Consider the following 56243-nt stretch of genomic DNA (forward strand, 5'->3'; position numbering starts at 1 on the left):
GGGTGTCCTGGATGTCGAGGACGAGGCAGAGATCGGCCAGGGTCTTGGCCCGGTCGCGGTGCCGCACCGAATGCAGGATCAGCACCTCGATCGCCGACAGCCCGGGCACGCCGGCCGCCGCCATGCAGCGGACCATCCAGCGCGAGAAGGCATGGGAGGCCAGGATCAGGCCGAATTCGAGCTCAGACAGGGCCGGCGAGGCACCGGCGGCGAGATGGGCCGAGGACACGACGGCGCCGACGCCGCGCGGCTTGCGGTCCTTGCCGGCGGGGGCGGCCCCCGTCGTTCCGTCTCGCGTCATGCCGTCCCTGCCCGGAGTTTATTTGAAGACAAATTGTCGACATATCGTCGACGTCCTGTCAATCGCGGATCGGTGACGAAACCGGCCGAAGCCGAGAGCCGCGTGAGCCTGCGTCAGGCAACCGGGCGCGGCGTCGTCAGCGCGTCCCAGCCGGCCATAGCGCTGTCGATCACGGCCTGCAGCGCCGGGCAGCCGACGCCGTTGCGGGCCTGGATGGTCAGGCCGTTCAGCACGGTGGCGAAATAGGCGGCGATGGCGCCGGTGTCGGCCGCCTGCGGCACGTCGCCCTCGACCACGCCGCGGTCCAACCGCGTCTTGATCTGCGCCACCGACCGCCGCCCGGCCGCCTGCAGATAGTCGCGCACCTCCGGGCTGGCCGGGATGCCGACGGCCGACGCCAGCACGATCATGCAGCCGGGCGGCCGGTCCGGCGCGGTGTAGGCGGCGGCGTTCTCGCGCAGCATCGCCTCGATGCCGACGCGCGCCGTAGGCCCCTCCTCCAGCGAGCGGGAGGCCGAGCCGCCCTCGCCCGTCTCGTAGAGCTCGAGCGCCTCGCGGAACAGCGCCTCCTTGCAGCCGAAGGCGGCGTAGAGGCTGGGCGAGTTGATGCCCATCGCAGCGGTCAGGTCGGCCATCGAAGCGCCGTCATAGCCGCGCGCCCAGAACACCTCCATCGCCCGGCGCAGCGCGGCGGCCCGATCGAAGCTGCGGGGGCGGCCCCGTTCGGCCATCGCAATTCCTTTCTGTGATGTTCAATACATAATTCAGTCAACAGATGCCGGCAAGCGGGATACGAATTATGTATCGATCAACACATAAATGGAGTTCCCCCCATGTCCGGATTGTCCGGGAAGGTCGCGCTGGTCACCGGCGGCAGCCGCGGCATCGGCGCCGCGATCGCGGAGCGGCTGGCGCAGGACGGCGCCGATGTGGCGCTGACCTACTCCGCCTCGCCCGACAAGGCGCAGGCGGTGGTCGGGCGGATCGAGGCCCTCGGCCGGCGCGGCCTGGCGATCGCCGCCGACGCCACGGACGGCAAGGCGGTGCAGGCGGCGGTGGAGCGGACTGTGGCCGAGCTCGGCCGCATCGACATCCTGGTCAACAATGCCGGGGTCTTCCCCTACGGCCCGTTCGAGGAGGTCGGCGAGGATGAGCTGGACCGCGTCCTGGCGATCCATGTCCGCTCCAGCTTCCTGGCGGCGCAGGCGGCGGCCCGGCATATGGGCCACGGCGGGCGGATCATCTCGATCGGCTCCTGCCTCGCCGACTACGCCGGCGGGCCGAACACGACGCTCTACGTCATGACCAAGGCGGCGCTGACCGGGCTGACCCGCGGCCTGGCGCGGGATCTCGGCCCGCGCGGCATCACCTCCAACATCATCCATCCCGGCCCGACCGACACCGACATGAACCCGGCCGACGGGCCCGGCGCGGACGGGCAGCGCCAGGGCATCGCCCTCGGCCACTACGGCGAGGCTGCGGATGTCGCCGCCATGGTCGCCCATCTGGCCGGCGAAGGCGGGCGCTGGGTGACCGGCGCATCGATCGCGGTGGATGGCGGCATCAACGCCTGACGAAAAAAGGCCCGCCGCCGCGAGGCAGCGGGCCTCACAGGCTATGGCTTCATGCCTCAGGCGTGGGCATGCGGGGTGTGACGCCAGTCCCACAGCGCCCAGGCCGACAGGGCCACCGCCAGCACGCCGAGGACCACATGGGTCCACATGGCGTTCATGCTGGCGGCGAAGCCGAGCGCCCAGGGGGCGATGATCAGCCAGACGCCGAGCACCAGGTTCACCCATTCCTCCCATTCGGCGAAGGCCGAGAGCGTCGCGATCGCGAGCAGGCCGATCAGCACGGCCACGATCCACGCGTTCCAGGTGGGCATGGTCTCGCCCACGAAGCCGATCACCCAGGGAGATATGAACAGGACAACTGCCAAGACCAGATTGGCCCAGTCCTGCGGCTTCCTGTCTTCCGTCGTTGCAGCAGCCATGACCAACCTCCACTCGTGAAGATCAACCCAGCCACAACGCTTCGCGCAACAGCGCGGAGTCCTCAATGATCTGGTTTCGTTCGCCCCGAATTTCAAGGAGTCGGCAAGTTGAGGCCGCCCCGGCTATTCCGCCGGCACCTCGACCGGCCGCTTCCGTCCCAGCGTCGCCTGGGCCAGCACGAAGGCGATGACGGCGCAGGCGGTGATGCCCGCCACCATCGGCAGCGAGGTGCCGTCGAAGAACGGGCCCACGACCGCGATCACCACGGCGCCGGTGACGAATTGCAGCGTGCCCATCAGGGCCGAGGCGGTGCCGGCGACGGCGCCGTGATCCTCCAGCGCCAGCACCGAGGTGGTCGGGATGACGAGGCCGAGGAAGCCGTAGCCGACGAACAGCAGCCCAGCCAGCACGGCCAGTTGGTCGACCCCGGCCAAAGTGACGGCCAGCAGCACCACCATGGCGGCGGCGTAGCCAGTGACGGCGACCCGGACGATCCGGCCGAAGCCGAAGCGCGCGGCCAGCCAGGCGGTGCATTGCGACACGCCGATGAAGGACACGGCGTTGATCGAGAAGAACACGCTGTAGAGCCGCGGCGACAGGCCATAATGCTCGATCAGCACGAAGGACGAGTTGGCGAGATAGGCGAAGAAGCTGGCGATGCCGAAGGCGCCGATGAAGGTCAGGCCCAGGAACTGCCGGTCGGTCAGCAGCGAGCGGTAGGCCGACAGGGCGCCGGCGATGCTGCTCTCGACCCGGTGGTGCCGCGGCCGGGTCTCGGAGAGGCACAGCGCCAGCAGCAGGATGCCGAGCGCAGCCAGGACCGTCACGACCCAGAACACGCCGCGCCAGCCCGCCGCCTCGATCACGAAGCTGCCGGCCAAGGGCGCCAGGATCGGCGAGACGCTGAACACCAGCATCAGCAGCGACATCAGCCGCGCCGCCTCGGTGCCGGTGTGCAGGTCGCGCACCACGGCGCGCGGGATCACCATGCCGGCGCAGGCGCCGAGCCCCTGCACGAAGCGGAAGGCGATCAGCGTCTCGATATCCGGGGCGAAGACGCAGCCGATGCTGCCGGCCAGGAACACCGCGAGACCCACATAGAGCGGCAGCTTGCGCCCGAACATGTCGGAGAGCGGCCCGAACACCAGCTGACCGACGCCGAGCGAGATGAAGAAGGCCATCAGGCTGGCCTGCACCGCCTCGGTCCCAGCCCCGAGGCTGCGGCCGATCTCCGGCAGCGCCGGCAGATACATGTCGATCGCGAACGGCCCCATGGCGGTGAGCAGGCCGAGCACGATCGCGTAGCGCAGCAGCGACGAGGACATGAGCGGTCTTCCGGATGAAGGCCGGCGGACAGGGATGGTCCGGGCGGATGATGAGAGCGAGACGCGCGCCGCCTCTGCGGGCGATCGCTGCGACTCTCTGTCCAAAACTTTGGACAGTATTGTCCAAATCGTCAAGCCCCCTTAGGATGGGGCGATGCAGGAGTCGGAACAGATCGGACGGCCGATGCCGCCCCGGCGCGGCCAGGTCGCCAAGCACGCCTCGGTGCTGGACGCGGCTGCCGCCGTGTTCTGCCGCGACGGATTCGCCGGCGCCAGCATCGACCTGATCGCGGCCGAGGCGGGCGTGTCGCGCCAGACCATCTACAACCATCACGGCGACAAGGAGGCGCTGTTCGTCGCCGTGGTGCGGGAGATGACCGAGCGCTGCAATGCCGGCCTGTTCTCGACCCTGACCACCTTCCCAGACCGGCCCCGCGACCTGGAGGCGGAGATGGCCGCCTTCGCCGGCCGGCTGGTGCGCAACTGCCTGTACAACCGCGACGGCGGCGCGCTGCGCAAGCTGATCCAGTCGGAGGGCGAGCGCTATCCGGCGCTGTTCGCCGCCTGGCGCGAGCACGGGCCCGGCACCGCCTGGGCCGCGATCGCCGCCCGCTTCGCCAGGCTGGCCCACGCGGGATATCTGCGGATCGAGGACCCGGACCTGGCCGCGCGCCAGTTCCTGGCCCTGATCCATGCCGATTTCCACATCTCCCACATGCTCGGCACCAAGCCGGCGGAGGCGGAGATCGACGTTGGCGTCGCCAATGCCGTGCGCACCTTCCTGCGCGCCTTCGGCCCGGCCGCCCCGCCGCCACCCACCCCGGCGCAGCGGGCCCGCCCCAATTGATATTTCTTGCCGAAGCGAGGCCCCGTCATGGCGAGCCCCGAAAAGGGGCGTGGCCATCCAGGGCCGCTCGCACCGCCCCCTGGATGGCCACGTCGGCTTCGCCTCCTCGCCATGACGAGGAGGTCGGTGCGAGAACCCACGTCCGGTCGGATCTGCCCTGCGCCGATGGCTGGTGCGGATCGAAAGATCTGACATAACATCCAGTCTGACGCCGTCGACGTTCGCGCCCCGTAACCGATCGAGCGATCACTCATGTCCGCCCTGTTCTCCCTTCTCGCCCTCGGCCCGGTCTCGCTGCCCAACCGGATCGTGGTGGCACCGATGTGCCAGTATTCCGCCGATGACGGCAGCGCCACCGATTGGCACATCCAGCATTGGATGACCCTCGCCATGTCCGGCGCCGCGCTGGTGGTGGTGGAGGCGACCGGCATCGAGCGCCGCGGCCGCATCACCCATGGTTGCCTCGGCCTCTATTCCGACGCCAATGAGCGGTCGATCGCCCGTGCCCTGGCCGCAGCCCGCGCCGTCGCCCTGCCCGGCACCCGCTTCGGCATCCAGCTGGCCCATGCCGGCCGCAAGGCCTCGGCCCAGCGGCCCTGGGAGGGCGGCCGTGCCCTGGAGTCCGGCCAGGATCCCTGGCCGACCGTCGGCCCCTCCGCCCTGCCCTTCGATTCCGGCTGGCACACGCCCGAAGCGCTGGACGAGGCCGGGCTGGAGCGGGTGAAGGCCGCCTTCGTCGCCGCGGCCCACCGCGCCGTGCGGCTGGGCTTCGACGCCATCGAGCTGCACATGGCCCATGGCTATCTGCTGCATAGCTTCCTGTCGCCGCTGTCGAACCAGCGCGACGACCGTTGGGGCGGCGATGCCGAACGCCGGCGTGCTTTCCCGCTGGCGGTGGCGCGCGCGGTCCGCGACGCGGTGCCGGCCGGCATCGCGCTGGGCGTCCGGGTCAGCGCCTCGGAATGGGTCGAGGGCGGGTTCGGCGTCGAGGAGGCCGCGGTGCTGGCCGCCGAGCTGAAGGCCCTCGGCTTCGACTTCATCTGCGCCAGCTCCGGCGGCAACGCCGCCCAGGCCCGCATCCCGACCGGCCCCGGCTACCAGGTGCCGTTGGCCCGCGAGATCCGGCAGCGGAGCGGCTTGATCACCCGCGCCGTCGGGCTGATCGTCGACCCGCACCAGGCCGAGGGCATCGTCGCCCGCGGCGACGCCGACCAGGTGGCGCTGGCCCGCGCCGTGCTGGACGACCCGCGCTGGGGCTGGCATGCCGCCGAGGTGCTCGGCGCCGAGTTGACCCTGCCGCCGCAATACGCTCGCGCCGGCGTCAAGACCTGGCCCGGCCGCAAGCTGCTGCAGGCCGCGGAATAAGCAGAGAGGCCCGGAATGACTGACACCATCGCCGTTCCGGGCCTGACCGCCCCGGCCGAGATCCTGGTCGACCGCTGGGGCATCCCGCATCTGACCGCGTCCAGCCTGGACGACCTGTTCCTCCTGCAGGGCTTCAACGCCGCCCGCGACCGGCTGTGGCAGATCGACCTGTGGCGCAAGCGCGGCCTGGGCCTGCTGGCCGCCGATTTCGGCCCCGGATATCTGGCACAGGACATCGCCAGCCGGCACTTCCTGTATCGCGGCGACACGGCGGCAGAATGGGCCTCTTATGCCGAAGATGCGAAGTCGATCTGCACCCGCTTCGCCGCCGGCATCAACGCCTATGTCGGGCTGACCGAGCGCGAGCCGGACCGGTTGCCGCAGGAGTTCCGGCTGTTCGGCACCCGGCCGGCGCGCTGGCAGCCGGAGGATGTGGTCCGCATCCGCAGCCACGGCCTGACCCGCAACGCGCTGTCGGAGCTGGCCCGCGCCCATGTCCTGGCGAGGGCCGACGCCGCCACCGACCGGCTGCGCAAGACGGTCGAGCCGCCGGTCGAGGTCGGGCCGCTGCCGGGCTTCGACCCCGAGGCGGTGCCGCCGGACGCGCTGAAGCTGTTCCGCCTGGCCATGGCGCCGGTGACCTTCCCGCCCGAGCGGCTGGCAGCGACGCTGGACGAGGCGCCGCTGTGGCGGGTGGCCACCGATCTCGGCGAGGTGCTGCGGGCGCAGGAGTTCGAGGGATCCAACAACTGGGCGGTGGATGGCAGCCGCACCGCGACCGGCCGGCCGATCCTGGCCACCGACCCGCACCGCACCCATGCCGTGCCGTCGCTGCGCTACCTGGTCCACCTGACCGCGCCGGGCTTCGACGCCATCGGCGCCGGCGAGCCGAGCGTGCCCGGCATCATGATGGGCCACAACGGAACCGCCGCCTTCAGCCTGACCATCTTCGGCGCCGACCAGGAGGATGTGTATCTCTACGAGACGAAGCCGGACGATCCCGACGCCTATCGCTATGGCGATGGCTGGGAGCGGATGCGGACGGTGGAGGAGCGGTTCGCGGTCAAGGGCGCGCCGGAGCAGGCGCGGACCCTGCGCTTCACCCGGCACGGACCGGTGGTCCATGCCGATCCGGCGCGGCGCAGCGCGGTGGCGGTGCGGTCGGTGTGGTTCGAGCCGGGCTCGGCCGCCTATCTCGCCAGCCTGTCCGGTATGCGCAGCCGCAGCTTGGACGAGTTCCGGGCGGCGATGCGGCGCTGGGGCACGCCCTCGGTGAACCAGGTCTATGCCGACACCGCCGGCACCATCGCCTGGCTGCCGGCGGGCCACGTGCCGCGGCGGCCGAACTGGCGCGGCCTGGCGCCGGTGCCGGGCGACGGCAGCCATGAATGGGACGGCATGATGGACCCGGTGCTGATGCCGGCGCTGGTGAACCCTCCCGGAGGCTTCGTCGCCACCGCCAACGAGCTGAACCTGCCGCCGGACTGGCCGCATGACGACCGGCCGGTCGGCTTCGAATGGCTGGAGGACAGCCGGGCCGTGCGCATCCGCGAGGTCCTGGCCGGCCAGCACCACCACAGCCTGGCCGACTCCCAGGCGCTGCAGGCCGACACGCTGTCGGTGCCGGCACGTCGGATGCAGCGCCTGCTGGCGCCGCTCGAAGCGCGGGACGCGGACGCCAGGCGCGGCCTGGGGCTACTGCGCAACTGGGACACCCGGCTCGACGCCGGCTCCGCCGCCGCGGCGCTGTTCGAGCTGTGGTGGACGAAGCACCTGAAGCCGGCGCTGTTCGCCCGTCTGGTGCCCGACCCGGCGATCCGCCGGCTGCTGGCGCCGGGCGACGTCGCCGGCATCCTGGCGGCGCTGGAGGCTCCGGATGCGCGCTTCGGCGACGATCCCATGGGCGTCCGTGACGCGCTGTTGTTGGAGACCCTCGCCGAGGCTGTGCGGGACGCGACCCATCGCCTGGGCAGCGATGCGTCGGCCTGGCGCTGGGGCGACCTGCACCATGGCTATTTCGAACATCCGGCCAGCGCCGTGGCACCCAACCGCCGCGGCGAATTCGACGTCGGGCCGCTGCCGAAGAGCGGCAGCGGCTCCACCGTCATGCACGCCGCCTATCGCCCGGACGACTTCCGGGTCACCCATGGCGCCTCGGTCCGCATCGTCATGGATGTCGGCGACTGGGACCGCAGCACCTGCATCAACGCGCCCGGCCAGTCCGGCGACCCGCGCTCCCCGCACTACCGCGACCTCGCCCCGCTCTGGGCCTGCGGCGAGCAGGTGCCGCTGCTGTACAGCCGCGCGGCCGTGGAAGAGGCGGCGGAGCTGCGGATCAGGCTGGTGCCGCAGTCTTCGCACTGACGATTGGTGGAATGCCAACAGCCTTGAGATCAGCCCTCTGGTCCCTTCATCGTCATGGCGAGCCAGCGAAGCCGGCGTGGCCATCCAGGCCGGTGTCGCTGGATGGCCACGCCCCTTCGGGGCTCGCCATGACGAGTCGATACTTTAGCGAGTTGGTGTAAAGAAGACTGAAGGCCGTCGACATTGCGGAGGCTATCGGCATGGCTACCAAGAAGGCGACCGAGTGCCCTGACAAAGCCGAAACGCCGGTGCAGACAGCTGATCGCCTGCGCCGGAAACATGGTGTCAGCCTCAGCGAAAAAGCAGGTCGTCCCTTGCCGAAGAGTGTCTTCGACGAAATGTGGGCAAACACCCCTGACGGCGGCTCATCCGATCCGGCTCGCAAAGACGGCCTTAATCCGCCCAGTCCCTGATTGCCGATCCCGCCTTGACAGCCTTGCCGGCGCGGATGAAGATCGTTTGTATACGAACGAAATATCCGCCGGAGAACGGCGGGTCGTCGGAACAGGATCAGGCCAGGGAGTTCCCCTATGTACCTCCGGCCAGGCACGCTGGATGAGGCGGTGGCGGCGCTTTCGGCGCCGGGCGGCCGCATCCTGGCGGGCGGAACGGACATCTTTCCGGCGGCGGGAGACCGGCCGCTGGCCGGGCCGATCATCGACATCTCGCGGCTGGCGGAACTGGACGGCATCGTCCTCGGCGACGACCGCATCCGCATCGGTGCCCGCACCAGCTGGAGCAGCATCATCGCGACGCCGCTGCCGCGGTGCTTCGACGCGCTGAAGGCCGCGGCCCGCGAGGTCGGCTCGATCCAGATCCAGAACCTGGGCACCATCGCCGGCAACCTGTGTAACGCCTCCCCCGCCGCCGACGGCGTGCCGCCGCTGCTGGCGCTGGACGCCGCGGTGGAGTTGCGCTCCTGCGCCGGCACCCGCACCCTGCCGCTGTCCGACTTCATCGCCGGCAACCGCCGCACCGCCCGGCGCGACGACGAGATCGTTACGGCCGTCACCGTGCCACGGACGATCGATGCCGGTGCCTCCACATTCCTCAAGCTGGGCGCCCGTCGCTATCTGGTGATCTCGATCGCCATGGTGGCGGCGGTGGTCGAGGCCGGCGCCGACGGACGGGTCGCCCAGGCTCGGATAGCGGTCGGGTCCTGCTCCGCCGTCGCCCAAAGGCTGTCGGCGCTGGAGCAGGCGCTCGTTGGTGCCCCCGTTCAGCCCGGCCTCGGCGCGCTGGCCCGGCCGGAGCATCTGGCGCCGCTGTCGCCGATCGACGATGTCCGCGCCAGCGCCGCCTACCGCCTGGATGCGGCCCTGACCCTGGTGCGCCGCGCGCTCGATACCTGCGCCCTCGGCGCCGCGGCGGAGATCTGAGATGCTGGATGCCCGCCCCGTACTCGGCTTCACCCTGAACGGCCGCCCGGTGCAGGTGCCGGCCGACCCCGCCGGCCGGCTGACCCGCCTGTTGCGCGACGATCTGGGCCTGACCGGCACCAAGGTCGGCTGCGACGCCGGCGATTGCGGCGCCTGCACCGTGCTGCTGGACGACGCCCCGGTCTGCGGCTGCCTGGTCGCCGCCGGCCAGGTCGAAGGCCGCCGGGTCACCACCATCGAGGGGCTGCCGGCGCAGTCGCCCACGGCCTCCCGGCTGCAATCCGCCTTCCTGCGCCACGGCGCCGCCCAGTGCGGCATCTGCACCCCCGGCATGCTGGTGGCCGCCGCCGCCCTCTTGGACCGGACGCCGGAGCCGGGCGAGGCCGAGGTGATGGACGCGATCGGCGGCGTGCTGTGCCGCTGCACCGGCTATCGCAAGATCGTCGCCGCCATCCTGGACGCCCGCGCCGAGCCTGTTCCGGCTGAGGGGCCGCCCGCCGGCCATGCCGTCGGCGCCCGGATCGACCGGCTGGACGGCCGCCGCAAGGTCGAGGGCCGCGACGTGTTCGGCGCCGACGAGACCCCATCCGGCGCCCTGTCGCTGCGCGCCATCCGCAGCCCGCATCACCGTGCGCGCTTCGCCTTCGGCGACCTCGACGGCTTCGTCGCCGCCCATCCCGGCATCGTCCGCGTGTTCACGGCGAAGGATGTGCCGGGCGAGAACCGCTTCGGCGTGATCGGCCCCTTCGCCGACCAGCCGGCCTTCGCCGAGGGAGAGGCCCGGTTCCGCGGCGAGGCGGTGGCGGCGGTGGTCGGCGAGAGCTGGGCGATCGAATCGCTCGACCTGTCGGATTTCCCGGTCACCTGGGAGACGCTGCCGGCCCACACCACCATCGACGCCGCGCTGGCGCCGGGCGCCGACCTGGTCCATGCCGACCGCGCCGGCAACATCCTGGTGCGCGGCCGCGTCGTGCGCGGCGATGCCGAGGCGGCGCTGCAGGCGGCGGATGTCGTGGTCGAGGGCGAGTTCGAGACCGGCTTCGTCGAGCACGCCTATATCGAGCCGGAGGCCGGCTTCGGCCGCCGGGTCGGCGACCGGATCGAGATCCAGGCCTGCACCCAGGCGCCCTATATGGACCGCGACGACGTCGCGAAGATCCTTGGCATCGCGCCGGAGGCGGTGCGCATCATCCCGACCGCGGTCGGCGGCGGCTTCGGCTCGAAGCTCGACCTGTCGCTGCAGCCCTTCGTCGCGATCGCGGCCTGGCACCTGAGGCGGCCGGTGCGGATGGTCTATTCCCGCCCCGAGTCGATCATGACCACGACCAAGCGCCACCCGTCGCGGATGCGCGTCCGGGTCGGGGCTGCGCGCGACGGCAAGCTCGTGGCGATGGATTTCGCCGGCGACTTCAACACCGGCGCTTATTCCTCCTGGGGCCCGACCGTGGCCAACCGGGTGCCAGTGCACGCCTCCGGCCCCTATTACGTGCCGCACTACCGGGCCCTGACCCGCGCCGTGCACACCCATCTGGTGCCGGCCGGCGCCTTCCGCGGCTTCGGCGTGCCCCAGGCCGGGGTGGCGCAGGAGCAGCTGTATGACGAGCTGGCCGACCGGCTGGGGCTCGACCGGCTGGAATTCCGCATCGCCAACGCCCTGCGCCCCGACCAGCCGACCGTGACCGGCCAGGTGCTGGGCGAGGGCACCGGCATCCGCGCCTGCCTGGAATCGCTGCGGCCGCATTGGCGCCGCGCGCGGGACGAGGCCGCTGCCTTCAACCGGGCTGCCACCGGCCCGCTGCGCCGCGGCGCCGGCGTCGCCGGCATGTGGTATGGCTGCGGCAACACCTCGCTGCCCAACCCGTCGACCATCCGCGTCGGGCTGAAGCCGGACGGGCGGATCGCGCTGCACCAGGGCGCGGTCGATATCGGCCAGGGCTCCAACACCGTCGTCACCCAGATCTGCGCCGACGCGCTGGGCGCGCCGATCGACCGCTTCGACCTGGTCTCGGCCGACACCGACCTGACGCCGGACTGCGGCAAGACCTCGGCCTCGCGCCAGACCTTCGTCACCGGCAAGGCGGCGGAGCTGGCGGGCCGTGACCTGCGCCGCGCCTTGCTGCGCCTGGCCAATGCCGGCGAAGGCGCCGCCATCGCCTTCGCCGACGGCCGGGTGACGGTGACCGAGGGCGAGCATGCCCGCAGCCTCGACCCGGCCGCACTGCCGCAGGACGAGCGCGGCTATGTCCTGGCCGCCGAGGCCACCTTCGACCCGCCGACCAGCCCGCTGGACGCGGACGGCCAGGGTGTGCCCTACGCCGTCTACGGCTTCGGCGCCCACATGGCCGAGGTCGAGGTCGATACCGAACTCGGCACCGTCCGGGTGCTCAGGATCACCGCGGCGCATGATGTCGGCCGGGCGATCAACCCGACCCTGGTCGAGGGCCAGATCGAGGGCGGTGCCGCCCAGGGCCTCGGCTTGGCGCTGATGGAGGAGTTCCATCCCGGCCGCGGCGAGAATCTGCACGACTATCTGATCCCGTCGGCCGGCGACATGCCGCCGGTGGAATCGATCCTGATCGAGGACGCCGCCCCGGTCGGGCCCTTCGGCGCCAAGGGCATCGGCGAGCAGGCGCTGATCCCGACCGCCCCCGCCATCCTGAACGCCATCCACGACGCCACCGGCGTGCGCATCCGCCGGGTGCCGGCGACGCCGGACCGAATCCGCGCCGCGATCCTGGCGTCGCGGCAGAATCGAGACTGACATGTCCCAGCCCGCCGAGAAGACGGAAGACGGCCGCATCCGCTGCGATGCCTGCCCGGTGATGTGCTACATCAAGCCCGGCGCCGCCGGGGCCTGCGACCGCTACGCCAATCATGACGGCATCCTGGTCCGGGTCGACCCGCATGTGGTGCTGGACCGCACCCTGCAGCAGGGCGGCAGCGTCGTGCCGTTCAACCGCGGCGGCGGCGACTGGGACGGCAAGCTGGTGCGCGGGCCGGAGACCTTCGTCACCGCGATCGGCGCCGGCACCACCTATCCCGACTACAAGCCGGCGCCCTTCATCGTCTCGGCCGAGGTCGACGGCGTCGACATGGTCACGGTGGTGACCGAGGGCATCTTCAGCTATTGCGGCGTCAAGGTGAAGATCGACACCGACCGCCATCTGGGGCCGGAGCGCAGCCTGGTGCGGGCCCAGGGCGAGCCGGTCGGCCATGTCACCACCGGCGAGTACGGGTCGCAGATGCTGTCGCTGGGCGGCGTGCACCATCTGACCGGCGGCAGCAAGAAGGAAGGCCGGGTCACCTGCGACACGCTGCTGGAGCTGAGCAACGGCCGCGCGGTCGAGCTGACCATCGATGACGGCGCCACCGTGATCGTGCAGGCCGGCCGGCCGCCGATCGTCAACGGCGCGGCCGAGGAGCGGATGCGGGTCGGCTGCGGCTCCGCCACCATCGGCATGTTCGCCAAGCAGTGGCACGGCAAGGTCGACGAGGTGGTGGTGGTGGACGACCACATCACCGGCGTTCTGTCGGAGCACCAGGCCGGCAAGCTGCTGGGCATCCCCGACACCGGCATCCACATGAAGGGCCGCCGCTCCACCCCCGGCCGCTACTTCCAGGTGGCGCAGCCCGGCACCGGCTGGGGCGGCACCGACATCTCCGACCCGCTGTCGATCCTGGGCCCGTTCAACCCGAAGGTGGCGCGGCCCGGCCTGAGCATGCTGATGGTCAGCACCACCGGCGAGCATTTCGCCTATTACGTGCTGGACGACGAACTGAAGCCGGTGCAGCAGGAGCTGCCGGCGGCGCTGCAGCAGTCGATCGCGCGGATCGAGGAGAATTGCGAGCCGGCGCTGTGCACCGTGCTGTTCATGGGCGGCGCCGGCGGCTCGCTGCGCTCCGGCGTCACCGAGAATCCGGTGCGGCTGACCCGCTCGGTGAAGCAGGCGCTGACCTATGTCACCTGCGGCGGCGCCCCGGTCTATGTCTGGCCCGGCGGGGGGATCACCTTCATGGTCGACGTCACGCGGGTGCCGGAGAACGCCTTCGGCTATGTCCCCACCCCGGCCCTGGTGGCGCCGATCGAGTTCACCCTGCGCCTGTCGGACTACGAGGCTCTGGAGGGGCATATGGACCATGTCCGCCCCCTCTCCTCACTCGGCGTCGACATGGCGCGGCGGCAGGTGCCGGGCCATCGCGACAACCCCTGGCCCTTCGCGCCGGAAGGCGCGAAGCGCTCGCACGGCTGAGGCCGCCGGTGGCCCGCCTGCCGCAGATCGCGCTGCTGCCCGACGGGCGGCGCCTGCATCTGCAGGACGGGCCGATCGACCTGGTCGTCGAGGCCAGCGGGACGATGGAGACGGTACAAGCGGCCTATCAGGCGGCGGCGCGGCGCTTCACCGGTCTCTTGGACGAGCTGTGCGACGAGCTGGCGCTGCTCCGAGCCCCGGCCCGGCCGGATTCCTGCCCACTGACAGGCCCGGTCGCCCGCCGCATGCATGACGCGGTGGCACCCTACGCCGCCGACAGCTTCATCACCCCGATGGCGGCGGTGGCCGGCGCGGTGGCCGAAGCGGTGCTGGCGGCGATGGTCGCGGCGGCGCCTTTGGCCCGCGCCTATGTCAACAATGGTGGCGACATCGCCCTGCACTTGGCGGCGGGAGAACGCTTTACGATCGGTCTCGTCGACCGGCCGGACAAGCCCAGCTTGTTCGGCACCACGGTGCTGGCGGCCGAAGACGGGATCCGCGGCATCGCCACCAGCGGTTGGCGCGGCCGCAGCTTCTCGCTCGGCATCGCCGATGCCGTCACCATCCTGGCCGCCAGCGCCGCCGATGCCGATGCCGCCGCCACGGTGGTGGCCAATGCCATCGACCTACCCGGCCATCCCGCAATTGAGCGCGTCCCCGCCCGCGAGCTGCAGCCCGACAGCGACCTGGGCGACCGCCCGGTGACCCGCGGCGTCGGCCCGCTGCATCCGGCCGAGATCCACGGCGCCCTCGAGGCCGGCGCGGCCATGGCCGACACCCTGATTGCCCGCGGCCTGATCCGCGCCGCCGCCTTGCATCTGGCCGGCGAGACGCGGACGGTGGCGCTGGGCAGCCCGCCAACCCCTTCGCAAGCAAAGAGCCTGATCCATGCCTGAGGTCGAGATCCGCAAGCGCCTGGTCACCGTCGAGGAGATCTTCCACGAGGGCGGGCCGCCGGCCGCGACGCCGCTGCGGCGCGGCGCGATCATCGCCGTGATCCGCAACCCCTTCGCCGGCCGCTATGTCGAGGAGATCGCGGGCTTCATGGACGATCTGAAGCCGCTGGGCCTAGCCATGGCGCAGCAGCTGATTCAGGCGCTGGGCGGCGATCCCAAGGGCATCGAAGGCTACGGCAAGGGCGCCATCGTCGGCGCCGCCGGCGAGCTGGAACATGGCGCGCTGTGGCATGTCCCCGGCGGCTATGCCATGCGCGAGGCGCTGGGCGGTGCCAAGGCGATCGTGCCCTCGGCCAAGAAGGTCGGCGGGCCTGGCGCGCGGCTGGACGTGCCGGTGACCCATATCGACGCCTCCTATGTCCGCAGCCATTTCGACGCGATGGAGGTCGGCGTGCCGGACGGCCCGAAGGCGGATGAGATCGCGCTGGTGCTGGTGATGACCACCGGCGCCCGCATCCACGCCCGCGTCGGCGGGCTGAAGGCCAGCGAGATCAAGGGCGAGGACGGCCTGCGATGAGCGCGAAGATCCGCAAGATCGTCACCGTGGTCGAGGAGACGGTGACCGAGATGGGCCGGCCGGTCACCCCGCCGACCCGCCGCGCCGCCGCCGTGGCGGTGATCGAGAACCCCTTCGCCGGCCGCTATGCCGAGAATCTGACCGAGCTGTTCGAGATCGGCGAGGAACTGGGCGCGCTGCTGGCCGCGAAGGCGGTGGCGGCGCTGGGCATCGACGGGCCGGCGGCGGAAAGCTACGGCAAAGCCGCGGCGGTGGGCGAGAATGGCGAGCTGGAGCATGCCGCCGCCATCCTGCACCCGAAGCTGGGCACCCCTGTCCGCAAGGTGCTGGGCAAGGGCGCGGCGCTGATCCCGTCCTCGAAGAAGCGCGGCGGCCCCGGCGTGGCGCTGGACATCCCGCTGGGCCACAAGGACGCCGCCTATGTCCGCAGCCATTTCGACGGCATGGAGGTGCGCATCGCCGATGCGCCGCGGGCCGGCGAGATCGTGGTCGCGGTGGCGGTGACCGACAGCGGCCGCCCCCTGCCCCGGGTCGGCGGGCTAACCAAGGACCAGATCGAGGGGGAGGACGGCCTCCGCTGACGGATGCGCAGCGAGGGCGGCAAGGCCTGCGCCGCCCCCTCACCCGGAATCGCTGACGCGATTCAGACCTCTCCCCAAGGAGAGGTGAACATTCCCTCTCCTTGGGGAGAGGGAGAGCCCGACGCCGAAGGCGGCGGGAGGGGTGAGGGGGTGGAGCCGCCGCGGGTTGGACGATAAAAAACAAGGAATGGCTGAACCGGCCGGGACACGAAGGAGACAGGGATGAAAAGGTTTCACGTCGCGGCCGTGCTGGCGCTGGCCGCCGCGCTCTGGGGGCCGGCTTCGGCCGGGGCGCAGGAGATCAAGATCGGGGAGATCAACAGCTATTCCGGCCTGCCGGCCTTCACCGAGCCCTACCGCAAGGGCTGGCAGCTGGCGATCGAGGAGATCAACGCTGCCGGCGGCGTGAACGGCCAGAAGCTGGTCGTCGTCTCCAAGGATGACGGCGGCAAGCCGGCCGACGCCGTGACCGCCGCCAATGAGCTGGTCTCGTCCGAGGGCGTGACCATCCTGGCCGGCACCTTCTTCTCCAACATCGGCCTCGCCGTCTCGGACTTCGCCAAGCAGAAGAAGGTGTTCTTCATGGCGGCGGAGCCCCTGACCGACGCCGTCACCTGGGCCAACGGCAACCGCTACACCTTCCGGCTGCGCCCGTCGAACTATATGCAGGCGGCGATGCTGGCCGAGGAGGCGGCGAAGCTGCCGGCCAAGCGCTGGGCCACGGTGGCGCCGAACTACGAATACGGCCAGTCGGCCGTGGCGGTGTTCAAGCAGCTCCTGTCCGCCAAGCGGCCGGACATCGAATGGGTCGACGCGCAATGGCCGCCGCAGGGCAAGATCGACGCCGGCGCGGTGGTGCAGGCGCTGGCCGCGTCGAAGCCCGAGGCGATCCTGAACGTCACCTTCGGCGCCGACCTGGTGAAGTTCGTCCGCGAGGGCAACACCCGCGGCCTGTTCGAGGGCCGGTCGGTGGTCAGCTTCCTGACCGGCGAGCCGGAATATCTCGACCCGCTGAAGGACGAGACGCCGGAAGGCTGGATCGTCACCGGCTATCCCTGGTACGCGATCAAGTCGCCGGAGCATGACACGTTCCTGAAGGCCTACCAGGCCAAGTACAGCGACTATCCGCGGCTGGGCTCGATCGTCGGCTACACCACGATGAAGTCGATCGCGGCAATCCTGGCCAAGGCCGGGTCGGCCGACCCCGACAAGATGATCGCGGCCGCCGAGGGCATCGGCGTCGACAGCCCGTTCGGACCCGTCACCTTCCGCAAGATCGACCACCAGTCGACCCTCGGCGCCTTCGTCGGCAAGACCACGGTCGAGGACGGCAAGGGCGTGATGACCGACTTCCACTACCGCGACGGCGCCCAGTACCTGCCGTCCGATGCCGAAGTCGCCAAGCTGCGACCGGCGGAGTGAGCGACGCCGGCGCCGGCTGATGGGCCGGTGCCGCCCCCTCACCCGGAACCGCTCACGCGGTTCCGACCTCTCCCCGGGGGAGAGGTAAAAAATCCCTCTCCTCAGGGAGAGGGAGGGGCCCGACGCCGAAGGCGGCGGGAGGGTGAGGGGGGAGACCGGGTGCAACAATAAGGGAAGGGTCCACCCCTCCCCTCACAACAGGGACCGAACCACGTGGATTTCCTCGTCGCCCAGTTCCTGACCGGACTTGCCAGCGCCGCCTCGCTGTTCCTGGTGGCGTCGGGCCTGTCGATCATCTTCGGCGTGACGCGGATCGTGAACTTCGCGCATGGCGCCTTCTACATGCTGGGCGCCTATCTGGCCTACACCCTGACCGAGCGCTTCTCCGGCGCCCTCGGCTTCTGGGGCGGCCTCATCGTCGCCGCCCTGATCGTGGCGGCGCTCGGCGCGCTGCTGGAGATCGTGCTGCTGCGCCGGATCTACCGGGCGCCGGAGCTGTTCCAGCTGCTGGCCACCTTCGGCGTCACCCTGATGGTCGCGGACCTGGTGGTGCTGATCTGGGGGCCGGAGGATCTGGTCGGCCGCCGCGCGCCGGGCTTCCGCGGCGCGGTCGAGATCCTGGGCCAGAGGCTGCCGCTATACGATTTGTTCCTGATCGTCCTCGGCCCCGTGGTGCTGGGCCTGCTGTGGCTGCTGTTCCGCCGCACCCGCTGGGGCGTGCTGGTGCGGGCGGCGACGCAGGACCGCGACATGATCGCGGCGCTGGGCGTGAACCAGAAATGGCTGTTCACCAGCGTCTTCGCGCTCGGCGTGTTCCTGGCCGGCCTCGGCGGGGCGCTGCAGATCCCGCGCGACGCGGTGACCCACACGATGGATCTGCGCATCATCGTCGAGGTCTTCGTCGTGGTGGTGATCGGCGGGCTGGGCAGCGTGCCCGGCGCCTTCATCGCCGCGGTGCTGGTGTCGGAGCTGAACGCCTTCGGCATCCTGGTCTTCCCCACCATCTCGCTGGTGCTGGTGTTCCTGGTGATGGCCTGCGTGCTGGTGGTGCGGCCCTGGGGCCTGCTGGGCAAGCCCCAGGGCCCGGCACGGCCGACCATCGGCATCGCCATCCGGCCCTGGCGCCCCTTCGCCCCGGGCGAGCGCATCGCCCTCCTGGCCGCGCTGGTGATCGCGGCGCTGCTGCCGATGGTGGCCGGCGGCTATGCCCTGGCGGTGGCGTCCGAGATCGCGATCTTCGCCCTGTTCGCCGCCAGCCTGCAGTTCCTGATGACCACCGGCGGCCTCGCCTCCTTCGGCCATGCCGCCTATTTCGGCCTCGGCACCTATGGCGCCGCCTTCGCGGTCAAGGCGATGGGCCTGCCGATGGAGGCGGCGCTCCTGGCCGGGCCGCTGTTCGGGCTGCTCGGCGCGGCGCTGTTCGGCGCCTTCTGCGTCCGCCTGTCCGGCGTGTACTTCGCCATGCTGACCCTGGCCTTCGCCCAGATCGCCTGGTCGGTGGCGACGCAATGGGTCGAGCTGACCGGCGGCGACAACGGCATGCTGGGGATCTGGCCCTCCTCCTGGGCCGCCGGCCCCTGCGAATTTCTACTGGCTGTCGCTTGGGATCGCGGCATCGGCGGTCACCCAGCACGTTGCGGGTGCTGACCTTCTCGCCTTTCGGCTTCACCCTGCGCGGGGTGCGGGATTCGACCCAGCGGGCAGAGGCGATCGGCATCGGCCGGCCTAAGGTGCAATGGGCCGCCTTCCTGGTCGCCGGCACCATGGCGGGGCTGGCCGGGGCGCTGTTCGCCTTCCTCAAGGGCAGCGTGTTCCCGGACAATCTCGGGATCCCGCTGTCGATCGACGGGCTGGTGATGGTGCTGCTCGGCGGCATCGAGACCGTCTCCGGCGCCGTGGTCGGCGCCATCGTCTACAAGGCGCTCGCCATCTGGCTGGTCAGCCAGACCGACCTGTCGAAGCTGGTGCTGGGCGGCATCATCGTGCTGCTGGTGGTGGCCTTCCCCAAGGGCCTCGTCGGCTTCGCCGAGGAGTGGCGGGCGAGACGGCGGAAACCTCCGGCCCCGGTCTCGGCCGCGGCCTCCCGCATGGAGGCTGCGGAATGAGCGCACCTTTGCTGCAAGTCGAGGGCCTGGCCAAATCCTATGCCGGCGTCCAGGCGGTGCGCGGCGTCGACTTCACGCTCGAGGCTGGGGGCATCCTCGCCCTGATTGGCCCGAACGGCGCCGGCAAGAGCACCTGCTTCAACATGCTGAACGGCCAGATCCGCCCCGATGCCGGCCGGGTGAAGCTGGAGGGGCGCGACATCACCGGCCTGGCGCCGCGCCGGGTCTGGCGCCTGGGCGTCGGCCGCACCTTCCAGATCGCCGCCACCTTCGCCTCGATGACCGTGCGCGAGAATGTGCAGGTGGCGCTGCTGTCGCATCACCGTAAGTTCGGCCTCTCCTTCGCCGGCCGCGCCTTTCGCGACGAGGCCGATGCGCTGCTCGACCTGGTCGGCCTCGGCGACGCGGCGGAGCGGGCCTGCGGCGAGCTGGCCTATGGCGACGTCAAGCGGCTAGAGCTGTCGATCGCCCTGGCCAACGCGCCGAAGCTGCTGCTGATGGACGAGCCGACCGCCGGCATGGCGCCGAAGGAACGGGTGGCGCTGATGCGCCTGACCGCGGAGGTGGCGCGGCAACGGCGGATCGGCGTGCTGTTCACCGAGCATGACATGGATGTGGTGTTCGAGCATGCCGACCGGATCATGGTGTTGAACCGCGGCGCGCTGATCGCCGAGGGCTCGCCGGAGGACGTGCGCCGCGACCCGCAGGTGCGCGCGGTCTATCTTGGCGACGGACTGGTCTATGACGCCCGGCATCGGGAAGGGGCACCCGCATGACGCTCTTGGTCTCCGGCCTCAACGCCCATTACGGCCCGGCCCACATCCTGTTCGATGTCGGCTTCGAGGTCGGCGAAGGCGAGGTGGTCGCCTTCCTCGGCCGCAACGGCGCCGGCAAATCCACCACCTTCCGCTCGCTGGTCGGGCTGGTGCCGCGGCGTGAGGGCAAGATCCTGTTCCGCGGCGCCGACATCGCCGCGAAGCCGACGCATGAGGTCGCCCGCGCCGGGCTGGGCTATGTGCCGGAGGACCGCCGGATCTTCACCGACCTGACGGTGGAGGAGAACCTCGCCGTCGGCCTGCAGCCGCCGCGGCCGGGCGCGCCGACCTGGACGCCGGAGCGGCTGTACGCCCTGTTCCCCAACCTGGCCGAGATGCGCCGCCGCCCCGGCGGGCGGATGAGCGGCGGCGAGCAGCAGATGCTGACCATCGCCCGCACGCTGATGGGCAACCCGTCGCTGGTGCTGCTGGACGAGCCGTCGGAGGGCCTGGCGCCGAAGATCGTCGAGCAGATGGCCGACGCCATCCTGGCGATGAAGCGGGAGGGCCTGAGCGTGCTGCTGTCCGAGCAGAACCTGCATTTCGCGCGGCTGATCAGCGACCGCGCCTACATCATCGAGACCGGCCGCATCCGCTTCGGCGGCACGATGGCGGAGTTGGAGGCGCAGCCGGAGATCCGCGACGCCTATCTGGCGGTGTGATAGGAGACCGGCCATGAGCACCACCGCATCCGCCGCGCGCGGACAGGGCCAAGGCCCCTACATCCTCGACGACCAGATCGGCTTCATCCTGCGCCAGGTCAGCCAGCGCCACGCCGCGATCTTCTCTTCCGGCATCGGCGAGCAGGACCTGACGGCGACGCAATGGGCGGTGCTGGCCAAGCTGCTGGAGCGTGGCCCCTGTTCGCAGAACCGGCTCGGCCGCCGCACTGCCATGGACGCGGCGACGATCAAGGGCGTGGTCGACCGGCTGGGCAAGCGCGGCCTGATCGAGACCCGCCCGGACCCGGAGGACGGCCGCCGGCTGGAGGTGGCCCTGAGCCCCGCCGGCCAGGCCCTGGCCGAGCGCATCCTGCCGCTGGCCCACCGCATCACCGCGGAGACGCTGGCGCCGCTGACCGAGGCGGAGCGGACGGCGCTGATCGACCTGCTGCGCAAGCTGAGCTAGGCTCTGTCTAGGGGAACATGTCGTGTCCCGAAAGGTCAGCGAGGGTATCCGTGCTCCGATCCGATGCGACAAGAAGCATGCACCCGAGGACGCATTTGATCGGCTGAAAGCCGAGCTTCAGCACGCCTTCGCCGCACCCGAGTCGTCCTACCAGCCGCTGACTCCGGTCGAGATCATCGAGCGAAACCGGAAACATTAATCCGTCATGGCGAGCCCCGACGGGGCGTGGCCATCCAGCGGCACCAATCCCTGGATGGCCACGGCGCTGCGCGCCTCGCCATGACGGAAGAGGATTGGAAAGCCGATCTCAAAAAGCGCGGCCGCCCTACCCCCGCACCACCACCGGCACCCGGGTCGCCGGGGGGGTGTTGCGGCTGCGCTGGCTGCGCACCACGCCGTCGATCACGGTCATGCCGACGCCCGGCAGGTCGCCGAGCCGCACGCTCTCCAGGATGGAGGTGCCGGCGGAATGCTGGGCGGTGTCGAGGAAGACGAAATCGGCCGACCAGCCGGGCTCGATGATGCCGGCGTCGAGCTTGCGCATCCGCGCGGTGTTGCCGGTGGCAAAGCAGAAGGCGGTCTCGGCTGGCACGTCGCCGAGCGATGACAGCATCGCCACCATGCGCAGGATGCCGAGCGGCTGGACGCCGGATCCGGCCGGCGCGTCGGTGCCCAGGATCACCCGCTCCAGCTGCCCCATCTCCTTCGCCGTGCGCAAGGTGAACAGGGCGGCCCGCTCATTGCCGTTGTGCACCAGTTCCAGCCCGCGCTTGCAGCCCTCGCAGATGCAGCGGATCTGGCCGTCCGGCAAGGCGGTGTGGCCGCCATTGATGTGGCCGACCACATCGGCGTCGGTCTCCAGCACCACATCCTTGTCGATCAGGCCGGAGCCGGGAATCGACGGGCCGCCGGTGTGGATCGTGCTCTGGATCCCGTATTTCCGGGCCCAGCCGACCATGCGATTGGCGGTCGGCCCGTCCTTGACGCCGCCGAGGCCGATCTCGCCGAGCAGGGTGACGCCGGCAGCGGCCAAATCCTTGAAGTCCTGCTCCTCCATCTCCTTCTCGATCACCGGCGCGCCGGCATGGATCTTCACGCCGGAGGGACGGAAGGCGGAGAAGCTGCGCTGCGCCGTGACCGCCAGGGCCTTCAGCCCGATCACGTCGCGCGGCCGGCCGGGCAGATGCACCTCGCCGGCCGAGATCATGGTGGTGACGCCGCCATGCAGGCTGGAATCGATCCAGCCGATCTGATTCTGCCGCGGCGTCCAGTCGCCGATCACCGGATGGACATGGCTGTCGATCAGCCCGGGCGCCAGCGTCGTGCCATGGGCGTCGATCAGGGTGGTGGCGCCTTCGGTGTCGACATCCTTCTCGCGCCCGACCTCGGTGATGCGGCCGTCGACCGCGACCACGGTATCGGCGTCGAGGATCGGCGCCTCCAGCTTGCCGCTGAGCAGCAGCCCGATGTTGCGGATCACCAGCTTGGCCGGGCCGGCCGGCTTCTGCGGCTCGTCATGCGCCATGAGGACGTTCCTTCGTCGCTGCCCCCAGTCCGGGGCGCCTCGCCTGTCGCGGGCGGTTGACAGCTCAGCCGCTCGCATTTATTGTTAGTATACAAACAAATTATGCCGCAGCAAGGCCGCCTTGCAAATTTCGCCGGAAGAATCTACATGCATCGGCTCGACAGCGGCGGAGCTATTTCCCACATTCTGCGCGTAGTCGCGAGCGAAGGGTGACGAGGCATGAGCAACTTCAATGAGGAGCGCGTTGTCAGCGTCCATCACTGGACCGACACGCTCTTCAGCTTCAAGACGACCCGCAACCCGACGTTCCGCTTCAAGAACGGCCAGTTCACGATGATCGGGATTCCGGTCGACGGCAAGCCGCTCCTGCGCGCCTACAGCGTCGTCAGCCCGAATTACGAGGACGGGCTCGAGTTCTTCTCGATCAAGGTGCAGAACGGGCCGCTGACCTCGCGGCTGCAGCACCTGAAGGAAGGCGACCCGGTCATCGTCGGCCGCAAGGCCACGGGGACGCTGGTGCTCGACAACCTCAAGCCCGGCCGCAATCTGTATCTGCTCGGCACCGGCACCGGCCTGGCGCCGTTCCTGAGCCTGATCCGCGACCCCGAGACCTATGAGCGGTTCGAGAAGGTGGTCCTGCTGCATGGCTGCCGCCAGATCGCCGAGCTGGCCTATGGCGAGCTGATCACGCAGGAGCTGCCGCAGGACGAGTTCCTGGGCGAGGAGATCCGCGGCAAGCTGATCTATTACCCGACGGTGACGCGCGAGCCGTTCCGCAACCGCGGCCGCATCACCGACCTGATCACCTCGAACAAGCTGTTCGAGGATATCGGCCTGCCGCCGCTGGCGGTCGAGCATGACCGCGTCATGCTGTGCGGCAGCCCGCTGATGCTGGCCGACCTCAAGGTGATCCTGGAGGAGCGCGGCTTCGTCGAAGGCAACCACGGCGAGCCCGGCGACTACGTCATCGAGAAGGCCTTCGTCGAGAAGTAAGCGCCGCCGAGGCCACAGCGAGATATAGGGCCGTCGGAGCGATCCGGCGGCCTTTTTCGTTCTCCCTTTTCCGCCAAAGCGGGGACCTCTTCGAGGTCATGACGAGATCCCGTGTCTGCGCAGCAGCACTGCGGGCCGCAGCGCGCACGGGATGACTGATGAAATCATTGTAACATGAAGATTCACGCATAGACCGCCATATGCATGCAGGAAGCGTGCATGGCCCCTGTTCTTCGCCCCCCGTTTCGCACGGAACGGCCATGCCTCCGCTGGTATCATTCGCGCCAGGAGCGACTCCTAGGAGAGCAGCATGGGCCCCTATCCGCACGACGCCCCGCCGGCCGAGATCACCGAATCCAACCCGATGGGCACGGACGGGTTCGAGTTCGTCGAATACGCCTCTTCCGAGCCGGAGAAGCTGGGCACGCTGTTCGAGACCATGGGCTTCGCCCCGGTGGCGCGGCACAAGTCGAAGCGGGTGACGCTGTACCGCCAGGGCGACATCAACTTCGTGGTCAATGCCGAGCCGGACAGCTTCGCCAGCGACTTCGCCCGCAAGCACGGCCCCTGCGCCTGCGCCATGGCCTTCCGCGTCGCCGATGCCGCCCACGCCTTCAAGCGCGCCGTGTCGCTGGGCGCCAAGCCGGTCGAGAGCCGGGTCGCTGCTGGCGAGCTGCAGATCCCGGCGATCGAGGGCATCGGCGGATCGCTGCTCTACCTTGTCGATCGCTACGGCGCCAAGGGCTCGATCTATGACGTCGATTTCGACTGGATCGGCCAGGCCGAGCCGCATCCGGAGGCCGCCGGCCTCTATTATGTCGACCACCTGACCCACAACGTGCATCGCGGCCAGATGGATGTCTGGGTCGACTTCTACAGCCGGCTCTTCAACTTTCGCCAGATCCGCTACTTCGACATCAGCGGCAAGCTGACCGGCCTCACCTCCCGCGCCCTGACCAGCCCGGACGGCAAGATCCGCATCCCGATCAACGAGAGCGCGGACGAGAAGAGCCAGATCGAGGAATACCTGCGCACCTACAAGGGCGAAGGCATCCAGCACGTGGCCCTGGGCAGCCGCGACATCTACGCCTCGGTCAACCGTCTGGACCGCAACGGCCTGGCCTTCATGCCGGCCCCGCCCGACACCTATTACGAGAAGATCGACGGCCGCCTGCCGAAGCATGGCGAGCCGGTCGAGAGGTTGCGCGAACTGGGCCTGCTGATCGACGGCGAGGGCGTGGTCGAAGGCGCCCACACCAAGGTGCTGCTGCAGATCTTCTCCCAGACCGTGATCGGCCCGATCTTCTTCGAGTTCATCCAGCGCAAGGGCGATGACGGCTTCGGCGAAGGCAATTTCCGCGCCCTGTTCGAGAGCATCGAGGAGGACCAGATCCGGCGCGGCGTGCTGTCCGCCGACAGCGACGCGGCGTGACAGGCAATCCGTTCGCGCCGGATGACGGGCCGGCCTGGCGCCGGCACCCGCACGCCCCGGCGCCGGCAACGATGCTGGGACGCCTCGACGAGATCGAGGATCCGGGCGTGCGCATCCTCGCCTTCGGCGCCGGCCGCCGCGTCTTCTCGATGCTGCTGGTCCGCCGCGGCGACACCGTGAGGGCGTTCCTCGATGCCTGCCCGCACGCCTTCCTGCCGCTGACCTGGCGCGGCGGCAGCGTGCTGAGCGCCGACGGGCAGCGCCTCGTCTGCAGCAACCACTTCGCCGAGTTCGACGCCGGCGACGGCAGCCCCATCTCCGGGCCGGCCGATTGCGCGCTCGACGCGATCCCGGTGCGGGTGGAGGCCGACGGCACGATCGTCATGGGTTAGGATCGCCTCCTGACTCCGCGCGACCGAGAGGCGATCCATGAGCAGCCCGTTTCCCGAACTGTACCTCGTCCGGCATGGCGAGACGGAGTGGAGCCGGTCCGGCAGGCACACCGGCCGGTCCGATATCCCGCTGACCGAGGCGGGCGAGGCGGCGGCGCGCGGCGTCGCCGGCCGGCTGCAGGGCACGGCCTTCGCGGCGGTCTGGTCGAGCCCGTCCCTGCGGGCCCGCACCACCTGCACGCTGGCCGGCTTCGGGACCGGCGCCGTGATCAAGGACGAGTTGGCCGAGTGGGATTACGGCGCCTATGAGGGCGTCACCACCGAGCAGATCCTGGCCGAGCGCCCGGGCTGGCAGCTGTTCCGCGACGGCTGTCCGCAAGGCGAGGACGCGGCCCAGGTCGGGGCCAGGGCGGATGCGGTGATCGAGCTGTTCCGCCAGACGGCTACGACGGTCCTGGTGTTCTCGAGCTCGCATTTCCTCCGGGTCCTCGCAGCGCGCTGGATCGGCCTGCCGCCGGAGGGCGGCTCGCGCCTCGTGCTGGACACCGCCAGCCTCAGCGTCCTCGGTTACGAGCACAACCTCAGCGAGCCCGTGATCCGGCGCTGGAACCAGAGATAGCCCCGCTTTAGCCGCGCTGCACCGCCAGGGCCACGGCCCGCGCCGCCTCCTGCAGCGCCGGCAGGAAGCGCTCGCGCATCTCCTCCGCCCCGACCCGCCCGGCCGGGGCGCTGAGGTTGATCGCCAGGTTGCCGGCGGAGATGCCGCCCGGCACCGCCACCGCGATCGAGTTCAGCCCGGTCTCCAGCTCCTCCGACACCAGCGCGTAGCCGCGGCTGCGCACTTCGGCCACCCGCGCTGCCAGGGCCGTGCGGGTGGTCAGCGTGTGTTCGGTGAACCGCTCCAGCACCGCCGATTCGAAATAGCGCTCGAGCTCGCGCGGATGCAGCACCGCCAGCAGGGCCTGGCCCATCGAGGTGGCGTGCGCCGGCAGCCGGGTGCCGACCCCGAGCCCGACCGTCATGATCCGGTGCGCCGCCGGCGACCGCGCGACATAGGTGATCATGGTGCCGTCCAGCATCGCGGCGGAGGCCGATTCGCCCAAGGCTCGCGTCAGGCCCAGCAGCGCATCGCGCACCCGCTCGATCTCGCCCATGCCGGACAGGAAGCTGTGGCCCAGCGACAGGATCGCCGGCGTCAGTTCGAAATGCTTGCCGTCGCTGCGGGCATAGCCGGCCTCGCACAGGGTCAGCAGGAAACGCCGCGCCGCGGCCCGGGTCATGCCGGTGCGCGATGCCGCCTCGGTGATGGTCTGCCGCCGGTGGCCCGTGCCGAAGCTGCGGATGATGTCGAGCCCCTTGCGGAACGAAACGACCTGCTCCTCGCGCAGGACCTCCTCCCCGTTTTGTGCGTATAACGAACAAGAATGCCGCTATGCGCACAAATTCTTGACCGCATTCGGAGCCCGGCACAAGAGATCAATAGGACAAGAAGATCGGGGATCGCGGATGATCGATCCACCGGCGCAAGAGTCTGTCGACCAGAACCAGAGGGAGGACCAAGATGCACCGACGCCACCTGACCGCCGCGGCCCTGGCTGCTACCCTGCTGGCGGCCCTGCCGGCCGCGGCGCAGAACACGGTCAAGATCGGCCTGATCCTGCCGATGACCGGTCCCTCCGCCTCGACCGGGCGAGAGATCGAGGCCGCGGCCAAGCTGTATCTGCAGCAGAACGGCACCACCGTCGCCGGCAAGACGATCGAGCTGGTCGTCCGCGACGACACCGGCACCGCCGACGTCACCAAGCGCCTGGCGCAGGAGCTGGTGGTGAAGGAGAAGGTGTCGGTGCTGGCCGGCTTCGGCCTGACCCCGCTGGCCGCCGCGGCGGCGCCGATCGCCACCCAGGCCAAGGTGCCGCAGGTGATCATGGCCGCCGCCACCGCAGTGACCACCGAGGCCTCGCCCTTCATCGTCCGCACCAGCTTCACCCTGCCCCAGGTCACCGTGCCGCTGGCGGACTGGAGCGCCCAGAACGGCATCAAGACCGTGGTCACGCTGGTCAGCGACTACGCCCCCGGCCTGGACGCGCAGAAGGCCTTTGCCGAGCGCTTCGGCAAGGCCGGCGGGACGGTGGTGGAGCAGTTGCAGGTGCCGCTGAAGAACCCGGATTTCGCGCCCTTCCTGCAGCGCGTGGCCGACGCCAAGCCGGATGCGGTCTTCGTCTTCGTGCCCTCGGGCTTCGGCGCCGTGTTCATGAAGCAGTTCGTCGAGCGCGGCCTCGACAAGTCCGGCATCCGACTGATCGCCACCGGCGATGTCACCGATGACGAGCTGCTGGACAAGATCGGCGACGTGGCCCTGGGCACCATCACCACCCACCACTACTCCGCGGCGCATGACAGCCCCGAGAACAAGGCCTTCGTCCAGGCCTTCCAGGCGGCCAATGCCGGGATGCGGCCGAACTTCATGGCCGTCGGCGGCTATGACGGCATGCACCTGATCGTCGAGGCGCTGAAGAAGACCAATGGCGCCACCGACGGCCAGGGTCTGGTCGACGCCATGAAGGGCATGAGCTGGACCAGCGTGCGCGGCCCGGTCTCGATCGACCCCGACACCCGCGACATCATCCAGAACGTCTATGTGCGCAAAGTCGAAAAGCGCGACGGCGGCCTGTACAATGTCGAATTCGCGACCATCGAGGCGGTGAAGGACCCGGTGAAGGCGGCGAAGTAGCGCCATGGCGACGATCCTGTTCGACGGCATCGCCTACGGCATGCTGCTGTTCGTGCTGGCCTGCGGATTGTCGGTGACGCTGGGGCTGATGAACTTCATCAACCTGGCGCATGGCGCCTTCGCCATGCTCGGCGGCTATGTCACCGCGATTCTGATGAGCCGCTGGCAGGTGCCGTTCTTCCTGTGCCTGCCGGCGGCCTTCCTGGCCGCGGCCGCGGTCGGGCTGGTGCTGGAGCGGACGCTGTATCGACAGCTGTATCGCCGCAGCCACCTCGACCAGGTGCTGTTCTCGATCGGGATCGTGTTCATGGCGATGGCCGCCGCCGACTATCTGATGGGGTCGGAGCAGCAGATCATCCAGTTGCCCGACTATCTGCGCGGCCGGGTCGAGGTGCTAGGCGTCGGCATCGGCATCTACCGCGCCCTGATCATCGTCATCTGCGGCGTGCTGGTGCTGGCCCTGCAAGGGGTGCTGGCCTACACCCGCTTCGGCAGCCGGCTGCGCGCCGCGGTCGACGACCCGCGGGCCGCGCGCGGGCTGGGCATCCGGGTCGACACCGTCTTCGCCGCCACCTTCGCCGTCGGCAGCGGCCTCGCCGGGCTCGGCGGCGCGCTGGGGGCCGAGATCCTGGGCGTCGACCCGACCTTTCCGCTGAAATACATGATCTACTTCCTGATCGTGGTGACGGTCGGCGGCACCTCCAGCCTGACCGGGCCGTTCCTGGCGGCGCTCTTGCTCGGCATCGCCGACGTCGCCGGCAAGTACTATGTCCCGGCCTTCGGCTCCTTCGTCATCTACACGGTGATGATCGTGGTGCTGCTGCTGCGGCCGCAAGGGCTGTTCGCCCGCGGAGGCAGCCGGTGACGGCCGCCGTGATCGCCTCCCCAGCCGCGTCGCGCGCCCGCTGGCGCTGGCCGGAATTCTTGTTTTGGCTAGCCGCCCTGGCCGCGCTGTTCCTGCTGCCGGACCAGCATCTGATCCTGAACGAGATCGCGATCCTGGCCCTGTTCGCGCTCTCGCTCGACCTGATCCTCGGCTATGCCGGGATCGTCTCGCTCGGCCATGCCGCCTTCTTCGGCCTCGGCGCCTATGTTGCCGGCCTGCTGACCATCCATGTCGCCGGGGAGCCGTTGCTGGGCCTCGTGGCCGCCGCAGTCGCCGGGGCCGTGCTGGGCTTCGCCACCGGCTTCCTGGTGCTGCGCGGCAGCGACCTCACCCGGCTGATGGTCACGCTCGGCATCTCGCTGCTGCTGTTCGAAATCGCCAATCGCGCGGCCGGGCTGACCGGCGGGGCCGACGGGCTGAACGGCATGGTGCTCGGCCCCGTCCTGGGCTGGTTCGAGTTCGACCTCTACGGCACCACCGCCTATGCCTACAGCCTGGCGGTGCTGTTCGCGTTGTTCCTGTTCGCCCGGCGGGTGGTGCATTCGCCCTTCGGCCTGTCGCTGAAGGCGATCCGCGACAACCGCCTGCGCGCCGCCGCCGTCGGGGTGCCGGTGGCGCGGCGGCTGATCGGCATCTACACCCTGTCGGCCGCCTATGCCGCGGTGGCCGGGGCGCTCTTGGCCCAGACCACGCAGTTCGTCTCGCTGGACGTCTTCGACTTCCACCGCTCGGCCGATGTGCTGCTGGTGCTGGTGATCGGCGGCGCCGGCTATCTCTATGGCGGGCCGATCGGCGCCGTGCTGTTCCGCTTCCTGCAGGACTGGATCTCCGGCCTGACGCCGCAATACTGGTCGTTCTGGCTCGGCGCCTTCCTGGTGCTGCTGGTGCTGGTCGGGCGCGACCGGCTGGTGCAGGGCGCGCGCCGGCCCTTCGCGTCCCTCCTCTCCCGCCTCGGGGGCGGGCGATGACCGCGGCGCTCGAGACCATCGGCCTGCACAGGCGCTTCGGCGGCCTGATCGCCACCAATGACGTGTCGCTCAGCATCGCGGTCGGGGCGCGGCACGCGCTGATCGGCCCGAACGGTGCCGGCAAGACCACCTTCGTCAACCTGCTGACCGGAGTGCTGGCCCCGAGCGGCGGCCGGGTGCTGCTGGGCGGCGAGGACATCACCGGGCTGAAGCCGCATCTGCGGGTGCGGCGCGGCCTGGCCCGCACCTTCCAGATCAACCAGCTGTTCCCGGAGATCACGCCGCTCGACACCATCGGCCTCGCCGTGGCCGAGCGCCTGGGCCGCGGCGGCGACTGGTGGCGGGTGGCCGGCGGCAAGGCCGAAGTGCTGGACGAGATCCTGGCCATCGCCGAGCGCTTCCGCCTGACCGACGTGCTGCAGGCCCGCACCGCCACCCTGGCCTATGGCAAGCAGCGCCTGCTGGAGATCGCCACCGCCTTTGCCTGCCGCCCGCGCGTGCTGCTGCTGGACGAGCCGGCGGCCGGCGTGCCGGAGGCGGAGCGGCACGAGCTGCTCGCCACCGTCGCCGAGCTGCCACAGGACGTCTCGGTGCTGCTGATCGAGCACGACATGGACCTGGTGTTCAGCTTCGCCCACCGGATCTCGGTGCTGGTCAACGGCACGCTGCTGACCGAGGGCCCGCCCGACGCCATCGCCGCCGACCCGCAGGTGCGCGCCGTCTATCTCGGGGAGGCGGTGGATGGCTGAGCTGCTGGCCCTGAAGGACCTGGTCGCCGGCTATGGCGAGGCCGTCGTCGTCTCCGGCGTGTCGCTGACCCTGGCCGAAGGCGAGGCGCTGGCGCTGCTGGGCCGCAACGGCACCGGCAAGACCACGCTGCTGAACAGCATTATCGGCGTCACCCGGCGCTTCGGCGGCAGCGTCACCCTGGCCGGCCGCGACCTGACCCGGGCGCGGCCGGAGGACCGGGTGCTGGCCGGGATCGGCTGGGTGCCGCAGGAGCGCAACATCTTCAAGTCGCTCACGGTCGAGGAGAACATGACCGCGGTGGCCCGCCCCGGCCCCTGGACGCCGGAGCGCGCCTATGCCCTGTTCCCGCGGCTGAAGGAGCGGCGCGGCAACCTGGGCAGCCAGCTGTCGGGCGGCGAGCAGCAGATGCTGGCCATCGCCCGTGCTCTGATGCTGAATCCGAAGCTGCTGCTGCTCGACGAGCCGACCGAGGGCCTGGCGCCGATCATCGTCGAGGAGTTGCTGGCCGCGCTGAAGCGCATCCTGCGCGACGAGGGCGTCGCGGCTGTCGTGGTCGAGCAGCACGCCCAGAAGATCCTGTCGGTCACCGACCATGCGGTGATCCTGGAACGCGGCGCTATCGTCCACGCCGCCCCCAGCGCCGCCCTGAAGGCCGACGAAGCCGCCCTGACCCGCCATCTCGGCGTGACCCGCAAGGGGCCGCACGCCTGACCCGAGGAGAATCCCGATGCCGCGCCACACCCCGCCCTTCCGCGCCGACATGGTCGGCAGCCTGTTGCGCACCGCCCCCCTGAAGGCCGCCCGCGCCCAGCACGAGCAGGGCGCGATCAGCGCCGGCGAGCTGCGGGCGATCGAAGACCAGGAGATCCGCAAGATCATCCGCCGGCAGGAGGAGATCGGCCTGCAGGCCGTCACCGACGGCGAGTTCCGCCGCGCCTTCTGGCATTTCGATTTCCTCGAGCATCTCGACGGCGTCGAGGGCTACTGGGCCGACCACGGCGTGCAGTTCCAGGGCACCCAGCTGAAGCCCAAGGGCATCCGGGTGACGGGCAAGCTCGGCTTCACCAGCCATCCGATGCTGGAGCATTTCCGCTTCCTGAAGGCGAACACCGCCCGGGTGCCGAAGATGACGATCCCGTCGCCCAGCATGCTGCACTATCGCGGCGGCCGGCAGGTGATCGACGAGACGGTCTATCCGGAGATGGAGGCGTTCTACGCCGATCTCGGCCGGGCCTATGCCGGCGCGGTCGCCGCCTTCGCCGCCGCGGGCTGCCGCTACCTGCAGCTGGACGATGTCAGCTTCGCCTATCTCTGCGACCCGGAGCAGCGGCGGATGCTGGCCGACCGCGGCGACGACCCGGTGCGGCAGCCGGCGATCTATGCCGGCATGCTGAACGCCGCCATCGCCGACCGGCCAAAGGACATGGTGATCACCATGCATCTCTGCCGCGGCAATTTCCGCTCCACCTTCATCGCCTCGGGCGGCTACGAGCCGGTGGCGGAGCGGCTGTTCAACGAGATCGCCGCCGACGGCTATTTCATGGAATGGGACACCGAGCGCGCCGGCGGCTTCGAGCCGCTGCGCTTCCTGCCCAAGGGCAAGTCCGTGGTGCTGGGGTTGGTGACCTCCAAGTCCGGCACGCTGGAGCAGAAGGACGACATCAAGCGCCGGATCGACGAGGCGTCGAAATTCGTCGACCTCGACCAGCTGTGCCTCAGCCCGCAATGCGGCTTCGCCAGCACCGAGGAAGGCAACGTCCTGGCCGAGGACGAGCAATGGGCGAAGCTGGCGATGATCGTGGAGATCGCGCGGGAGGTCTGGGGGTAGGCAGGCCCCTCTTCGTCATGGCCACGCCCCTTCTGGGCTCGCCATGACGGCTCCAGGGATTATCAAAGCCATATCTTGCAAAATACCTCTTGACCTAAAGCCGACTTGAACTTGTACCGATGGAAGCTCCCGACGACAGGAGCATCCATCATGGCTATCGACACCGATCTGCGGCGGCTGCGCGTGGCGGTCACCGGAGGCACCTCCGGCCTGGGGCTGGCGCTGGTGCGGCTGCTGACCGCGATGGGCGCGCGGGTCGCCTTCGTCGCCCGCGGCGCCGAGGCCGTGGCGCGCACCGCGCGGGAGACCGGCGCCCAGGGCATCGTCGGCGATGTCGGCCGCAAGGAGGACATCCACCCGATCGCGCTGCAGGTCACGGCTGGGCTGGGCGGGCTCGACGTGCTGATCAACAACGCCTCCAGCCTCGGCCCGGTCCCGCTCGCCCTGCTGGCCGACACCGAATGCGAGGAGCTGGAGCAGGCGCTGGCGGTCAATCTGGTCGGGCCGTTCCGGCTGGCCAAGACCTTGTTCGGCGCCCTCGCCGCCTCCGCCCGCCAGGGCCGCGGTGCGGTGGTGCTCAACATCTCCAGCGACGCGGCCGTAAACGCCTATGCCGGCTGGGGCGCCTACGGCGCCAGCAAGGCCGGGCTGCGCCATCTGACGGCGATCTGGGCCGAGGAGGCCCGGGGCGAAGGCGTAAAGGTCCTGTCGATCGATCCCGGCGACATGGACACGCCGCTGCACGCCTTGGCCGTGCCCGACGCCGACCCGTCGACCCTGAAGATGCCCGAGGTCTCCGCCGCCGAGATCGTGCAGGCTCTGCTGGCCGCCCTGCCGGGCCGCGCCGCCGAGCAGCGGGTGAAGGCATGATCGCCGCCGACCGTCCCGACCGGCCGGCCGCCCGGCTCTGCGCCGTCGACGATCGAGGGCAGTCCCGGCACCTGCCCCGCGCGGCCCTGGCGACGCTGCTGGCGCCGGGCGATTTGGTTGTCGCCAATGATGCCGCCACCTTGCCCGCGAGCCTGCGCGGCTGGCATCACGAGAGCGAGAGCCCGATCGAGTTGCGGCTGGCCGGCTGGGTGACGCCGGGCGATCCGACGCGCTTCGTGGCCGTGGCCTTCGGCGCCGGCGACCACCGCATCCGCACCGAGGACCGGCCGGCGCCGCCACCTCTGTCAGCCGGAGATCCCCTGGCGCTCGGGCCCCTGGGGGCCGTGATCGAGCGCGTGCTGGACCATCCGCGACTGATCCGGCTGCGCGTCCTGGGCACGCGGGACGACGTGCTGGCCGGCTTGGCCCAGCACGGCCGGCCAATCCAGTACGCTCATGTGCCGCAGCCGCTGGCGCTGTGGGACGTCTGGACCCGCATCGCTGCCGATCCGGTGGCGTTCGAGCCGCCCTCGGCCGGCTTCGCGCTCGACTGGGCGTTGCTCGCCGCCTGGCGCCGGCGCGGCATCGGCTTCGCCACGCTGACCCATGCCGCCGGCATCTCCTCGACCGGCGACCCGGCGCTCGACCGGCGCCTGCCCTTCGACGAGCCCTACCGGATCCCGGAGCCGACCGCCGCGGCGATCGCCCGGGCGAAGGCGGCGGGCGGACGCGTCGTCGCCATCGGCACCACCGTGGTCCGCGCCCTGGAAGCCGCGGCGGAGGCCGACGGCACGGTCCGCGCCGGCGACGGCGTCGCCGCCAACCGCATCGGGCCCGGAACGTGGCTGCGTGTGGTCGACGCCCTCCTCACCGGCATGCACCAGCCGGGCGAGAGCCATTTCGAGCTGCTGCGCGCCTTCGCCCCCGACACCGTGCTGGACGACCTGCCGGCCGCCCTCACGGCCGAAGGCTATCGCGGCCACGAGTTCGGCGACGTGATGCTGCTGGAGCGGCAGGCCCGTGATGCGAGATCGATCGCAACCGCTCGCGTGGCTTAGGTTACTCGGCAGGCCAAGTCTCGATCGTCTCGACGAAGCGGGTCAGCCAGGCGTTGGTCTGCGCGCCGTCCAAAGCGCGGTGGTCGATGGTCAGCGAGACATAGGCCATCGGCCGGATCACCATCGCATCGGCGCCGCCGGCGTCGCGCACCATCACCCGCTTCTCGACCTTGCCGATTCCGAGGATCGCGACCTGCGGCTGGTTGATGATGATCGGCGCCGCCAGGAGCGAGCCGGAGACGCCGTGGTTCGAGATGGTGAAGGTGCCGCCCTGGACATCGGCCGGCGCCAGCCTGCCGGCGCGGGCCAGGGCTGTCGCCTCCTGCAGCCGCGCGGCGACGCCGAGCAGCGACAGCGACTGCGCCCGGTGCACCACCGGCACCACCAGCCCCTTGTCGCCGAGCGCGGTGCCGATGCCGATGCCGATGTCGTCGAACACCTCCAGCGCGTCGTCGTGCCAGCGGCTGTTGACCGTAGGCACCGCCTTCATCGCGGCAACGCAGGCCTGGACCAGATAGGCGGTGACGGTCAGGGCGACGCCCTGGCGCTCGAACGCCGCCTTGTGCGCCAGGCGATGCGCCAGCACGGCGCCGAAATCGGCCTCGAACACGGCGGTGACATGCGGCGCCGTAGCGACCGAGTGCGCCATGTGCTCGGCGATGCGCCGGCGCATGGCATCGTGCGGGATGCGGTGGGAGCGGAGGGCCCCGGACGCCGGCTTCGCTTCGGCCGGCGCGGCCGGTCGAGCCTGACGGCGGGCGACCTCCTTCTCGACATCCTGGCGGGTCAGCCGCCCGTCCTTGCCGCTGCCGGTCAGCCCAGCCGGGTCCAGCCCGGTCTCGACCAGCAGCTTGCGCACCGATGGCGAAAGGCGGAAAGCGGGGTCGAATTCGGCGATGGACCTTGCCGCAAGAGACACGTCTGCATCTCTCCCGCTCGCCCCATCCGAGTCCCCCCTCTCCCCGCGGGAGGGGGTTAGGGGGAGGGGGTTTTCGCCACTGGAGCCGATGCCGGGTTGATGCGACGCGTCGAGGTCGCCGACCGTTTGCGCGCCGACGCGCGCAGACCCCTCCCCCTGCCCCCCTCCCGCAAAGGGAGGGGGGACTAAGGAAGAGTCAGCGGCAGCAGCCCCGATCCTCCCCAGCACCGCCCCCGGCACAGCGTCCTGGTCGGTCGCGATCAGGATCTCGACCAGCGTGCCGGAGGCCGGGGCCGGCACCTCGACCGTGACTTTGTCGGTCTCCAGCTCGACCAGCGGGTCGCCCTCGCGCACGGTGTCGCCCACGGCCGCGAGCCAGCCGCGCACCGCCGCCTTGGTGCCCTCCTGCTGGACCGGCGCGAACACGTCGATCACCTTGGTTTCGTTTGTGCCCCTTACGTTATCTGCAGAGATGATCGCCGGAGACTCCAGCAGTTCCATCAAAGCTTTCAAACCCTCGGGCGAAGTGTCCTGCACAAATTTGGACGGCATTGTCTCGCCCCTTGTTCAGTGCTTGGCTTTCAGAACCCGGTCAGCGCGAGGATCTTGTCGCGGATCCTATCCACCGACGGCACCGCGGCGTCGAGCAGCACCGGGTTGTGCGGGCTGGGGATGTCCGGCATGGTCAACCGGGCCACCGGGGCGTCGAGATCCATGAACGCCTCGTCCGCCACCACCGCCGCGATCTCCGCCCCGAAGCCGCCGGTGCGCAGATCCTCATGCACGATCAGGCAACGCCGGGTGCGGGCCACCGAGGCCAGCACCGCCGCGCTGTCCCATGGCATCAGCGTGCGCAGGTCGATCACCTCGACCGACCTGCCACTGGCCCGCGCCGCCGCCTCCGCCCGCTCGACCATGGCGCCCCAGGTGACGATGGTGAGATCCCGGCCTGCCATCGTGGTCCGCGCCCGGCCGAAGGGCAGGACGTAATCGTCGCCCGGATAGGGCCGGCGGGCTGAAGGAGCGTCGAGCATGGCGCGATGCTCCAGGAACATCACCGGGTCGTCGCCGCGCAGTGCCGAGCGCAGCAGGCCGACCGCATCCTCGGCGTTGGACGGCACCGCAACCCTCCAGCCCGGCGCGTGCACGAACTGCACCTCGTTGGTCTGGCTGTGCCAGGGGTCGCCGCATTTCAGGAAGCCGACCGGCATGCGCAGCACCATCGGCGCGGCGAAGCGGTTGTTGGTGCGCCAGCGCATCGTGCCGCAATCGTTGATCTGCTCCACCGCCGGGTCGGCGTATTTGCGGAACTGGATCTCCGGCACCGGCAAGAGGCCGGCCAGGGCCATGCCGACGGCGCGGCCGACGATGCCCTCCTCCGACAGGCTGGTGTCCATCACCCGGGCGGCACCGAACTTCTCCTGCAGCCCCAGGGTCACGGCATGGACGCCGCCCTTCGGTCCGATGTCCTCGCCCAGCACCACCATGCGCGGATTGACCGACAGCTCATGGTCCAGGGTGCGGCGGATGGCGGTGACCATGTTGATCCGCGGCCCCTCGGGCTGCGGCACATCGCTTCCCGCAGCCGGCACGATGGCTTCGCTGCGCATCCCGCCCATCGCCTGCGGTTCGCCCTCGAAGAAGACGTGGCGGGTCACCGAAGCGGCATCGGGGGCCGGGCGCGCCTCGGCCCGGACCCGCGCCGCCTCGACCTGCGTCTCGGCCTCGGCCGCGAGCGCATCCCATTCCGCTGCCTCCATCACGGCCGGGACCAGGAACTGCTTCAGCTTGGGCAGTGGGTCGCGGGCCCATTCCGCCGCCACGGTCTCGGCCGGCTTGTAGGCCTGGGTGTCCTGGAAGCTGTGCCCTTCCAGCCGCGGCACGCTGAGCCGCAGCAGGCACGGGCCCTTGCGGCCGCGGACATGGGCGACGGCGGCATCGGCCAGCCGCGCCGCCTCGGCCGGGTCGGTGCCGTCGCCCGCCAGGATATGCAGGCCGCGGAAGCTGGCGAGGTTGGCGGCGATGTCGCCGCCCGGGGTCTGGAACCGCGACGGCACCGAGATGCCGTAGCCATTGTCCTCGATCAGGAACAGCACCGGCAGGCGCTGGGTGGTGGCGATGGTCAGCGCCGACCAGAAGCCGTTGGTGGCGACCGAGGCGTCGCCGCCCAGCACCACGGCGATGGCGCGGTCGCAGGCGGGGTCGTGCAGCACGATGCGGCCGTATTCCAGCGCCTGGGCCCAGCCGGCGGCCGGGGTGTATTGGGTGCCGACGCCGCCGCACATCGGCAGCGCCGAGGGGCCGGCAGGGTTCGGGAAGTTGAACACCACGCCGATGTCGCGGCCGGCGGAATAGCCCTGGTCCCGCGCCATGGCGGAGCCGAGCGCGTCGACCAGGTCGACGCCGAGCGTCAGCAGGATCGGCCGGGAACGGTAATAGCCGCAGACCGCGTCGCGCGGGTCGTCGAGCCGCGTGCCCAGCAGGATCTGGGCCAGGTCGTGGCCGCGGGCGGAAAACTGGTACAGCACCTTCTTCTGCGGTGCCAGCACCGTCTCCTCCAGCGCGTCGAGGGCGCGGGACAGGTGCAGCAGATGGGCGATTCGGCGCCAGTCGAAGCCGGGATCGGGCGCATTCGCCAGGAGGCGGGGCTGCTGGAAGGCGAGAGCGGTCACCGGGTCGTCCTTCTGTGTTCCGACCGGACGCGCAGAGCGCGCATCTTCAAAGAAAGGATGCGCCGAGATCGGGGAAAAGTTTTGCCGATGTCGGCGCAGCACCACGAGATCTGAGGTATGATTTTTCCGGATCAAGGAGATTACGGAGGTTTCATGCCCACGGATGCCGAAGAGCTGGACCGGTTCGAGCGCGCCATACTGGCGGCGCTGCAGCGCAACGCCCGGCAGAGCGTGCAGGAGCTGGCCGATGCGGTGGGCCTGTCGACCTCGCCGACCTGGCGGCGGCTGAAGGCGCTGGAGGAGCGCGGCGTGATCAAGGACTACGTCGCCCGCGTCGACCCCGCCCGGCTGGGCTATGGCGAGACCGCCTTCGCCCATGTCACCCTGGCCAAGCATGACGGCGAGCAGATCGAGGCCTTCGAGAAGAAGATCGCCGAGCGGCCGGAGGTGCTGGAGTTCTATTCCATGACCGGCTCGGCCGACTACATCCTGCGGATCGTCACCCGCAGCCCGCTGGACTACGAGAAGTTCCTGAAGGAGGTGGTGTTCACCAGCCCGGCGGTGCAGCACATCAGTTCGAACTTCGCGCTGCGCGAGATCAAGAACAGCGTCGCGATCCCGGTCTAGAGCGGAGCCGCCCCCTCACCCTCCCGTCGCCAACGCGACGGGCCCCTCCCTCTCCCCCGAGGAGAGGGGAACAAGAGCCTCGCTCCCTATACCTCTCCTTGGGGAGAGGTCGAAATCGCGCAGCGATTTCGGGTGAGGGGGTGGCTCCGGCCCATCAGCGAGCTCCTTGCCCGCCCGGCCGCGCCGGGGCATCGTGGCGGCCGCAGCCTGACCGGAGGAGCGCGGCCGTGAGCATCGAGTTCCTGATCACCTCGTTCATCATCGTCGCCTCGCCCGGCACGGGCGCGCTGTTCACCATCGCGGCCGGGCTGACCCGCGGGTCGCGCGCCAGCGTGATCGCCGCCTTCGGCTGCACCCTCGGCATCGTGCCGCATCTGGCGGCGGCGATCCTGGGACTCGCCGCGCTGCTGCACACCAGCGCCCTGGCCTTCGAGATCTTCAAATATCTCGGCGTCGCCTATCTGCTGTGGATGGCCTGGAACACGCTGCGCGAGCACGGCGCGCTCAAGGTGGAGAAGCAGGTCGGCGGCCGGTCGGCCTTGCAGGTCACGGTGACCGCGATCCTGATCAACATCCTGAACCCAAAGCTGTCGATCTTCTTCGTCGCCTTCCTGCCGCAGTTCGTCAGCGCCGGCGAGGCCCAGCCCCTGGCCCGGATGCTGGAGCTGAGCGGCGTGTTCATGCTGATGACCTTCCTGGTCTTCGCCGTCTACGGCCTGTTCGCCGCCGCGATGCGCGACCATGTGATCTCGCGCCCGCGGGTGATGACCTGGATGCGCCGCAGCTTCGCCGCCGCCTTCGTCGCCCTCGGCGCCAAGCTGGCTCTGGCCGAGCGATAGGCCGATTCTCCTGGAGCGGAACGCCTCCGCGCTCCCTGCCGTTCGACCCTAAAAGGTCCGGTATCGGTGGGAGAGCCCGATGGCGACGTCGCCGTCGACGGAAGAAGGGCATGGCCGCGACGCACGGTCGCCGGTCGAGATCCCGCGGCGCGGATGGCTCGACATCTTGTACCGGGTATGGACGGAGATCGACGACGACCGCGTCTTCGCCCTCGCCGCCGGCGTCGCCTACTACTCGCTGCTGGCCCTGTTCCCCGCGATCGGCGTGATCGTGTCGCTGTACGGCTTCGTGGCCGATCCCGTCACGGTCGAGCGGGACATCGCCGAGCTGGCCTTCATCCTGCCGAGCGGCGGGATGGAGGTGATCGGCGGCCAGATGCATCGCCTCGCCAGCCAGCCCCGTCAAGCCCTCGGCATCGCGTTCTTCGTCAGCCTCGCCATCTCGCTGTGGAGCGCGAATGCCGGGATGAAGGCGCTGTTCGACGCACTGAACGCCGTCTATGACGAGACCGAGAAGCGCGGCTTCTTCCGGCTGAACGGCATCTCGCTGCTGTTCACCGCGCTCGCCCTCGTCTTCGTCGTCCTGGCCCTCGTCGGCGTGGTCGTCGTGCCGGTGGTCCTCAGCTTCGTCGGCCTCGGATCCCTCGCCGGCACGCTGGTCTGGTTGCTGCGCTGGCCGGCCCTGCTGCTGCTGACGATCGTCGGCCTGTCGCTGCTGTACCGCTTCGGACCGAGCCGCCGCGATGCGCGGTGGCAATGGGTCAGCTGGGGCAGCGCGGTCGCGGCGCTGGTCTGGATCGGCGGATCGATGCTGTTCTCCTGGTATGTCGCCCGCTTCGGCAGCTATGACGCGACCTACGGCTCGCTCGGGGCGGTGGTCGGCTTTCTGACCTGGATCTGGCTGTCGACCGTCGTCTTCCTGATCGGCGCCGAGCTGAACGCCGAGACGGAGCACCAGACCGCGCGCGACAGCACCGTCGGCGGCGACAAGCCGATGGGCCGGCGCGGTGCGGTGATGGCCGATACGCTCGGGGAGACCAAGCCCTGGCGCGACGAAGAAGCGAAGGAATGACGCTCAGTCGCGGTAGCCAGGCTCCTCGGCGTCGAGGATCGCCTTGACGTTGTCCAGGTGGTCGGCGGCGAAGCGGCCATAGCCGCGCCATTGCCGCTCGGTCAGCCGCGCCACCTCGTCCGGCATCACCCGCAGCGGACGGCCGGCGGCGTAGCAGGTCAGCAGCGTCTCGGCCGCGCGCTCGAAATAATAGAGCTCGTCGAAGGCGTCGGCCACGGTGGGGCCGATCACCAGCACGCCGTGATTGGCCATCAGCAGCACGGTCTTGCCCTCGGTCATCAAGGCCGCCTGCCGGTCGCCCTCCTCATCCGACAGCGCCATGCCGGCGAAGCCGTCGTCGATCGCGACGCGGCCGAAGAAGCGGGCGGTGTTCATGTCGATCGGCGGCATCGTGCTGTCGGCCAGACAGGCCAGCGCCGTGGCGTATTTCGAGTGCAGATGCATAATGCAGCGGGCCTGCGGCAACGCCGCATGCAGCCGCGCGTGCAGGTACCAGGCCGTCGGGTCCGGCGCGTCGGGCTGGTCCAGCGTGGTCGGATCATGGGCGTCGAGCAGCAACAGGCTGCCGGCGGTGACGCGCGAGAAGTGCAGCCGGCACGGGTTGATCAGGAAGCGCGACCCGTCCCCGGACACCGCCACGCTCATGTGGTTGGCGATCGATTCATGCATGTCGAGCCGCGCGAACCAGCGGAACGCCGCCGCCAGGTCGATGCGGGCTGAGCAGTGGTCGTCGAGAGCTGCGGTCATGAAAGGTCCCTCCTGCTCAGCGCTGGGCGGTTTCCCATTGGGGATGGATCCACACCGGTGGATCGCCACGCGGCGGCGCTGGCCGGCCGCGGATCAGGTCGCTCGCCTTCTCGGCGATCATGATGGTGGGCGCGTTGGTGTTGCCGCTGACGATCGCCGGCATCACCGAGGCGTCGACCACCCTTAAGCCCCCGACGCCATGGACGCGGCATTCTCCGTCCACCACCGCCGTGCCGCCCTGCCCCATCCGACAGGTGCCGACCGGGTGGTAGCAGGTCTCGATCCCCTCCCGCAGATACGCGTCGATCTCGTCGTCGCTGCGCACCGCCGGGCCGGGATAGATCTCCTCGCCGCGATAGGCGGCCAGCGCCGGCTGGGCCAGGATCTCGCGGGTCAGCCGCACCGAGTCCCTCAGGTCGATGCCGTCCTGCGGGTCCTCCAGATAGTTGAAGCGGATCGCCGGCGGCTGGGCCGGGTCGGCGGAGCGCAGCCTCACATGGCCCAGGCTGCGCGGCCGCATCAGGTCGATATGCACCTGGAAGGAGGGGCCGCCGACATCCTCGACCGTGCCGGGCTTGATCGCGATCGGCATGAAGGTCAACTGCAGGTCGGGATGCTCGATGCCCGGCCGGCTGCGAATGAAGCCGCCGGCCTCGAAATGGTTCGACGCGGCCGGGCCGGTCTTGCCGGCGAACCAGCGCAGCCCGGTCGCCAGCTTGCGCAGGCCGCGATTGACCCCGTACAGCGACGCCGGCGTGCGGCAGCGGTGCTGGATGACGATGTCCGGATGGTCATTCAGGTTGGCGCCGACGCCGGGCAAGTCGACCAGCGGCGCGATGCCGAGCGCCGCCAGGTCGCCCGCCGGGCCGATGCCGGACAGCTGCAGCAGCTGCGGCGAGTTGATCGCCCCGCCCGACAGGATCACCTCGGCCCCGGCCCGCGCGGTCTCGACCCGGCCGCGGCGGCTGAATTCGACGCCGACGGCGCGGCCGCGCTCGAGCACGATGCGGCGGACCAGCGCGCCGGTGACCACGGTCAGGTTCGGGCGGCCCAGCGCCGGCCGCAGATAGGCGCGCGCCGCGCTCCAGCGCCGGCCGCCGCCGGTGGTGCGGTCGATCCGGCCGAAGCCCTCCTGCCGCGCCCCGTTCACATCGGCGGTCAGGCCGTATCCCGCCTCCTGCCCCGCCCGGACGAAGGCATCGGCCAGCGGCGTCTCGGCCAGGTTCGGCGCGAACACCGACAGCGGCCCGTCGCCGCCATGATAGGTGTCGCCGCCCAGGCTGTGCCGCTCCGCCCGCTTGAAATAGGGCAGCACGTCGGCATAGGCCCAGCCCTGCAGCCCGGCTTGGGCCCAGGCGTCGTAGTCGCGGGCATGGCCGCGGATATAGACCATGCCGTTGATCGAGGACGACCCGCCGAGCACCCGGCCGCGCGGATGCGACAGGCGGCGGCCGTCGAGATGCGGCTCCGGCTCCGACACATAGGCCCAGTTGAACCGGTCGGAGGACAGGAGCCGCCCGACCGCCGCCGGCATATGGATCTGCCAGCTGCGATCCGCCGGCCCGGCCTCCAGCAGCAGCACCCTCACCGCGGGATCCTCGGTCAGCCGCGCCGCCAGCACGCAGCCGGCGGAGCCGGCGCCGACGATGACGTAGTCGAAGCCCTTGGCCATCGCCGCTCAGGCCGCGTCGGGGCGGATCGCCCGGTGGCAGAGCTGGTGGAAGTGGCGGACCAGGTGCTCGCTGCGGTTGTCCGGGGTCTCGCCGATCAGGTAGCGGCCATGGCGGAAGCCCATCGACCGCAGGCCCTTCTGGTTGGAGATGTTGAGCTGGATGTCCTCCGGCCCCAGATCCTCGTTCATCCAGCGGATGCAGGCGCGAGTCACCTCCGGCAACGGCCGCCCCTCCGGCCCGTAATAGCCGAAGCGCAGGATCGAGGTCTCCGGTCCGGTCGGGATCATAATGAAGGTGCCGACCACGTCGGCATAGGGGAAGGCGTAGATCGTCGCGTTCGGGAACAGGCCGAGATTGAAGAACCAGTCGGTCTGCCAGGTCGCGCCGTCGAGCGGCGCGCCATAGGCGTGGGTGGTGCCCGGCTTCGGCGGGCCGATATAGGTCCACCAGTCGCCGCGCGGCGTCAGCGCGTAGCCGTCGAAATCGATCAGCTGCGCCAGCTCGCGGTGCACCGGGCCGGAATAGCTGAAGTGATAGCCCTCGATCGAGTTCTCCTGGATCACCTTCCAGTTGGCGGCCACCGGCACGTCGACCTCCTCCACCAGCACCAGCCGGTCGAGATCGGGCAGGAAGCGCCGCATCTCGACCTCCGCGCCGGGCGCCATCTCGGCGATCGGCCGGGCCGCGGGGTCGAGATTGACGAAGACGAAGGATCCGAAGATTTCGACCCGCACCGGCTTCAGCCCGTGCTCGGCCTTGTCGAAATGGGCCAGGCATTCGGTGCGCGGCGCGCCGCGCAGGCTGCCGTCGAGGCCGTAGGTCCAGGCGTGGTAGCCGCAGGTGATCGCCCGGGCCTTGCTGCGCCGGGTCTCGACCAGCCGGTTGCCGCGGTGCTGGCAGACATTGTGGAAGGCGCGGATCTGCCCGTCCGAACCCTTCATCACCAGGACGCTCTGGTCGAGGATCGTCTCGGTGACGATGTCGCCCGTCTCGCGGAAGTCGTTGAGATGGCCGACCAGATGCCAGGACTTCAGGAAGATTCCTTCCCGCTCCGCCTCGTACACCGCCGGGTCGTAGAAGAACGGGGCCGGAAGAGAATAGCCGGCCTCCTGGTCGGCCTTGGTCCAGGTCGGAACCGCGATGGTCATTTTTGTCTCCCGCTGGCTGGCATTGCCGGAAGAGTGGGAGAGGTTCCGGGCCGCAACCTGTCATTGCCCGTCACGGAGATGTCGATTTTTCGCAGGCCGCAGACGGTGGCGATGGCATGCTGGGGCGGTTCGACCACGGGACATGCATGCGCAAGCTGGCCTTCCTGGTGCTGCCCGAATTCTCGGCGCTGGGCCTCGCCGCGGCGATCGAGCCGCTGTTCGTCGCCAACTGGCTGGCGCAGCAACGGCTGTTCGCCTGGACCGTGGTGTCCGCGGACGGCGGAGCGGTCCGGGCCAGCAACGGCACCGTCACGCCGGTCGATGGCGACCTGGCGGCGGCGGAGGGAAGCGGCACCGTCTTCGTCCTGGCCAGCTTCGATTCCGCCGCCGTGGCCGGGCAGCGGCCGGTGTTGCCCTGGCTGCGGCGGCTGGCCCGCTTCGGGGTCGAGCTCGGCGGCATCGAGACCGGCAGCCTGGCCCTGGCCGAGGCTGGCCTGCTGGACGGCCACACGGCGGCGGTCCATTGGGACAACCTGACCGGCTTCCAGGAGCGCTATCCGGCGGTGCGCGTGGTGCCGCAGCTCTATGCCGTCTCGGGCGGCCGGATCACCTGCGCCGGGGCGTCCGCCATTCTCGACATGATGGTCGGCTGGATCGGCCGCCACGCCGATCCCGGCCTGGCCGGCGAGGTCGCCGAGCATCTGCTGCTCGGCCGGGTGCGACCGCCGGAGACCGGGCAGCGGGAATCGGACAACGAGACGCAGCCGGCCGCCGACCCGGTGGTGGCGCAGGCCCTGGAGATCATGCGCGGCACGATCGACGAGCCCCTACCCTGCGCCGCGATCGCCGACCGGGTCGGGCTGTCGCTGCGCCAGCTGGAACGCCGGTTCAGGCAGGCGCTCGGCCGCCCGGTCCAGGGCCAGTACCTGCTGCTGCGCATGGCCAAGGCGCACCAGCTGCTGCAGCAGACCGGGCTGAGCGTCACCGAGATCGCCTTCTCCTGCGGCTTCCCCTCGCCCGAATACTTCTCGCGCCGCTACCGCGCCCAGTTCGGCTGCAAGCCCAGCGCCGACCGGCGACAGTCGACCACCGCCCCCGTCCTGCGGCAGAAACCGCGCCATTCACTGACCGAGCGCTCAGAGAATTCTTGATCTGCGGCCGCGATGCTCCGAGTCTGAGGGCAGCTGACACTTCTGACGGACCGGAGGTCATGGCCCGCACCCGCGCCCCTGACTATGACGAGAAGCGGCGGGCGATCCTGCACCGGACGGCGGAGCTGTTCGCCCGGCACGGCTTCACCGGCGCCTCGATCACCATGATCGCCGACGCCTGCGGCATCTCGAAGGCGCTGCTGTACCACTACTACCGCGACAAGGACGCGGTGCTGCTCGACATCCTGGCCGACCACCTGTCGACGCTGGTGGCGGCGGTGGAGGAAGCAGCGGCCGCCCCCGCCAGCGCGCGCGAGCGGCTGCACGCGGTGGTCGCCGCGCTGCTCGACGCCTATCGCGACGCCGATGCCGAGCACCAGGTGCAGATCACCAGCCTGAAGCTGCTGCCGCCGGAGCAGCAGGAGCAGCTGAAGGAGATGGAGCGCACCCTGGTGCGGATCTTCGCCGAGGCGCTGGCCGCGGCGGTGCCGCAGGCAGCCGCCGATCGTGCCCTGCTGATGCCGCTGACCATGTCGCTGTTCGGCATGCTGAACTGGCACTACCTCTGGTTCCGCGAGGGCAAGGGGTTGAGCCGCGCCGACTATGCCAGGCTGGCGACCGAGCTGGTCCTGTCCGGCGCCGCGGATGCGGTGGCGGCGGTGCAGGACAAGTCGGCACCCCGCCGGCGGATGGAAACCGCCTGACCGACGCCGTGCCCGCCCCCCGCACCGCCCTGCGCCGGATCCTGGACAGCCTGAAGGCCGAGCCGTCGCGCACCTGGTCGATCATCATCACCGTCTATGGCGATGCGATCGTGCCGCGCGGTGGGTCGCTGTGGCTTGGCACCCTGTCCGCCTTCCTGCATTCGATCGACATCGGCGACGGCGTGGTGCGCACGGCGATGTCGCGGCTGGCCGCCGATGGCTGGCTGGAGCGCAGCCGGGTCGGCCGCAACAGCTTCTACCGCCTGGCCGAGCGCGGGCGGCAGACGTTCCGCACCGCCACCGAGCACATCTACAACGCCCATCCGCCGCCGCCCGGCAGCGGCTTCGTGCTGGTGCTGGCCGGCAATGGCGGCGACCGCGAGGCCGCTCGGTTGGCCCTGCAGGCCGCCGGCTTCGGCAGCGCCACGCCGGGCGTCTGGGTGGCGCCCGCCGGCACGCCGGTCCCGCCGGAGGCGGGGGACGCGCTGCGCCTGGACGCGTCGAGCGATGCTGAAACGCGGCGCCGGCTGGCGGCGCTGAGCTGGCCGCTGGACCAGACGGCCGCCGCCTATCGCCGCTTCCACGACGCCTTCGAGCCCCTGCGGGCGGCGCTGGCGGATGGCGGTACGCTATCCGACCAGGACAGCTTCATCGCCCGTATCCTGCTGATCCACGCCTGGCGCCGCATCGTCCTGCGCGACCCGGTGCTGCCGGCCGACCTGCTGCCGCCGGACTGGCCCGGCACGGCCGCCCGCGCCCTTTGCGCCGATCTCTACCACCGGCTGCTGCCGGCCTCGGAGCGCTGGCTCGACACGAACGGCCAAGCCGAATCCGGCCCCCTCCCCCCGCCAGGACCGGAGCTGCAGGCGCGGTTTCGGTAGAGCGTCCCCTCCGTCATGGCGAGGGGTCTCCATGCCTCTATATGTTACCAAAATTATTGACTGTTAATATTTTTGTGACATATGTTTGGATCAAGGTCATGGAGGACGCTGGACGCCATGTACACGCAGGCCCTCAACGCCACCGATCAAGCCGCCAAGCCCGTCGAGGATGCCGCCCTCGCCGCCCGCTTCCAGGAGCGGATCGACGCCGAGGACCGGATCGAGCCAAACGACTGGATGCCGGAGGCCTATCGCAAGACCCTGACCCGCCAGATCTCCCAGCACGCCCATTCCGAGATCGTCGGCATGCTGCCGGAGGGCAACTGGATCACCCGGGCGCCGACCCTGCGGCGCAAGGCGGCGCTGCTGGCCAAGGTGCAGGACGAGTGCGGCCACGGCCTCTACCTCTACGCCGCGGCCGAGACGCTGGGCACGGCGCGTGAGGAACTGGTCGACCAGCTGCTGACCGGCCGCGCCAAATACTCCTCGATCTTCAATTACCCGACCCTGAGCTGGGCCGATATCGGCGCCATCGGCTGGCTGGTCGACGGCGCCGCGATCATGAACCAGATCCCGCTGTGCCGCTGCTCCTACGGCCCCTATGCCCGCGCCATGATCCGGGTGTGCAAGGAGGAATCCTTCCACCAGCGCCAGGGCTACGAGATCATGGTCACCCTGGCCCGCGGCACGCCGGAGCAGAAGGCGATGGCGCAGGACGCGCTGGACCGCTGGTGGTGGCCCTGCCTGATGATGTTTGGCCCGCCGGATTCCGCCAGCCAGCACAGCGACACCTCGACCCGGTGGAAGATCAAGCGCTTCTCGAATGACGAGTTGCGCCAGAAGTTCGTCGACGCCACCGTGCCGCAGGCCCAGTTCATCGGCCTGTTCCCGCCCGACCCGGCGCTCAAGCTCAATGCCGAGACCGGGCATTGGGCCTATGGCGCCATCGACTGGGACGAGTTCAAGCGGGTGCTGGCCGGCAACGGTCCCTGCAATCGCGACCGGATGGCGGCACGCCGCAAGGCCCATGACGACGGCGCCTGGGTGCGCGAGGCCGCCCTGGCTTATGCCGAGAAGCGCCGCGCCCGCGCCGCCGCCCGACGGGAGGAAACGCCATGACCACGCAGAATTTCCCCCTCTGGGAAGTCTTCATCCGCAGCCGCAACGGGCTGGCGCACAAGCATGTCGGGTCGCTGCACGCGGCCGACCCGACCATGGCGCTGCAGGCGGCGCGCGACCTCTACACCCGCCGGGGCGAAGGGCTGTCGATCTGGGTGGTGCCGTCCAACGCCATCACCGCGTCGGACCCCGCCGACAAGGGCATGATGTTCGAGCCGGCGGCCAGCAAGATCTACCGCCATCCGACCTTCTACGACGTGCCCGACGAGATCGGGCATATGTGATGGCCGCGGCCATGATCACCGTCGCCGAGACGCCGCTGGTCCGCTACGCCCTGGCGCGGGCCGACGACGCCCTGATCCTGGGCCACCGCCTGTCGGAATGGTGCGGCCATGCGCCGATGATGGAAGAGGACATGGCCCTGGCCAATATCGGGCTCGACCTGATCGGCCAGGCCCGCGCCCTCTACACTTACGCGGCCGAGGTCGAGGGCGCCGGCAATGACGAGGACCGCTACGCCTATCTGCGCGACGTGCGGCAGTACCGCAACCTGCTGCTGGTCGAGCAGCCGAACGGCGACTTCGCCCGCACCATCCTCCGCCAGTTCTTCTACTCCGCCTTCGCCGATCCCTATTGGCGGGCGATGATGGGCTCGGCCGATCCGACCCTGGCGGCGATCGCCGCGAGGTCGGAGAAGGAGAGCGCCTACCATCTGCGCCACAGCGCGGAATGGGTGATCCGCCTCGGCGACGGCACCGCGGAGAGCCGCGCCCGGGCCCAGGCCGCGGTGGAGGAGCTGTGGCCCTACACCGGTGAGATGTTCGGGGTGGATGAGGCCGAAAGCGAGCTGGTCGGACAGGGCGTCGCGATCGATCCCGAGAGCCTGCGCGAGACCTGGTCCGGCACCGTGGCCGCGGTGCTGGCCGAGGCTACCCTGGTGGCGCCGGCCACCGGCTGGTCCCAGCGCGGCGGCCGCGACGGCCGGCACAGCGAGCATCTCGGCCATCTGCTGAGCGAGCTGCAGGTCCTGCAGCGCAGCTATCCGGGGGCGAAGTGGTGACGGCCCATCCCCCTCACCCTCCCGTCGCTTCGCGCCGGGCCCCTCCCTCTCCCCGAGGAGAGGGAAAGCAGAGCCGCGGCTCCTTCACCTCTCCTTGGGGAGAGGTCGAAATCGCGCCAGCGATTTCGGGTGAGGGGGTGGCTCCGGCCCCTCTCATGTCCGAGACGGACGCCCTGCGTCAGCGCGCCTGGGACGCCGCGGCCGCGGTGGTCGACCCGGAGCTGCCGGTGCTGACCATCGCCGATCTGGGCGTGCTGCGCGAGGTGACGGTGCGGGACGGGCAGATCGAAGTAGTGATCACCCCGACCTATTCCGGCTGCCCTGCCATGAATGTGATCGCGCTGGAGATCGGCCTGGCACTGGAGCGCGTGGGCATCGGCGGCACCCAGGTGCGCACCGTGCTGTCGCCGGCCTGGACCACTGCCTGGCTGACGCCGGAAGGCCGCCACAAGCTGGCCGCCTATGGCGTCGCCCCACCGCAGGACGGCGCCGGCCGGCGCGCCTTGTTCGGGACCGAAACGGTACCCTGCCCGCATTGCCGCTCGGTCCATACCGAGCGCCTGTCGGAGTTCGGCTCGACCTCCTGCAAGGCGCTATGGCGCTGCACCGACTGCCGCGAGCCCTTCGACTATTTCAAGTGCCACTGATGTCCGCCGCCACGCCGCGCTTCCACCGCCTGACCATCCGCGACCTCAGGCGCGAGACGGCCGACGCGGTCTCGATCGCCTTCGACGTGCCGGACGGGCTCGCCGGCGACTACCGCTTCGCCCCCGGCCAGTACCTGACCCTGCGCGCCACCATCGACGGCGAGGATATGCGCCGGTCCTATTCGATCTGCTCCGGCCCCGATGACGGCGAGCTGCGGATCGCGGTGAAGCGGGTCGAGGGCGGCGTCTTCTCCGACTGGGTCAACCGCACGCTGCAGCCCGGCGATGAAATCGAGGTGATGACCCCGACCGGCCGCTTTGGCGCGCCCTGTATCCCGGAACGGCCGCGCATCCATGTCGGCTTCGCCGCCGGGTCGGGCATCACCCCGGTGCTGTCGATCCTGCGCGGCGTGCTGGCGCGCGAGCCGGACAGCCGCTTCTTCCTGTTCTACGGCAACCGCTCCACCGCCGAGATCCTGTTCCGCGAGGCGCTGGAGGAGTTGAAGGACCGCTTCCTCGGCCGGCTCTCGGTGTTCCATGTGCTGTCGCAGGAGGAGCAGGACTTGGCCGTCCTCACCGGCCGGCTGGACGACGAGAAGGTGCGCCGGCTGCTGCGGCTGGTGGTGCCGGCCGAGGCGGTCGACGAGGTCTATCTCTGCGGTCCGGAGGCGATGAGCCGGGAGATCGCGGCGACGCTGGCGGAGCTGGGCATCGGTCCGGAGAAAGTGCATGTCGAGCTGTTCGTGTCCGCCCTCGGCGGCCGGCCAAGGCCGAAGCCGGTGGCGCCGCCCCTGGACGCGCCGAGCCGAACCGCCGTGCTGACCGTCGATGGCAAGCGCCGCGAGGTGCCGGTGGCGGATGGGGAGAGCATCCTGGACGCGGCCCTGCGCGCCGGCATGGACCTGCCCTATGCCTGCAAGGGCGGCATGTGCTCGACCTGCCGTGCCAAGCTGGTCGAGGGCGAGGCGGCGATGGACCTCAACTACTCGCTGGAGCCCTGGGAGCTCGCGGCCGGCTTCATCCTGACCTGCCAGTCCCATCCGAAGACCGGCCGGGTGGTGGTCGACTACGATCAGGTGTGACGATGGTCCGCCCCGATCGAGGCCCGGCTAGGTCCCCTGCCCTTCCAGGGTCTCGACCGCCAGGCGGGCGGCGGCGAGGTCCTCGAGCGCGGTGCCGACCGATTTGAACAGGGTGATCTCGTCCGGCGAGCCGCGGCCCGGCGCGGTGCCGCGGGTCAGGTCGTGCAGGTCGGCCAGGATCGCATCCTCGCCGATCACCCCGGCCCGGATCGGCTGCAGCAGGTCGCCGGCCTCGGCCAGCGCGCCGGCGCGGGTGTCGACGAAGATCCGGGCCCGGCGCACCGCCTCGTCGTCGCTCTCGCGCATCGCCGGCAGATAGGCGCCGGCGAGGTCCAGATGGGCACCGGGCTGCAGCCAGGCGCCGTGCACGATCGGCTCGCGCGACTGCGTGGCGCAGGAGACGAGATCGGCCGCGCGCACCGCGGCCTCGAGATTGGCGGCGGCGCGGACCGGCAGGCCCTCGGCCGCCAACGCCGTCGCGAGCTCCGCCGCCTGCTCCGGCCGGCGGGACCAGATCGCAATGTCGGACAACGGGCGGACCGCGGCATGGGCGCGGATGAAGTGCGGCGCCAGCGCGCCGGCGCCGACCATCACCATGCGCGACGCGTCCGGCCGGGCCAGGTAGTCGGCGGCCAGGGCCGAGGCCGCGGCGGTGCGGCGGTTGGTCAGGGTCGGCCCGTCCATGATCGCCCGCGGCACGCCGGTGAGGCCGTCGAGCAGCAGGTAGGAGCCGACAATGAAGGGCAGGTCCCTGGCCGGGTTGCCCGGCATCAGCGACACCAGCTTGATGCCGATCGCCTGCTCCCGCTCCCAGGCCGGCATGATCAGCAGGGTGGCGTCGCCGGCCGCGGTCGGCATGGTGTGGTGATGGCGCAGCGGCGCCTCGACCTCGCGGCGGAAGGCCTGGCGCAGCGCCTCGATCAGGGCGCGCGTGTCAATCGCCCGGTCGAGGGCGGCGGCATCGATGGCGAGCATGACACTGTCTTCAGTGCTGGCCGGCGGCAGGCAGGCGGGCCGGGTCGCCGTTGCGGTTGGCTGTGGCCGGGACCCCGGGGCGCTGCCGCGCCTTCATCCCCTCCAGATCCTTCTGGGTCGCGGCCAGCCGGGTCTCCAGCCGGCGCATGCGCAGGCCGGTGGCGAAGCGGGCGAACCAGAGAACCATGCCGCCGATCAGCACGCCGAGCAGCAGCGGCAGCAGCGCCACCAGATAGAGCGGCGCGTCGATCCGGAACGGCAGCGGCCAGAGGCCGAGCGTCACCAGCTCGCGGTTGCTGATCGCGAAGGACAGCAGCAGCAGGGCGAAGGGGATGGTGACGATCCAGGCGATGTACCGCACGGGCTATCCCTCGTGGTGGGCCGGGCCGCGGGGCCCGTCAATCATCGGTGTTCAGCCGCTCGCGCAGCTGCTTGCCGGTCTTGAAGAACGGCACCAGCTTCTCCGACACGTCGACCGCGACGCCGGTGCGCGGGTTGCGCCCGGTCCGCGCGTCGCGGCGCTTCACCGAGAAGGCGCCGAAGCCGCGCAGCTCGACCCTTTGGCCCTCCGCCAGAGCCGACGTGATCCGGTCGAAGATGGTGGTGACGATGCGCTCGACGTCGCGTTGGTAGAGGTGCGGGTTGCGCTCGGCAAGCCGCATGATCAGCTCGGACTTCGTCATGTCTCCCGAATCCCTGCCCGCCGCCTTGTTGTCGACACGGTATGGCCGCGTCGCCTCGCTTGAGTTGACGGCAAGCCGGGATGGTGCCAGCACGGCCGCGCGAAAGCAAGGGCAAGTGCCTCTGGACAAAGGGATTTCCAGCCCGGGAGATCACTCGGCGGGCCGCATCTCCGGGGCCATGCCGCGGCGGCCGCGAACCGTCAGCAAAGTCGCGGCCAGGCCGCACAGCGCGGCGAAGGACACCCACAGCCCCGGCATCGCCCGGTTGCCGGTCTCCTCGATCAGCCAGGTGCAGATCGCCGGGGTGAAGCCGCCGAAGGTCGCGGTGGCCAGGCTGTAGGCCAGCGAGAAGCCGCTGGTGCGCACATCCTCCGGCATGATCTCGGTCAGGAACGGGATCATCGCGCCGTTGTAGCTGCCATAGAGGAAGGACAGCCACAGCTCGACCGACAGCAGCCGGCCGAAGGACGGGGCGTCGACCAGCCACAGCATCGCCGGATAGGCGGTGACCAGCATCAGCACGGTGCAGGCGACCAGGATCGGCGTGCGGCCGATGCGGTCGGACAGGGCGCCCGAGAGCGGCAGCCAGATCAGGTTGGTGATGCCGACGCACAGCGTCACCGTCAGGCTGTCGATGTCGGCGAGGTGCAGCGCCTGCTTGCCGAAGGTCGGGGTGTAGGCGGTGATCAGGTAGAAGCTGACCGTGGTCATCGTCACCAGCAGCATGCCGAGCAGGACCACGGCCCAGTTGTCGGCCAGCGAGCGCATGATCTGCGCCACGGTCGGGCGGCGATGCGCCCGGGCCTGGAAGGCCTCGGTCTCCTGCAGCGAGCGGCGCAGCAGGAAGATCAGCGGCACGATCAGGCAGCCGACCAGGAGCGGCACCCGCCAGCCCCACAGGCTGACCGAATCCGGCGGCAGCAGCACGCTGAGCAGCACGCCGATCAGGGCGGCGACGATCACCGCCACCTGCTGGCTGCCGGACTGCCAGGAGGCGTAGAAGCCCTTGTTGCCCGGGGTCGCGATCTCGGTCAGGTAGACCGAGACGCCGCCGAGCTCGACGCCGGCCGAGAAGCCCTGCAGCAGCCGGCCGAGCAGGATCAGCAGCGGCGCCAGCAGGCCCAGCGTCTCATAGCCCGGCAGCAGGCCGATGGTCAGGGTGCCGACCGCCATCAGCCCGAGCGTCAGCAGGAGGCCGGCGCGCCGTCCGTGCCGGTCGATATAGGCGCCGAGCACCAGGGCGCCGAGCGGCCGCATCAGGAAGCCGGCCCCGAAGGTGCCGAGCGACAGCATCAGCGTGGCGAATTCGCTGCCGGTCGGGAAGAAGGCCTTGCCGATATACGAGGCGTAGTAGCCGTAGACCATGAAGTCGTACATCTCCAGGAAGTTGCCGCTGGAGACGCGGAGGACGGCCATGGCCTTCGACGGGGGGCTGGCGGCTGCGCTCATGAGGGGGCCTTTCGGAATCGGATCTGGCGCTTTCTCTTCCCCCTGCTCCGTCCCTCGGCTTCTGGGGGCCGGTTGTCAATGGGCAGATCGGCCAGGAGCCGCTGTTGGTCACGCTCCCCGAGCCCTGACGCCCTAAAGAAAAGGCCCGCCTCCTTGCGGAGGCGGGCCCGGCCGAGGCCGTGAGGCCTTGGCTTACTTCTCTTCGGTCGTGTTCTCGCGGGCCCGGCGCAGAGCGGCGCCGAGGATGTCGCCCAGCGAGGCGCCCGAGTCGGACGAACCGTATTCCGCCATCGCCTGCTTCTCCTCCTCGACCTCCTTGGCCTTGATGGAGAGCGAGACCTTGCGGGCGGCACGGTCGACCTGCATCACCTTGGCGTCCAGCTTGTCGCCGACCGAGAACCGGTCCGGCCGCTGCTCCGACCGGTCGCGCGACAGGTCGGACTTGCGGATGAAGCCGATCAGGCCGTCGCCGACCGAGACCTCGACACCGCCGTCGTTCACTTCCGTGACCGTGCCGGTGACGACCTCACCCTTGCGCAGGCCGCCGGTGGTGGCCGCCTTCTCGAAGGTGTCCTCGGTGAGCTGCTTCATGCCGAGGCTGATGCGCTCCTTCTCGACGTCGACGTCGAGGACCTTGACCTTGACCTGGTCGGCCTTCTTGAAGTCCTGGATCGCCTCTTCGCCGGACCGGTCCCAGGCGATGTCGGAGAGGTGAACCATGCCGTCGATCTCGCCCGGCAGGCCGACGAACAGACCGAACTCGGTGATGTTCTTGACCTCGCCCTCGAGCTCGGTGCCGGCCGGGTACTTCTCGGCGAACACCTCCCACGGGTTCGGCAGGCACTGCTTCAGCCCGAGGCTGATGCGGCGCTTCACCGGATCGACGTCGAGCACCATCACCTCGACCTCCTGGGAGGTGGAGACGATCTTGCCCGGATGGACGTTCTTCTTGGTCCAGCTCATCTCCGAGACATGGACCAGGCCTTCGATGCCCGGCTCCAGCTCGACGAAGGCGCCGTAGTCGGTGATGTTGGTCACGCGGCCGCGGAAGCGGGCACCCGCCGGGTACTTGGCGACCACGCCCTCCCACGGATCGGCCTCGAGCTGCTTCATGCCGAGGCTGATGCGCTGGGTCTCCGGGTTGAAGCGGACGACCTGGACCTTGACGGCCTGGCCGATCTGCAGTGCCTCGGACGGGTGGTTGATGCGGCGCCACGCGATGTCGGTGACGTGCAGCAGGCCGTCGACGCCGCCGAGATCGACGAAGGCGCCGTAGTCGGTGATGTTCTTGACCACGCCCTCGAGGATCTGGCCTTCCTTGAGGTTGGCGACCAGCTCGGAGCGGGCCTCGGCACGGCTCTCCTCGAGCACGGCACGGCGCGACACCACGATGTTGCCGCGCGAGCGGTCCATCTTGAGGATCTGGAACGGCTGCGGCGTGCCCATCAGCGGGCTGATGTCACGCACCGGCCGGATGTCGACCTGGCTGCCCGGCAGGAAGGCGACGGCGCCGTTCAGGTCGACGGTGAAGCCGCCCTTGACCTTGCCGAAGATGATGCCGGTGACGCGCAGCTGGTCGGTGAACGACTTCTCGAGCGCGGTCCAGGCCTCTTCACGCTTGGCCTTCTCGCGGGACAGGACGGCCTCGCCGTTCTTGTCCTCCATGCGCTCGATGAACACCTCGACGGTGTCCCCCGGGACGAGCTCGACCTGCTGGCCCGGAACGGCGAATTCCTTGAGCGCCACGCGCCCCTCGGACTTCAGCCCCACATCGATCAGCACCATGTCGTTGTCGACCGAGATCACCCGGCCCTTGACGACGGTACCCTCGAAGCTCTCGGACTGGCCGAGCGACTCCTCGAGAAGGGCAGCAAAGCTTTCCCTCTCGGTCGATTTGACGGCGGCGGAACTAGTAGCCATGAAAACTCCCGTTAGAGACAGACCGGTCGTCGCGCCGGCGGGTCGTCCCGCCTGGGAGAGCGCGATGGCCGGGCCGGGCCCGATGCCCGAATC

56 protein-coding genes are annotated in these 56243 nt (G+C 70.1%); 40 read left to right on the plus strand and 16 right to left on the minus strand.

What is annotated here, in order from left to right; translation table 11 throughout:
- A partial coding sequence (locus FFK22_RS24780) for a winged helix DNA-binding protein (protein WP_143956869.1) occupies window positions 1–301 on the minus strand: 301 nt, incomplete at its 3' end.
- Window positions 302–414: 113 nt separating this feature from the next.
- Window positions 415–1032 (minus strand): TetR/AcrR family transcriptional regulator, encoded by a 618-nt coding sequence (locus FFK22_RS24785; RefSeq protein ID WP_138888711.1) that lies wholly within the window; start codon window positions 1030–1032, stop codon window positions 415–417.
- A 102-nt stretch (window positions 1033–1134) separates the two neighbouring features.
- Between FFK22_RS24785 and FFK22_RS24790 the strand changes: the two genes are divergently transcribed.
- Window positions 1135–1875 carry an SDR family NAD(P)-dependent oxidoreductase gene (locus tag FFK22_RS24790; RefSeq protein ID WP_138888712.1) on the plus strand — a complete coding sequence of 247 codons (741 nt, stop codon included), beginning with the start codon at window positions 1135–1137 and terminating at the stop codon, window positions 1873–1875.
- A 56-nt stretch (window positions 1876–1931) separates the two neighbouring features.
- Here FFK22_RS24790 and FFK22_RS24795 read toward each other — a convergent pair whose 3' ends face one another.
- Window positions 1932–2294, minus strand: a complete 363-nt coding sequence (locus FFK22_RS24795) for an SPW repeat protein (protein ID WP_138888713.1) — start codon at window positions 2292–2294, stop codon at window positions 1932–1934.
- A 123-nt stretch (window positions 2295–2417) separates the two neighbouring features.
- Entirely contained in the window at window positions 2418–3620 is a 1203-nt protein-coding gene (locus FFK22_RS24800) for a multidrug effflux MFS transporter (RefSeq protein ID WP_138888714.1), read from the minus strand.
- 154 nt (window positions 3621–3774) lie between these two features.
- On the opposite strand from FFK22_RS24800, the gene FFK22_RS24805 reads away from it, so the two are divergent.
- From FFK22_RS24805 to FFK22_RS24875, 16 genes are all read left to right on the plus strand, one after another.
- Window positions 3775–4467 carry a TetR/AcrR family transcriptional regulator gene (locus FFK22_RS24805; RefSeq protein ID WP_221938829.1) on the plus strand — a complete coding sequence of 231 codons (693 nt, stop codon included), beginning with the start codon at window positions 3775–3777 and terminating at the stop codon, window positions 4465–4467.
- A 252-nt stretch (window positions 4468–4719) separates the two neighbouring features.
- Window positions 4720–5832 (plus strand): NADH:flavin oxidoreductase/NADH oxidase, encoded by a 1113-nt coding sequence (locus FFK22_RS24810; protein WP_138888715.1) that lies wholly within the window; start codon window positions 4720–4722, stop codon window positions 5830–5832.
- 15 nt (window positions 5833–5847) lie between these two features.
- On the plus strand, window positions 5848–8196 hold the full coding sequence (locus FFK22_RS24815; RefSeq protein ID WP_138888716.1) for a penicillin acylase family protein: 2349 nt from the start codon (window positions 5848–5850) through the stop codon (window positions 8194–8196).
- Window positions 8197–8396: 200 nt separating this feature from the next.
- A complete protein-coding gene (locus FFK22_RS24820) occupies window positions 8397–8609 on the plus strand; it encodes a hypothetical protein (protein WP_138888717.1) in 213 nt (70 codons plus the stop codon).
- Window positions 8610–8726: 117 nt separating this feature from the next.
- Window positions 8727–9575, plus strand: coding sequence for a xanthine dehydrogenase family protein subunit M (locus tag FFK22_RS24825; protein ID WP_138888718.1), 849 nt, complete (start codon window positions 8727–8729; stop codon window positions 9573–9575).
- A gap of 1 nt (window position 9576) precedes the next feature.
- A complete protein-coding gene (locus tag FFK22_RS24830) occupies window positions 9577–12336 on the plus strand; it encodes a molybdopterin cofactor-binding domain-containing protein (protein ID WP_138888719.1) in 2760 nt (919 codons plus the stop codon).
- A gap of 1 nt (window position 12337) precedes the next feature.
- The gene (locus FFK22_RS24835; RefSeq protein ID WP_138888720.1) at window positions 12338–13825 is read left to right on the plus strand and encodes a 6-hydroxynicotinate reductase; all 1488 of its coding nucleotides are present in this window, start codon (window positions 12338–12340) and stop codon (window positions 13823–13825) included.
- An 8-nt stretch (window positions 13826–13833) separates the two neighbouring features.
- Window positions 13834–14721 carry a UPF0280 family protein gene (locus tag FFK22_RS24840; protein ID WP_138888721.1) on the plus strand — a complete coding sequence of 296 codons (888 nt, stop codon included), beginning with the start codon at window positions 13834–13836 and terminating at the stop codon, window positions 14719–14721.
- Complete coding sequence (locus FFK22_RS24845) at window positions 14714–15298, plus strand: amino acid synthesis family protein (protein ID WP_138888722.1); 585 nt, start codon at window positions 14714–14716, stop codon at window positions 15296–15298. The genes FFK22_RS24840 and FFK22_RS24845 overlap by 8 nt, the downstream gene beginning before the upstream one ends.
- Complete coding sequence (locus FFK22_RS24850; RefSeq protein ID WP_138888723.1) at window positions 15295–15879, plus strand: amino acid synthesis family protein; 585 nt, start codon at window positions 15295–15297, stop codon at window positions 15877–15879. The genes FFK22_RS24845 and FFK22_RS24850 overlap by 4 nt, the downstream gene beginning before the upstream one ends.
- Window positions 15880–16101: 222 nt before the next feature.
- The gene (locus FFK22_RS24855; protein WP_138888724.1) at window positions 16102–17301 is read left to right on the plus strand and encodes an ABC transporter substrate-binding protein; all 1200 of its coding nucleotides are present in this window, start codon (window positions 16102–16104) and stop codon (window positions 17299–17301) included.
- Between the two features lie 213 nt (window positions 17302–17514).
- Window positions 17515–18948 (plus strand): ABC transporter permease, encoded by a 1434-nt coding sequence (locus FFK22_RS24860; RefSeq protein ID WP_221938830.1) that lies wholly within the window; start codon window positions 17515–17517, stop codon window positions 18946–18948.
- Entirely contained in the window at window positions 18942–19406 is a 465-nt protein-coding gene (locus tag FFK22_RS43960; RefSeq protein ID WP_221938831.1) for a branched-chain amino acid ABC transporter permease, read from the plus strand. The genes FFK22_RS24860 and FFK22_RS43960 overlap by 7 nt, the downstream gene beginning before the upstream one ends.
- Window positions 19403–20182: an ABC transporter ATP-binding protein gene (locus FFK22_RS24865; protein WP_138888726.1), complete on the plus strand. Its 780-nt coding sequence runs from the start codon at window positions 19403–19405 to the stop codon at window positions 20180–20182. The genes FFK22_RS43960 and FFK22_RS24865 overlap by 4 nt, the downstream gene beginning before the upstream one ends.
- The gene (locus tag FFK22_RS24870) at window positions 20179–20883 is read left to right on the plus strand and encodes an ABC transporter ATP-binding protein (RefSeq protein WP_138888727.1); all 705 of its coding nucleotides are present in this window, start codon (window positions 20179–20181) and stop codon (window positions 20881–20883) included. Before FFK22_RS24865 ends, FFK22_RS24870 begins: the two co-directional genes overlap by 4 nt.
- A gap of 13 nt (window positions 20884–20896) precedes the next feature.
- Window positions 20897–21349, plus strand: coding sequence for a MarR family winged helix-turn-helix transcriptional regulator (locus FFK22_RS24875; protein ID WP_138888728.1), 453 nt, complete (start codon window positions 20897–20899; stop codon window positions 21347–21349).
- A 325-nt stretch (window positions 21350–21674) separates the two neighbouring features.
- On the opposite strand, the gene FFK22_RS24880 is transcribed toward FFK22_RS24875, so the two are convergent.
- The gene (locus tag FFK22_RS24880) at window positions 21675–22874 is read right to left on the minus strand and encodes an amidohydrolase family protein (protein ID WP_138888729.1); all 1200 of its coding nucleotides are present in this window, start codon (window positions 22872–22874) and stop codon (window positions 21675–21677) included.
- A 219-nt stretch (window positions 22875–23093) separates the two neighbouring features.
- On the opposite strand from FFK22_RS24880, the gene FFK22_RS24885 reads away from it, so the two are divergent.
- The 4 genes from FFK22_RS24885 (at window position 23094) to FFK22_RS24900 (ending at window position 26310) form a co-directional block, all read left to right on the plus strand.
- Window positions 23094–23867, plus strand: coding sequence for a ferredoxin--NADP reductase (locus FFK22_RS24885; protein WP_138888730.1), 774 nt, complete (start codon window positions 23094–23096; stop codon window positions 23865–23867).
- 310 nt (window positions 23868–24177) lie between these two features.
- Window positions 24178–25299, plus strand: coding sequence for a 4-hydroxyphenylpyruvate dioxygenase (hppD, locus tag FFK22_RS24890; RefSeq protein WP_138888731.1), 1122 nt, complete (start codon window positions 24178–24180; stop codon window positions 25297–25299).
- Window positions 25296–25691: a Rieske (2Fe-2S) protein gene (locus FFK22_RS24895; protein WP_138888732.1), complete on the plus strand. Its 396-nt coding sequence runs from the start codon at window positions 25296–25298 to the stop codon at window positions 25689–25691. The genes hppD and FFK22_RS24895 overlap by 4 nt, the downstream gene beginning before the upstream one ends.
- A gap of 37 nt (window positions 25692–25728) precedes the next feature.
- Window positions 25729–26310, plus strand: coding sequence for a histidine phosphatase family protein (locus FFK22_RS24900; RefSeq protein WP_138888733.1), 582 nt, complete (start codon window positions 25729–25731; stop codon window positions 26308–26310).
- Window positions 26311–26317: 7 nt separating this feature from the next.
- On the opposite strand, the gene FFK22_RS24905 is transcribed toward FFK22_RS24900, so the two are convergent.
- Window positions 26318–27079: an IclR family transcriptional regulator C-terminal domain-containing protein gene (locus FFK22_RS24905; RefSeq protein WP_138888734.1), complete on the minus strand. Its 762-nt coding sequence runs from the start codon at window positions 27077–27079 to the stop codon at window positions 26318–26320.
- 173 nt (window positions 27080–27252) lie between these two features.
- On the opposite strand from FFK22_RS24905, the gene FFK22_RS24910 reads away from it, so the two are divergent.
- The 8 genes from FFK22_RS24910 to FFK22_RS24945 all read left to right on the plus strand — a co-directional run bounded on the left by FFK22_RS24910 (window position 27253) and on the right by FFK22_RS24945 (window position 34782).
- A complete protein-coding gene (locus tag FFK22_RS24910) occupies window positions 27253–28422 on the plus strand; it encodes an ABC transporter substrate-binding protein (protein ID WP_138888735.1) in 1170 nt (389 codons plus the stop codon).
- 4 nt (window positions 28423–28426) lie between these two features.
- On the plus strand, window positions 28427–29287 hold the full coding sequence (locus tag FFK22_RS24915) for a branched-chain amino acid ABC transporter permease (RefSeq protein ID WP_138888736.1): 861 nt from the start codon (window positions 28427–28429) through the stop codon (window positions 29285–29287).
- The gene (locus FFK22_RS24920) at window positions 29284–30276 is read left to right on the plus strand and encodes a branched-chain amino acid ABC transporter permease (protein WP_138888737.1); all 993 of its coding nucleotides are present in this window, start codon (window positions 29284–29286) and stop codon (window positions 30274–30276) included. The genes FFK22_RS24915 and FFK22_RS24920 overlap by 4 nt, the downstream gene beginning before the upstream one ends.
- Window positions 30273–31025: an ABC transporter ATP-binding protein gene (locus tag FFK22_RS24925; RefSeq protein WP_138888738.1), complete on the plus strand. Its 753-nt coding sequence runs from the start codon at window positions 30273–30275 to the stop codon at window positions 31023–31025. The genes FFK22_RS24920 and FFK22_RS24925 overlap by 4 nt, the downstream gene beginning before the upstream one ends.
- Window positions 31018–31737, plus strand: coding sequence for an ABC transporter ATP-binding protein (locus FFK22_RS24930; RefSeq protein WP_138888739.1), 720 nt, complete (start codon window positions 31018–31020; stop codon window positions 31735–31737). Before FFK22_RS24925 ends, FFK22_RS24930 begins: the two co-directional genes overlap by 8 nt.
- A 16-nt stretch (window positions 31738–31753) precedes the next feature.
- Window positions 31754–32854 carry a 5-methyltetrahydropteroyltriglutamate--homocysteine S-methyltransferase gene (locus tag FFK22_RS24935; RefSeq protein WP_138888740.1) on the plus strand — a complete coding sequence of 367 codons (1101 nt, stop codon included), beginning with the start codon at window positions 31754–31756 and terminating at the stop codon, window positions 32852–32854.
- A 150-nt stretch (window positions 32855–33004) separates the two neighbouring features.
- Window positions 33005–33724, plus strand: coding sequence for an SDR family oxidoreductase (locus tag FFK22_RS24940; protein ID WP_138888741.1), 720 nt, complete (start codon window positions 33005–33007; stop codon window positions 33722–33724).
- Window positions 33721–34782, plus strand: coding sequence for an S-adenosylmethionine:tRNA ribosyltransferase-isomerase (locus tag FFK22_RS24945; protein ID WP_138888742.1), 1062 nt, complete (start codon window positions 33721–33723; stop codon window positions 34780–34782). The genes FFK22_RS24940 and FFK22_RS24945 overlap by 4 nt, the downstream gene beginning before the upstream one ends.
- A 1-nt stretch (window position 34783) precedes the next feature.
- Here FFK22_RS24945 and FFK22_RS24950 read toward each other — a convergent pair whose 3' ends face one another.
- Entirely contained in the window at window positions 34784–36136 is a 1353-nt protein-coding gene (locus tag FFK22_RS24950; protein WP_221938833.1) for a dihydrolipoamide acetyltransferase family protein, read from the minus strand.
- Window positions 36137–36282: 146 nt separating this feature from the next.
- Window positions 36283–38373 (minus strand): transketolase C-terminal domain-containing protein, encoded by a 2091-nt coding sequence (locus FFK22_RS24955; RefSeq protein WP_138888744.1) that lies wholly within the window; start codon window positions 38371–38373, stop codon window positions 36283–36285.
- A gap of 153 nt (window positions 38374–38526) precedes the next feature.
- On the opposite strand from FFK22_RS24955, the gene FFK22_RS24960 reads away from it, so the two are divergent.
- The 3 genes from FFK22_RS24960 to FFK22_RS24970 all read left to right on the plus strand — a co-directional run bounded on the left by FFK22_RS24960 (window position 38527) and on the right by FFK22_RS24970 (window position 40911).
- On the plus strand, window positions 38527–39000 hold the full coding sequence (locus FFK22_RS24960; protein WP_138888745.1) for an Lrp/AsnC family transcriptional regulator: 474 nt from the start codon (window positions 38527–38529) through the stop codon (window positions 38998–39000).
- 227 nt (window positions 39001–39227) lie between these two features.
- On the plus strand, window positions 39228–39839 hold the full coding sequence (locus tag FFK22_RS24965) for a LysE family translocator (protein WP_138888746.1): 612 nt from the start codon (window positions 39228–39230) through the stop codon (window positions 39837–39839).
- Between the two features lie 79 nt (window positions 39840–39918).
- Window positions 39919–40911, plus strand: coding sequence for a YihY/virulence factor BrkB family protein (locus tag FFK22_RS24970; RefSeq protein ID WP_138888747.1), 993 nt, complete (start codon window positions 39919–39921; stop codon window positions 40909–40911).
- A gap of 3 nt (window positions 40912–40914) precedes the next feature.
- Here FFK22_RS24970 and FFK22_RS24975 read toward each other — a convergent pair whose 3' ends face one another.
- Genes FFK22_RS24975 through FFK22_RS24985 form a run of 3 tightly spaced genes read right to left on the minus strand, consistent with a single transcriptional unit; the run spans window position 40915 to window position 44479 of the window.
- Window positions 40915–41658, minus strand: coding sequence for a class II aldolase/adducin family protein (locus FFK22_RS24975; protein WP_138888748.1), 744 nt, complete (start codon window positions 41656–41658; stop codon window positions 40915–40917).
- A gap of 16 nt (window positions 41659–41674) precedes the next feature.
- The gene (locus FFK22_RS24980) at window positions 41675–43330 is read right to left on the minus strand and encodes a choline dehydrogenase (protein ID WP_138888749.1); all 1656 of its coding nucleotides are present in this window, start codon (window positions 43328–43330) and stop codon (window positions 41675–41677) included.
- A gap of 6 nt (window positions 43331–43336) precedes the next feature.
- Window positions 43337–44479, minus strand: a complete 1143-nt coding sequence (locus tag FFK22_RS24985; protein WP_138888750.1) for an aromatic ring-hydroxylating dioxygenase subunit alpha — start codon at window positions 44477–44479, stop codon at window positions 43337–43339.
- Between the two features lie 146 nt (window positions 44480–44625).
- Between FFK22_RS24985 and FFK22_RS24990 the strand changes: the two genes are divergently transcribed.
- The 8 genes from FFK22_RS24990 to paaE all read left to right on the plus strand — a co-directional run bounded on the left by FFK22_RS24990 (window position 44626) and on the right by paaE (window position 51123).
- Window positions 44626–45630: a GlxA family transcriptional regulator gene (locus tag FFK22_RS24990; protein ID WP_221938834.1), complete on the plus strand. Its 1005-nt coding sequence runs from the start codon at window positions 44626–44628 to the stop codon at window positions 45628–45630.
- A gap of 59 nt (window positions 45631–45689) precedes the next feature.
- Window positions 45690–46334, plus strand: coding sequence for a TetR/AcrR family transcriptional regulator (locus FFK22_RS24995; protein WP_138888752.1), 645 nt, complete (start codon window positions 45690–45692; stop codon window positions 46332–46334).
- 8 nt (window positions 46335–46342) lie between these two features.
- Window positions 46343–47215 (plus strand): phenylacetic acid degradation operon negative regulatory protein PaaX, encoded by an 873-nt coding sequence (gene paaX, locus FFK22_RS25000; RefSeq protein ID WP_221938835.1) that lies wholly within the window; start codon window positions 46343–46345, stop codon window positions 47213–47215.
- A 117-nt stretch (window positions 47216–47332) separates the two neighbouring features.
- Window positions 47333–48334, plus strand: a complete 1002-nt coding sequence (gene paaA / locus FFK22_RS25005; protein WP_138888753.1) for a 1,2-phenylacetyl-CoA epoxidase subunit PaaA — start codon at window positions 47333–47335, stop codon at window positions 48332–48334.
- Window positions 48331–48618 carry a 1,2-phenylacetyl-CoA epoxidase subunit PaaB gene (paaB, locus tag FFK22_RS25010; RefSeq protein WP_138888754.1) on the plus strand — a complete coding sequence of 96 codons (288 nt, stop codon included), beginning with the start codon at window positions 48331–48333 and terminating at the stop codon, window positions 48616–48618. The genes paaA and paaB overlap by 4 nt, the downstream gene beginning before the upstream one ends.
- The gene (gene paaC / locus FFK22_RS25015) at window positions 48618–49394 is read left to right on the plus strand and encodes a 1,2-phenylacetyl-CoA epoxidase subunit PaaC (RefSeq protein WP_138888755.1); all 777 of its coding nucleotides are present in this window, start codon (window positions 48618–48620) and stop codon (window positions 49392–49394) included. The genes paaB and paaC overlap by 1 nt, the downstream gene beginning before the upstream one ends.
- 155 nt (window positions 49395–49549) lie before the next feature.
- Window positions 49550–50041, plus strand: a complete 492-nt coding sequence (gene paaD, locus FFK22_RS25020; RefSeq protein ID WP_138888756.1) for a 1,2-phenylacetyl-CoA epoxidase subunit PaaD — start codon at window positions 49550–49552, stop codon at window positions 50039–50041.
- A complete protein-coding gene (gene paaE, locus FFK22_RS25025) occupies window positions 50041–51123 on the plus strand; it encodes a 1,2-phenylacetyl-CoA epoxidase subunit PaaE (protein ID WP_138888757.1) in 1083 nt (360 codons plus the stop codon). Before paaD ends, paaE begins: the two co-directional genes overlap by 1 nt.
- 27 nt (window positions 51124–51150) lie before the next feature.
- Here the strand turns inward: paaE and FFK22_RS25030 are convergent, their stop codons facing one another.
- The 5 genes from FFK22_RS25030 to rpsA all read right to left on the minus strand — a co-directional run bounded on the left by FFK22_RS25030 (window position 51151) and on the right by rpsA (window position 56150).
- Complete coding sequence (locus tag FFK22_RS25030; RefSeq protein WP_138888758.1) at window positions 51151–52098, minus strand: ornithine cyclodeaminase family protein; 948 nt, start codon at window positions 52096–52098, stop codon at window positions 51151–51153.
- Between the two features lie 10 nt (window positions 52099–52108).
- The gene (locus tag FFK22_RS25035; protein WP_138888759.1) at window positions 52109–52459 is read right to left on the minus strand and encodes a lipopolysaccharide assembly protein LapA domain-containing protein; all 351 of its coding nucleotides are present in this window, start codon (window positions 52457–52459) and stop codon (window positions 52109–52111) included.
- Between the two features lie 37 nt (window positions 52460–52496).
- Entirely contained in the window at window positions 52497–52781 is a 285-nt protein-coding gene (gene ihfB / locus FFK22_RS25040; RefSeq protein WP_138888760.1) for an integration host factor subunit beta, read from the minus strand.
- Between the two features lie 150 nt (window positions 52782–52931).
- Window positions 52932–54230: an MFS transporter gene (locus tag FFK22_RS25045; protein WP_138888761.1), complete on the minus strand. Its 1299-nt coding sequence runs from the start codon at window positions 54228–54230 to the stop codon at window positions 52932–52934.
- A gap of 192 nt (window positions 54231–54422) precedes the next feature.
- Window positions 54423–56150, minus strand: a complete 1728-nt coding sequence (gene rpsA, locus FFK22_RS25050) for a 30S ribosomal protein S1 (RefSeq protein WP_138888762.1) — start codon at window positions 56148–56150, stop codon at window positions 54423–54425.
- Between the last annotated feature and the right edge of the window lie 93 nt (window positions 56151–56243).

It is taken from the genome of Mycobacterium sp. KBS0706 (genome assembly GCF_005938675.2).
Taxonomy (GTDB): Bacteria; Pseudomonadota; Alphaproteobacteria; order DSM-16000; family Inquilinaceae; genus Inquilinus.

Coding starts and splice junctions, on each gene's coding strand:
- FFK22_RS24785 (WP_138888711.1), bottom strand. CDS start 1,032: ATGGCCGAACGGGGCCGCCCCCGCAGCTTCGATCGGGCCGCCGCGCTG.
- FFK22_RS24790 (WP_138888712.1), top strand. CDS start 1,135: ATGTCCGGATTGTCCGGGAAGGTCGCGCTGGTCACCGGCGGCAGCCGC.
- FFK22_RS24795 (WP_138888713.1), bottom strand. CDS start 2,294: ATGGCTGCTGCAACGACGGAAGACAGGAAGCCGCAGGACTGGGCCAAT.
- FFK22_RS24800 (WP_138888714.1), bottom strand. CDS start 3,620: ATGTCCTCGTCGCTGCTGCGCTACGCGATCGTGCTCGGCCTGCTCACC.
- FFK22_RS24805 (WP_221938829.1), top strand. CDS start 3,775: ATGCAGGAGTCGGAACAGATCGGACGGCCGATGCCGCCCCGGCGCGGC.
- FFK22_RS24810 (WP_138888715.1), top strand. CDS start 4,720: ATGTCCGCCCTGTTCTCCCTTCTCGCCCTCGGCCCGGTCTCGCTGCCC.
- FFK22_RS24815 (WP_138888716.1), top strand. CDS start 5,848: ATGACTGACACCATCGCCGTTCCGGGCCTGACCGCCCCGGCCGAGATC.
- FFK22_RS24820 (WP_138888717.1), top strand. CDS start 8,397: ATGGCTACCAAGAAGGCGACCGAGTGCCCTGACAAAGCCGAAACGCCG.
- FFK22_RS24825 (WP_138888718.1), top strand. CDS start 8,727: ATGTACCTCCGGCCAGGCACGCTGGATGAGGCGGTGGCGGCGCTTTCG.
- FFK22_RS24830 (WP_138888719.1), top strand. CDS start 9,577: ATGCTGGATGCCCGCCCCGTACTCGGCTTCACCCTGAACGGCCGCCCG.
- FFK22_RS24835 (WP_138888720.1), top strand. CDS start 12,338: ATGTCCCAGCCCGCCGAGAAGACGGAAGACGGCCGCATCCGCTGCGAT.
- FFK22_RS24845 (WP_138888722.1), top strand. CDS start 14,714: ATGCCTGAGGTCGAGATCCGCAAGCGCCTGGTCACCGTCGAGGAGATC.
- FFK22_RS24850 (WP_138888723.1), top strand. CDS start 15,295: ATGAGCGCGAAGATCCGCAAGATCGTCACCGTGGTCGAGGAGACGGTG.
- FFK22_RS24855 (WP_138888724.1), top strand. CDS start 16,102: ATGAAAAGGTTTCACGTCGCGGCCGTGCTGGCGCTGGCCGCCGCGCTC.
- FFK22_RS24865 (WP_138888726.1), top strand. CDS start 19,403: ATGAGCGCACCTTTGCTGCAAGTCGAGGGCCTGGCCAAATCCTATGCC.
- FFK22_RS24870 (WP_138888727.1), top strand. CDS start 20,179: ATGACGCTCTTGGTCTCCGGCCTCAACGCCCATTACGGCCCGGCCCAC.
- FFK22_RS24875 (WP_138888728.1), top strand. CDS start 20,897: ATGAGCACCACCGCATCCGCCGCGCGCGGACAGGGCCAAGGCCCCTAC.
- FFK22_RS24880 (WP_138888729.1), bottom strand. CDS start 22,874: ATGGCGCATGACGAGCCGCAGAAGCCGGCCGGCCCGGCCAAGCTGGTG.
- FFK22_RS24885 (WP_138888730.1), top strand. CDS start 23,094: ATGAGCAACTTCAATGAGGAGCGCGTTGTCAGCGTCCATCACTGGACC.
- hppD (WP_138888731.1), top strand. CDS start 24,178: ATGGGCCCCTATCCGCACGACGCCCCGCCGGCCGAGATCACCGAATCC.
- FFK22_RS24900 (WP_138888733.1), top strand. CDS start 25,729: ATGAGCAGCCCGTTTCCCGAACTGTACCTCGTCCGGCATGGCGAGACG.
- FFK22_RS24910 (WP_138888735.1), top strand. CDS start 27,253: ATGCACCGACGCCACCTGACCGCCGCGGCCCTGGCTGCTACCCTGCTG.
- FFK22_RS24915 (WP_138888736.1), top strand. CDS start 28,427: ATGGCGACGATCCTGTTCGACGGCATCGCCTACGGCATGCTGCTGTTC.
- FFK22_RS24925 (WP_138888738.1), top strand. CDS start 30,273: ATGACCGCGGCGCTCGAGACCATCGGCCTGCACAGGCGCTTCGGCGGC.
- FFK22_RS24930 (WP_138888739.1), top strand. CDS start 31,018: ATGGCTGAGCTGCTGGCCCTGAAGGACCTGGTCGCCGGCTATGGCGAG.
- FFK22_RS24935 (WP_138888740.1), top strand. CDS start 31,754: ATGCCGCGCCACACCCCGCCCTTCCGCGCCGACATGGTCGGCAGCCTG.
- FFK22_RS24940 (WP_138888741.1), top strand. CDS start 33,005: ATGGCTATCGACACCGATCTGCGGCGGCTGCGCGTGGCGGTCACCGGA.
- FFK22_RS24945 (WP_138888742.1), top strand. CDS start 33,721: ATGATCGCCGCCGACCGTCCCGACCGGCCGGCCGCCCGGCTCTGCGCC.
- FFK22_RS24960 (WP_138888745.1), top strand. CDS start 38,527: ATGCCCACGGATGCCGAAGAGCTGGACCGGTTCGAGCGCGCCATACTG.
- FFK22_RS24970 (WP_138888747.1), top strand. CDS start 39,919: ATGGCGACGTCGCCGTCGACGGAAGAAGGGCATGGCCGCGACGCACGG.
- FFK22_RS24975 (WP_138888748.1), bottom strand. CDS start 41,658: ATGACCGCAGCTCTCGACGACCACTGCTCAGCCCGCATCGACCTGGCG.
- FFK22_RS24980 (WP_138888749.1), bottom strand. CDS start 43,330: ATGGCCAAGGGCTTCGACTACGTCATCGTCGGCGCCGGCTCCGCCGGC.
- FFK22_RS24985 (WP_138888750.1), bottom strand. CDS start 44,479: ATGACCATCGCGGTTCCGACCTGGACCAAGGCCGACCAGGAGGCCGGC.
- FFK22_RS24990 (WP_221938834.1), top strand. CDS start 44,626: ATGCGCAAGCTGGCCTTCCTGGTGCTGCCCGAATTCTCGGCGCTGGGC.
- FFK22_RS24995 (WP_138888752.1), top strand. CDS start 45,690: ATGGCCCGCACCCGCGCCCCTGACTATGACGAGAAGCGGCGGGCGATC.
- paaA (WP_138888753.1), top strand. CDS start 47,333: ATGTACACGCAGGCCCTCAACGCCACCGATCAAGCCGCCAAGCCCGTC.
- paaB (WP_138888754.1), top strand. CDS start 48,331: ATGACCACGCAGAATTTCCCCCTCTGGGAAGTCTTCATCCGCAGCCGC.
- paaC (WP_138888755.1), top strand. CDS start 48,618: ATGGCCGCGGCCATGATCACCGTCGCCGAGACGCCGCTGGTCCGCTAC.
- paaD (WP_138888756.1), top strand. CDS start 49,550: ATGTCCGAGACGGACGCCCTGCGTCAGCGCGCCTGGGACGCCGCGGCC.
- paaE (WP_138888757.1), top strand. CDS start 50,041: ATGTCCGCCGCCACGCCGCGCTTCCACCGCCTGACCATCCGCGACCTC.
- FFK22_RS25030 (WP_138888758.1), bottom strand. CDS start 52,098: ATGCTCGCCATCGATGCCGCCGCCCTCGACCGGGCGATTGACACGCGC.
- ihfB (WP_138888760.1), bottom strand. CDS start 52,781: ATGACGAAGTCCGAGCTGATCATGCGGCTTGCCGAGCGCAACCCGCAC.
- FFK22_RS25045 (WP_138888761.1), bottom strand. CDS start 54,230: ATGAGCGCAGCCGCCAGCCCCCCGTCGAAGGCCATGGCCGTCCTCCGC.
- rpsA (WP_138888762.1), bottom strand. CDS start 56,150: ATGGCTACTAGTTCCGCCGCCGTCAAATCGACCGAGAGGGAAAGCTTT.